This window comes from Streptosporangium sp. NPDC023825, from assembly GCF_040639575.1.
Classification (GTDB): Bacteria; Actinomycetota; Actinomycetes; order Streptosporangiales; family Streptosporangiaceae; genus Streptosporangium.
Window position 1 is genome coordinate 178,132 of record NZ_JBFAAE010000004.1, and the last position, 54,541, is coordinate 232,672.

At 61.7% G+C, this 54,541-nt stretch carries 69 protein-coding genes and 9 tRNA genes (2 of these 78 running past the window's edge); 58 read left to right on the forward strand and 20 right to left on the reverse strand.

What is annotated here, in order from left to right:
- From AB0G15_RS05370 to AB0G15_RS05435, 14 genes are all read left to right on the forward strand, one after another.
- Positions 1–71, forward strand: partial view of a phage tail protein gene (locus AB0G15_RS05370; RefSeq protein ID WP_362835571.1) — the 3' end only. 475 nt of this gene lie to the left of the window's left edge; 71 of the gene's 546 nt are visible here — the last part of the coding sequence; its start codon lies beyond the left edge, outside the window; it ends in the stop codon at positions 69–71.
- Between the two features lie 58 nt (positions 72–129).
- Complete coding sequence (locus AB0G15_RS05375; protein ID WP_362835573.1) at positions 130–978, forward strand: hypothetical protein; 849 nt, start codon at positions 130–132, stop codon at positions 976–978.
- 140 nt (positions 979–1,118) lie between these two features.
- A complete protein-coding gene (locus tag AB0G15_RS05380; protein ID WP_362835575.1) occupies positions 1,119–4,217 on the forward strand; it encodes an NlpC/P60 family protein in 3,099 nt (1,032 codons plus the stop codon).
- Positions 4,217–4,924 carry a hypothetical protein gene (locus tag AB0G15_RS05385; RefSeq protein ID WP_362835577.1) on the forward strand — a complete coding sequence of 236 codons (708 nt, stop codon included), beginning with the start codon at positions 4,217–4,219 and terminating at the stop codon, positions 4,922–4,924. The genes AB0G15_RS05380 and AB0G15_RS05385 overlap by 1 nt, the downstream gene beginning before the upstream one ends.
- Before the next feature lie 342 nt (positions 4,925–5,266).
- On the forward strand, positions 5,267–6,319 hold the full coding sequence (locus AB0G15_RS05390) for a hypothetical protein (protein WP_362835579.1): 1,053 nt from the start codon (positions 5,267–5,269) through the stop codon (positions 6,317–6,319).
- Positions 6,316–7,014, forward strand: a complete 699-nt coding sequence (locus AB0G15_RS05395; protein ID WP_362835581.1) for a phage baseplate assembly protein V — start codon at positions 6,316–6,318, stop codon at positions 7,012–7,014. Before AB0G15_RS05390 ends, AB0G15_RS05395 begins: the two co-directional genes overlap by 4 nt.
- Before the next feature lie 110 nt (positions 7,015–7,124).
- Positions 7,125–7,544: a GPW/gp25 family protein gene (locus AB0G15_RS05400; protein ID WP_362835583.1), complete on the forward strand. Its 420-nt coding sequence runs from the start codon at positions 7,125–7,127 to the stop codon at positions 7,542–7,544.
- The gene (locus tag AB0G15_RS05405) at positions 7,537–9,009 is read left to right on the forward strand and encodes a baseplate J/gp47 family protein (protein ID WP_362835585.1); all 1,473 of its coding nucleotides are present in this window, start codon (positions 7,537–7,539) and stop codon (positions 9,007–9,009) included. The genes AB0G15_RS05400 and AB0G15_RS05405 overlap by 8 nt, the downstream gene beginning before the upstream one ends.
- Complete coding sequence (locus tag AB0G15_RS05410; RefSeq protein ID WP_362835587.1) at positions 9,009–9,899, forward strand: hypothetical protein; 891 nt, start codon at positions 9,009–9,011, stop codon at positions 9,897–9,899. The genes AB0G15_RS05405 and AB0G15_RS05410 overlap by 1 nt, the downstream gene beginning before the upstream one ends.
- An 18-nt stretch (positions 9,900–9,917) precedes the next feature.
- The gene (locus AB0G15_RS05415) at positions 9,918–10,913 is read left to right on the forward strand and encodes a hypothetical protein (RefSeq protein ID WP_362835589.1); all 996 of its coding nucleotides are present in this window, start codon (positions 9,918–9,920) and stop codon (positions 10,911–10,913) included.
- 8 nt (positions 10,914–10,921) lie between these two features.
- A complete protein-coding gene (locus AB0G15_RS05420; RefSeq protein WP_362835591.1) occupies positions 10,922–12,919 on the forward strand; it encodes a hypothetical protein in 1,998 nt (665 codons plus the stop codon).
- Position 12,920: 1 nt separating this feature from the next.
- Complete coding sequence (locus tag AB0G15_RS05425; protein WP_362835593.1) at positions 12,921–15,179, forward strand: hypothetical protein; 2,259 nt, start codon at positions 12,921–12,923, stop codon at positions 15,177–15,179.
- A 9-nt stretch (positions 15,180–15,188) separates the two neighbouring features.
- Positions 15,189–15,530, forward strand: coding sequence for a hypothetical protein (locus AB0G15_RS05430; protein WP_362835595.1), 342 nt, complete (start codon positions 15,189–15,191; stop codon positions 15,528–15,530).
- On the forward strand, positions 15,520–15,777 hold the full coding sequence (locus AB0G15_RS05435; RefSeq protein ID WP_362835597.1) for a hypothetical protein: 258 nt from the start codon (positions 15,520–15,522) through the stop codon (positions 15,775–15,777). The genes AB0G15_RS05430 and AB0G15_RS05435 overlap by 11 nt, the downstream gene beginning before the upstream one ends.
- Before the next feature lie 90 nt (positions 15,778–15,867).
- On the opposite strand, the gene AB0G15_RS05440 is transcribed toward AB0G15_RS05435, so the two are convergent.
- On the reverse strand, positions 15,868–16,959 hold the full coding sequence (locus AB0G15_RS05440; RefSeq protein ID WP_362835599.1) for a hypothetical protein: 1,092 nt from the start codon (positions 16,957–16,959) through the stop codon (positions 15,868–15,870).
- 182 nt (positions 16,960–17,141) lie between these two features.
- Here AB0G15_RS05440 and AB0G15_RS05445 point away from each other — a divergent pair, with 182 nt between their 5' ends.
- The 12 genes from AB0G15_RS05445 (at position 17,142) to AB0G15_RS05500 (ending at position 29,633) form a co-directional block, all read left to right on the forward strand.
- Entirely contained in the window at positions 17,142–18,176 is a 1,035-nt protein-coding gene (locus tag AB0G15_RS05445) for a hypothetical protein (RefSeq protein WP_362835601.1), read from the forward strand.
- The gene (locus AB0G15_RS05450; RefSeq protein WP_362835603.1) at positions 18,173–18,856 is read left to right on the forward strand and encodes a hypothetical protein; all 684 of its coding nucleotides are present in this window, start codon (positions 18,173–18,175) and stop codon (positions 18,854–18,856) included. The genes AB0G15_RS05445 and AB0G15_RS05450 overlap by 4 nt, the downstream gene beginning before the upstream one ends.
- Positions 18,843–19,286 (forward strand): hypothetical protein, encoded by a 444-nt coding sequence (locus AB0G15_RS05455; RefSeq protein WP_362835605.1) that lies wholly within the window; start codon positions 18,843–18,845, stop codon positions 19,284–19,286. Before AB0G15_RS05450 ends, AB0G15_RS05455 begins: the two co-directional genes overlap by 14 nt.
- Complete coding sequence (locus AB0G15_RS05460; protein WP_362835607.1) at positions 19,286–20,548, forward strand: DnaB-like helicase C-terminal domain-containing protein; 1,263 nt, start codon at positions 19,286–19,288, stop codon at positions 20,546–20,548. The genes AB0G15_RS05455 and AB0G15_RS05460 overlap by 1 nt, the downstream gene beginning before the upstream one ends.
- On the forward strand, positions 20,517–21,488 hold the full coding sequence (locus tag AB0G15_RS05465; RefSeq protein WP_362835609.1) for a CHC2 zinc finger domain-containing protein: 972 nt from the start codon (positions 20,517–20,519) through the stop codon (positions 21,486–21,488). Before AB0G15_RS05460 ends, AB0G15_RS05465 begins: the two co-directional genes overlap by 32 nt.
- Entirely contained in the window at positions 21,482–23,098 is a 1,617-nt protein-coding gene (locus tag AB0G15_RS05470; protein WP_362835611.1) for a DEAD/DEAH box helicase, read from the forward strand. The genes AB0G15_RS05465 and AB0G15_RS05470 overlap by 7 nt, the downstream gene beginning before the upstream one ends.
- 121 nt (positions 23,099–23,219) lie before the next feature.
- Positions 23,220–23,687: a hypothetical protein gene (locus AB0G15_RS05475; protein WP_362835613.1), complete on the forward strand. Its 468-nt coding sequence runs from the start codon at positions 23,220–23,222 to the stop codon at positions 23,685–23,687.
- Positions 23,672–24,097, forward strand: a complete 426-nt coding sequence (locus AB0G15_RS05480) for a MerR family transcriptional regulator (RefSeq protein ID WP_362835615.1) — start codon at positions 23,672–23,674, stop codon at positions 24,095–24,097. Before AB0G15_RS05475 ends, AB0G15_RS05480 begins: the two co-directional genes overlap by 16 nt.
- A 278-nt stretch (positions 24,098–24,375) precedes the next feature.
- Positions 24,376–25,143 carry a hypothetical protein gene (locus tag AB0G15_RS05485; protein WP_362835617.1) on the forward strand — a complete coding sequence of 256 codons (768 nt, stop codon included), beginning with the start codon at positions 24,376–24,378 and terminating at the stop codon, positions 25,141–25,143.
- A 114-nt stretch (positions 25,144–25,257) separates the two neighbouring features.
- A complete protein-coding gene (locus AB0G15_RS05490) occupies positions 25,258–27,189 on the forward strand; it encodes a DNA polymerase (RefSeq protein ID WP_362835619.1) in 1,932 nt (643 codons plus the stop codon).
- Positions 27,186–27,581, forward strand: a complete 396-nt coding sequence (locus tag AB0G15_RS05495) for a hypothetical protein (RefSeq protein ID WP_362835621.1) — start codon at positions 27,186–27,188, stop codon at positions 27,579–27,581. The genes AB0G15_RS05490 and AB0G15_RS05495 overlap by 4 nt, the downstream gene beginning before the upstream one ends.
- Positions 27,582–28,034: 453 nt before the next feature.
- Positions 28,035–29,633: a hypothetical protein gene (locus AB0G15_RS05500; RefSeq protein ID WP_362835623.1), complete on the forward strand. Its 1,599-nt coding sequence runs from the start codon at positions 28,035–28,037 to the stop codon at positions 29,631–29,633.
- Positions 29,634–29,687: 54 nt separating this feature from the next.
- Here AB0G15_RS05500 and AB0G15_RS05505 read toward each other — a convergent pair.
- Positions 29,688–29,761, reverse strand: a tRNA-Met gene (locus tag AB0G15_RS05505).
- Positions 29,762–30,089: 328 nt separating this feature from the next.
- Here AB0G15_RS05505 and AB0G15_RS05510 point away from each other — a divergent pair.
- The 4 genes from AB0G15_RS05510 (at position 30,090) to AB0G15_RS05525 (ending at position 32,232) form a co-directional block, all read left to right on the forward strand.
- Positions 30,090–31,148, forward strand: a complete 1,059-nt coding sequence (locus AB0G15_RS05510; protein WP_362835625.1) for a hypothetical protein — start codon at positions 30,090–30,092, stop codon at positions 31,146–31,148.
- A 266-nt stretch (positions 31,149–31,414) separates the two neighbouring features.
- Positions 31,415–31,597 (forward strand): hypothetical protein, encoded by a 183-nt coding sequence (locus tag AB0G15_RS05515; RefSeq protein WP_362835627.1) that lies wholly within the window; start codon positions 31,415–31,417, stop codon positions 31,595–31,597.
- Complete coding sequence (locus tag AB0G15_RS05520) at positions 31,594–31,893, forward strand: hypothetical protein (RefSeq protein WP_362835629.1); 300 nt, start codon at positions 31,594–31,596, stop codon at positions 31,891–31,893. Before AB0G15_RS05515 ends, AB0G15_RS05520 begins: the two co-directional genes overlap by 4 nt.
- Positions 31,894–31,899: 6 nt before the next feature.
- Positions 31,900–32,232, forward strand: coding sequence for a WhiB family transcriptional regulator (locus AB0G15_RS05525; RefSeq protein ID WP_362835935.1), 333 nt, complete (start codon positions 31,900–31,902; stop codon positions 32,230–32,232).
- A gap of 134 nt (positions 32,233–32,366) precedes the next feature.
- Here AB0G15_RS05525 and AB0G15_RS05530 read toward each other — a convergent pair whose 3' ends face one another.
- Positions 32,367–32,912 carry a hypothetical protein gene (locus AB0G15_RS05530; RefSeq protein ID WP_362835631.1) on the reverse strand — a complete coding sequence of 182 codons (546 nt, stop codon included), beginning with the start codon at positions 32,910–32,912 and terminating at the stop codon, positions 32,367–32,369.
- Between the two features lie 211 nt (positions 32,913–33,123).
- Here AB0G15_RS05530 and AB0G15_RS05535 point away from each other — a divergent pair, with 211 nt between their 5' ends.
- The 28 genes from AB0G15_RS05535 (at position 33,124) to AB0G15_RS05670 (ending at position 45,856) form a co-directional block, all read left to right on the forward strand.
- Complete coding sequence (locus tag AB0G15_RS05535) at positions 33,124–33,648, forward strand: hypothetical protein (protein WP_362835633.1); 525 nt, start codon at positions 33,124–33,126, stop codon at positions 33,646–33,648.
- Positions 33,636–34,019, forward strand: coding sequence for a hypothetical protein (locus AB0G15_RS05540; protein ID WP_362835635.1), 384 nt, complete (start codon positions 33,636–33,638; stop codon positions 34,017–34,019). The genes AB0G15_RS05535 and AB0G15_RS05540 overlap by 13 nt, the downstream gene beginning before the upstream one ends.
- Positions 34,016–34,726, forward strand: coding sequence for an FAD-dependent thymidylate synthase (thyX, locus tag AB0G15_RS05545; protein WP_362835637.1), 711 nt, complete (start codon positions 34,016–34,018; stop codon positions 34,724–34,726). The genes AB0G15_RS05540 and thyX overlap by 4 nt, the downstream gene beginning before the upstream one ends.
- Positions 34,727–34,739: 13 nt before the next feature.
- Positions 34,740–35,039 (forward strand): hypothetical protein, encoded by a 300-nt coding sequence (locus tag AB0G15_RS05550; RefSeq protein WP_362835639.1) that lies wholly within the window; start codon positions 34,740–34,742, stop codon positions 35,037–35,039.
- A complete protein-coding gene (locus tag AB0G15_RS05555) occupies positions 35,036–35,335 on the forward strand; it encodes a hypothetical protein (RefSeq protein ID WP_362835641.1) in 300 nt (99 codons plus the stop codon). The genes AB0G15_RS05550 and AB0G15_RS05555 overlap by 4 nt, the downstream gene beginning before the upstream one ends.
- On the forward strand, positions 35,332–35,961 hold the full coding sequence (locus AB0G15_RS05560; RefSeq protein WP_362835643.1) for a hypothetical protein: 630 nt from the start codon (positions 35,332–35,334) through the stop codon (positions 35,959–35,961). Before AB0G15_RS05555 ends, AB0G15_RS05560 begins: the two co-directional genes overlap by 4 nt.
- Entirely contained in the window at positions 35,948–36,409 is a 462-nt protein-coding gene (locus AB0G15_RS05565; protein WP_362835645.1) for a hypothetical protein, read from the forward strand. Before AB0G15_RS05560 ends, AB0G15_RS05565 begins: the two co-directional genes overlap by 14 nt.
- 112 nt (positions 36,410–36,521) lie before the next feature.
- On the forward strand, positions 36,522–36,797 hold the full coding sequence (locus AB0G15_RS05570) for a stage V sporulation protein S (protein ID WP_362835647.1): 276 nt from the start codon (positions 36,522–36,524) through the stop codon (positions 36,795–36,797).
- Between the two features lie 94 nt (positions 36,798–36,891).
- Positions 36,892–37,179, forward strand: a complete 288-nt coding sequence (locus tag AB0G15_RS05575) for a hypothetical protein (protein ID WP_362835649.1) — start codon at positions 36,892–36,894, stop codon at positions 37,177–37,179.
- A 234-nt stretch (positions 37,180–37,413) separates the two neighbouring features.
- Positions 37,414–37,935, forward strand: coding sequence for a hypothetical protein (locus AB0G15_RS05580; protein ID WP_362835651.1), 522 nt, complete (start codon positions 37,414–37,416; stop codon positions 37,933–37,935).
- Positions 37,936–38,007: 72 nt separating this feature from the next.
- Positions 38,008–38,163, forward strand: coding sequence for a hypothetical protein (locus AB0G15_RS05585; RefSeq protein WP_362835653.1), 156 nt, complete (start codon positions 38,008–38,010; stop codon positions 38,161–38,163).
- A gap of 3 nt (positions 38,164–38,166) precedes the next feature.
- Positions 38,167–38,292 (forward strand): hypothetical protein, encoded by a 126-nt coding sequence (locus tag AB0G15_RS05590; protein WP_362835655.1) that lies wholly within the window; start codon positions 38,167–38,169, stop codon positions 38,290–38,292.
- Positions 38,289–39,050, forward strand: coding sequence for a peptidoglycan-binding protein (locus AB0G15_RS05595; protein WP_362835657.1), 762 nt, complete (start codon positions 38,289–38,291; stop codon positions 39,048–39,050). Before AB0G15_RS05590 ends, AB0G15_RS05595 begins: the two co-directional genes overlap by 4 nt.
- A 28-nt stretch (positions 39,051–39,078) precedes the next feature.
- Positions 39,079–39,612 (forward strand): hypothetical protein, encoded by a 534-nt coding sequence (locus AB0G15_RS05600; protein WP_362835659.1) that lies wholly within the window; start codon positions 39,079–39,081, stop codon positions 39,610–39,612.
- A 16-nt stretch (positions 39,613–39,628) separates the two neighbouring features.
- Positions 39,629–39,958 (forward strand): hypothetical protein, encoded by a 330-nt coding sequence (locus tag AB0G15_RS05605; RefSeq protein ID WP_362835661.1) that lies wholly within the window; start codon positions 39,629–39,631, stop codon positions 39,956–39,958.
- A gap of 280 nt (positions 39,959–40,238) precedes the next feature.
- Positions 40,239–41,171, forward strand: coding sequence for a hypothetical protein (locus tag AB0G15_RS05610; protein WP_362835663.1), 933 nt, complete (start codon positions 40,239–40,241; stop codon positions 41,169–41,171).
- Positions 41,168–41,626, forward strand: a complete 459-nt coding sequence (locus tag AB0G15_RS05615) for a hypothetical protein (RefSeq protein ID WP_362835665.1) — start codon at positions 41,168–41,170, stop codon at positions 41,624–41,626. Before AB0G15_RS05610 ends, AB0G15_RS05615 begins: the two co-directional genes overlap by 4 nt.
- Positions 41,623–43,311 (forward strand): E3 binding domain-containing protein, encoded by a 1,689-nt coding sequence (locus AB0G15_RS05620; RefSeq protein WP_362835667.1) that lies wholly within the window; start codon positions 41,623–41,625, stop codon positions 43,309–43,311. Before AB0G15_RS05615 ends, AB0G15_RS05620 begins: the two co-directional genes overlap by 4 nt.
- A complete protein-coding gene (locus AB0G15_RS05625) occupies positions 43,308–44,210 on the forward strand; it encodes a hypothetical protein (protein ID WP_362835669.1) in 903 nt (300 codons plus the stop codon). The genes AB0G15_RS05620 and AB0G15_RS05625 overlap by 4 nt, the downstream gene beginning before the upstream one ends.
- Before the next feature lie 104 nt (positions 44,211–44,314).
- Positions 44,315–44,818, forward strand: a complete 504-nt coding sequence (locus tag AB0G15_RS05630) for a hypothetical protein (protein WP_362835671.1) — start codon at positions 44,315–44,317, stop codon at positions 44,816–44,818.
- A 102-nt stretch (positions 44,819–44,920) separates the two neighbouring features.
- Positions 44,921–44,996: transfer RNA gene (locus tag AB0G15_RS05635), tRNA-Pro, on the forward strand.
- A 311-nt stretch (positions 44,997–45,307) separates the two neighbouring features.
- Positions 45,308–45,392, forward strand: a tRNA-Leu gene (locus tag AB0G15_RS05640).
- Positions 45,393–45,397: 5 nt separating this feature from the next.
- Positions 45,398–45,470 (forward strand) — tRNA-Leu (locus tag AB0G15_RS05645).
- A 6-nt stretch (positions 45,471–45,476) separates the two neighbouring features.
- Positions 45,477–45,551 (forward strand) — tRNA-Lys (locus tag AB0G15_RS05650).
- A gap of 1 nt (position 45,552) precedes the next feature.
- Positions 45,553–45,629: transfer RNA gene (locus AB0G15_RS05655), tRNA-Thr, on the forward strand.
- 1 nt (position 45,630) lies between these two features.
- A tRNA-Asn gene (locus AB0G15_RS05660) sits at positions 45,631–45,702 on the forward strand.
- 2 nt (positions 45,703–45,704) lie between these two features.
- A tRNA-His gene (locus AB0G15_RS05665) sits at positions 45,705–45,779 on the forward strand.
- A gap of 1 nt (position 45,780) precedes the next feature.
- Positions 45,781–45,856: transfer RNA gene (locus tag AB0G15_RS05670), tRNA-Gln, on the forward strand.
- Between the two features lie 53 nt (positions 45,857–45,909).
- On the opposite strand, the gene AB0G15_RS05675 is transcribed toward AB0G15_RS05670, so the two are convergent.
- The 17 genes from AB0G15_RS05675 to AB0G15_RS05755 all read right to left on the reverse strand — a co-directional run.
- Positions 45,910–46,776 (reverse strand): hypothetical protein, encoded by an 867-nt coding sequence (locus AB0G15_RS05675; RefSeq protein ID WP_362835674.1) that lies wholly within the window; start codon positions 46,774–46,776, stop codon positions 45,910–45,912.
- A gap of 77 nt (positions 46,777–46,853) precedes the next feature.
- Positions 46,854–47,015, reverse strand: coding sequence for a hypothetical protein (locus tag AB0G15_RS05680; protein ID WP_362835676.1), 162 nt, complete (start codon positions 47,013–47,015; stop codon positions 46,854–46,856).
- Positions 47,016–47,086: 71 nt separating this feature from the next.
- On the reverse strand, positions 47,087–47,719 hold the full coding sequence (locus AB0G15_RS05685; protein WP_362835678.1) for a hypothetical protein: 633 nt from the start codon (positions 47,717–47,719) through the stop codon (positions 47,087–47,089).
- Between the two features lie 232 nt (positions 47,720–47,951).
- Positions 47,952–48,170 carry a hypothetical protein gene (locus AB0G15_RS05690; RefSeq protein ID WP_362835680.1) on the reverse strand — a complete coding sequence of 73 codons (219 nt, stop codon included), beginning with the start codon at positions 48,168–48,170 and terminating at the stop codon, positions 47,952–47,954.
- 159 nt (positions 48,171–48,329) lie between these two features.
- Positions 48,330–49,172 carry a hypothetical protein gene (locus tag AB0G15_RS05695; RefSeq protein WP_362835682.1) on the reverse strand — a complete coding sequence of 281 codons (843 nt, stop codon included), beginning with the start codon at positions 49,170–49,172 and terminating at the stop codon, positions 48,330–48,332.
- 26 nt (positions 49,173–49,198) lie between these two features.
- On the reverse strand, positions 49,199–49,534 hold the full coding sequence (locus tag AB0G15_RS05700; RefSeq protein WP_362835684.1) for a hypothetical protein: 336 nt from the start codon (positions 49,532–49,534) through the stop codon (positions 49,199–49,201).
- Positions 49,531–50,082 carry a hypothetical protein gene (locus AB0G15_RS05705; protein WP_362835686.1) on the reverse strand — a complete coding sequence of 184 codons (552 nt, stop codon included), beginning with the start codon at positions 50,080–50,082 and terminating at the stop codon, positions 49,531–49,533. The genes AB0G15_RS05700 and AB0G15_RS05705 overlap by 4 nt, the downstream gene beginning before the upstream one ends.
- Before the next feature lie 334 nt (positions 50,083–50,416).
- Positions 50,417–50,617 (reverse strand): hypothetical protein, encoded by a 201-nt coding sequence (locus AB0G15_RS05710; protein ID WP_362835688.1) that lies wholly within the window; start codon positions 50,615–50,617, stop codon positions 50,417–50,419.
- A gap of 2 nt (positions 50,618–50,619) precedes the next feature.
- Positions 50,620–50,991: a hypothetical protein gene (locus AB0G15_RS05715; RefSeq protein ID WP_362835690.1), complete on the reverse strand. Its 372-nt coding sequence runs from the start codon at positions 50,989–50,991 to the stop codon at positions 50,620–50,622.
- Between the two features lie 8 nt (positions 50,992–50,999).
- The gene (locus AB0G15_RS05720) at positions 51,000–51,302 is read right to left on the reverse strand and encodes a hypothetical protein (protein ID WP_362835692.1); all 303 of its coding nucleotides are present in this window, start codon (positions 51,300–51,302) and stop codon (positions 51,000–51,002) included.
- The gene (locus tag AB0G15_RS05725; RefSeq protein ID WP_362835694.1) at positions 51,295–51,447 is read right to left on the reverse strand and encodes a hypothetical protein; all 153 of its coding nucleotides are present in this window, start codon (positions 51,445–51,447) and stop codon (positions 51,295–51,297) included. The genes AB0G15_RS05720 and AB0G15_RS05725 overlap by 8 nt, the downstream gene beginning before the upstream one ends.
- Complete coding sequence (locus tag AB0G15_RS05730) at positions 51,440–51,916, reverse strand: hypothetical protein (RefSeq protein ID WP_362835696.1); 477 nt, start codon at positions 51,914–51,916, stop codon at positions 51,440–51,442. The genes AB0G15_RS05725 and AB0G15_RS05730 overlap by 8 nt, the downstream gene beginning before the upstream one ends.
- A gap of 22 nt (positions 51,917–51,938) precedes the next feature.
- Positions 51,939–52,289: a hypothetical protein gene (locus tag AB0G15_RS05735; RefSeq protein WP_362835698.1), complete on the reverse strand. Its 351-nt coding sequence runs from the start codon at positions 52,287–52,289 to the stop codon at positions 51,939–51,941.
- A gap of 74 nt (positions 52,290–52,363) precedes the next feature.
- Positions 52,364–52,627: a hypothetical protein gene (locus AB0G15_RS05740; RefSeq protein WP_362835700.1), complete on the reverse strand. Its 264-nt coding sequence runs from the start codon at positions 52,625–52,627 to the stop codon at positions 52,364–52,366.
- 112 nt (positions 52,628–52,739) lie between these two features.
- Positions 52,740–53,351 (reverse strand): DUF4352 domain-containing protein, encoded by a 612-nt coding sequence (locus AB0G15_RS05745; protein WP_362835702.1) that lies wholly within the window; start codon positions 53,349–53,351, stop codon positions 52,740–52,742.
- A gap of 43 nt (positions 53,352–53,394) precedes the next feature.
- On the reverse strand, positions 53,395–53,832 hold the full coding sequence (locus AB0G15_RS05750; protein ID WP_362835704.1) for a hypothetical protein: 438 nt from the start codon (positions 53,830–53,832) through the stop codon (positions 53,395–53,397).
- A gap of 283 nt (positions 53,833–54,115) precedes the next feature.
- Positions 54,116–54,541: the 3' portion of a hypothetical protein gene (locus AB0G15_RS05755; RefSeq protein WP_362835706.1), read on the reverse strand. Its footprint extends 48 nt past the window's final position; the window shows 426 of its 474 coding nt (coding positions 49–474); its start codon lies beyond the right edge, outside the window; it ends in the stop codon at positions 54,116–54,118.

Genomic DNA, 54,541 nt, shown 5'->3' on the forward strand with positions numbered 1-54,541 from the left:
CGATCGTGCACGAAGGCATCGAATTTGGTATCGCGACGAACCTCACCACCTCCGACTTCAGCATGAGCTGACCTTACGGAGCCGGATTCCCATATGACTACCTCACCTGACTCACCATTTGGAGTACGTGTGTTTCCCGAAAACAGCCCATCGTCGATTCAATTTTTCGACGCCACTGACCCCGGTGTCGCGGCGAAAATGGAGTCGGTGCTTGAGCAGGAGTCTCCCCGGCCGGAAATCGGGGAGCTCCATGACGACCAGGTCTCCCTGCCGGGCGGCCTGGTGCGTCACGGCACTTTGGTCCGAACCGCCCGCGTGCGGGAGCTGACCGGCGCCGACGAAGAGGAACTGTCGCGCGCTACCACCACCGAGGGCATGATCACGACCCTGCTACATCGTGGCGTGGTCTCCCTCGGTGGCGCTGAGCTGAGCACGCCGGCGGTCCTGGACAGCATGCTCGTAGGCGACCGCGACGCGCTGATCCTCGGCATCCGCCGCGCGTGTTTCGGTCCCACGATCGACATCGAGAAGTACACCTGCCCCGGCTGCTCCGGCGAGTTCGCCCTGTCGATCGACCTGGACGACATCCCCACCGTGACGTCGACGACGCCGGGGGAGATGACCATCGTCGTCGACCTCAACCGGGGCCGGAAAGCCCGCGTGAAGCTGGTCACCGGCTACGACCAGCTGGCGCTGCTTGAGGCCAGCCGAACCAAGAAGCTCACCGGTGCTCAGCAAGACACCCTCCTGCTGTCGCGCACAGTGCTGGCGATCATCAATGCCGACGGCACGGAGACCGAAATCGGCACCAACCCTGATCAGGCTCGCTCCCTGTCGATCGCTGATCGGCGAGCCATCATGCGTGACCTGCAATCCAGGCGGCCGGGACCGCGCATGGACGAGGTCAAGATCACCTGCCCTGACTGCCAACTGGAGCAGGAGGTTTCGATCACCGTCGACCTGCTGTTTCGCGGCTGATCGCACAGCCCTATGGGACGTCTACGCCGAACTCCTCGCCCTGTATCCGGGCTGGCGTGTGGCTGACGTCCGAGCCCTGACCCGCACTGAGCGGATCTACCTGATGGAGGCGGCCTACTGGCGCCTGGAGAGGAGAGCCCGTGGCTAACAGCGACGGGAATTCCGGCGCGAATGACGGCACCCTACTGGGCTGGAACTCTCTCCAGCGCTCCCTAGACAGCCTCGGTCACCGCATCGAGCGCCTGTCGGGCACCCTGAGCCAGGCGACGGGCGGCCGGAGCGGTAAGAGCTCAGACCTGCTTTCGGGGATGCGGGGTTCCTACCCCTTCACTGTTCCTGGGCAGGCCGGACGGACCACGCCGACGCCGACGTTCTCCGGCTCCGGCGCGCTGGCCGGCACCGCTGCTCCGGCTGCTCCAGGCGCCGCTCCAGCAGCTGCCGCCGGGCGTATCCCCAATGGTGGTCACCGCAGTGCCGCCGCCGGCGCCGTGGCTGCTGTTGCCGGTGCCGCCCGAATTCCCAACGGTGGTGGTGTCGCCGGGGCGGTGGCACAGGCGGCCGGCGCGTCAATGCTCGCACGCGTCGGTAACGGCGGTCATGTGGCGGCCGGCGCTCAGCCTCCCGGCTCCGGCGCGACTTATCTGGGCACGATGACCGGAGCCGCTGCCTACGGTGTGGCGCGTTTCACCGGCCGGGGTATAGGCGCTCTCAGCGCGTACGGCGACGCGAAAATGCAGGACATGACGGCCATGGAATTGGCCGCCGCGATGGCTTCACTTGGCCAGTCCGGAACTGCCGCTCAAGGTCGCGCCACATTCTTGAATCAGGCGTTCGGGCCATCGGCTGCCAAGCCGTCGAACACCATCGCCATTGACCACCAGGACGCCATTGCCACTGCACTGGCGCGAATTCGTACCTCTGGTGGTATGTCGACGGCTGCTAGTCCCCGCGACTATGCGTCTGATCAAGCGTGGCGTTCACTTGGCATGGTCGTCGGAAACGCTTCCTATGGTTCTACGGACGCCGCTGTGTCGGCCGGTGAAATTCAAGGACCACGTTCCCAGCATCGCGCGTTGCAGCTTGGGTTGGGGTCGATTTTCGATCCGAAGACTCGGTCGTATGTGGGTAACGCAGAGCTGGCCAGGCGCATGATGTACACCGCCACTGGCACAGCGAGCCCTGATCAAGAGCGTTTGCAATCCTCCCTGCAAGAGGGTGGAAAGATGCACTACCTGCTCCGAAACATGGGGTGGGGTTCTCAAACTACGGAGATGTTCACCAGCTATACCGCTCAGTTGGCCGACTTGCAAGAACACGGATTGGACTATCGGAAGGCTGACGATCTTCTTGCGCAAGCTTCAAACAAGGCCAGTCCTCGGTACGCATCTGCTCGAAAAGAATTGAAAGACAAGTACAACTGGCAGGAAACGCAGTTCCAAATCGATAAGGATACTGCCGCTCTCGACCGCTCAGGTGACCGCGCTGTTTTTGACGAGTACATCGAGAATCTGAAGAAGTCGTCCAAGGCCGTTGAGGACTGGACGAAGTTCATCAAGACGTTCCTTGATTTGCCGCCGGTGAAAGCTGTCCTCGGTATGGGTGGCGCCATTTCAAAGCTGAAGGACAATCCTGGTGCGATCATTCCGTGGCTCACCGGAGGTGGTGCGACGGTTCCGTGGACGGTGCCGAAAATCGCCGGGCCGGTCAATCCTCCGTCGATGGGTTCCGGTGGTGCCGGTGACATGTCCGGCGGTATTGGCTCGCTGCTGGGTGGTCGCGGCCTGAGTTCTGGTGGTGGTGCGCAAACCCACGTTCCGCCTGGTGCTTCCGCTGTTCCTCCGCCGTTGCCGAAAGCCAACGAAAAAGGCAAGGGGAAAGGTAAGGGGTCGGATAAGCGCTCTCAGCCGTCGGCTTCCGGTAGTGCTGCCGGCGCTGTCGCCTTTGCTTTGGCGCAGCAGGGAAAGCCGTACGTGTGGGGTGCTGAGGGGCCGAATTCCTTCGACTGCTCCGGCTTGACGATGGCTGCTTACAAGAGCGTCGGCAAGGATATTTCCCGGACGACGTACACGCAGATCAAGAAGGGCACCCCGATCTCGCGTGATCCGGCTGAATGGCTTCCCGGAGACTTGATCTTCCCGCACGCCGGCCATGTCGTCATGTGGGTCGGCGGGAATAAATATGTTCACGCGCCGAATAAGCGCCGTCCTGTTTCGGTGGATTCCGGAAAGCCGAGCAGTGTGTTGGCGGTGCGGCGAATGATGGGCGGCGGCGGGTCGTGGAGAAACGGCTCCGGCGCCGATCCCACGGCTATGGACAGCTCAGGCAAGCAGAAGGCCAACGGAAAGCCGGACCCGGCCCGGCCGCAGGACATCAGCGGTACCAGTACCGACTGGGGGAGCAACGTCACTGGCAGCGGTTCGATCCTCGGCCAGGCCGGGGCGCCGGGTGAGCGTGAGCTTGATGTCTTGAGCGCGATTTTCGCTGCTGGCGGCGACTCGGGCGCGGGCTGGCTTCAGAGTGCGTCGACGTCCACCGAGGCGCCGACGCCGGACACCGAGAGCTCGTCGACGAGCCGCCCTGACCCGCGCAAGAACAAGGGCAAGGGCGGTAAGGGCGTCGGCAAGTTGGGCAAGGGTGGCAACCCGGCGGCCAATCAGCGGCTCGGCCGTCAGATGGCCGCTGGACGCGGCTGGGACGGTCCGCAGTGGGATGCGCTGCGCAAGTTGTGGATGCGTGAGAGCTCGTGGAATCACCGGGCGGTCAATCCGTCCAGTGGCGCGGCCGGAATCCCTCAGGCGCTTCCTAGCGCCCATCCGGGGGTGGTCACCGAAGAGTGGATGGCTGACCCCAAGGCGCAGATTCAGTGGGGTCTGAACTACATCAGCGGCCGGTACAAGACGCCGTCGTCGGCATGGGCCCACTCGCAGAAAACGGGCTGGTATCGCGAGGGTGCCTGGCGGGTCAAGGAAGACGAGCTGGCCACCGTCCACCAGGGCGAAATGATCGTGCCCGCTCCCGAGGCCGGGCGTATCCGTGACGTGCTGACGCGTCAGGACGCCCATGCCGGCGGTGGGGGTGGTGGGACCTCCTGGACGTTCGCGCCGGGCTCCATCGTGTTGCACCTGGGCTCTGGCGGTTCCGGTGGCGCTTCCCCGGCCAACGCCAAGTCGCACGCTGCCGCGCTGTTCGCCGAGCTGGAGAAGCTCTCTCGGAATCAGAAAATCGCTAGAGGTATGTGATGTCGCTCAACGGTCCATTTGACCCGCGTATTCGGTATGCGATGGGTCCTCACGGGCGCATGGTGCAGGTTCAGCGCGGCTGGATTGAAGAGGACACCTCGATGGGAATCTACATGCACGCCGGGTCGGCGCGTCGTGTGGATTTCCTGTTCGCTCCGTCCACGATTTCGTCCTCCTACAGCATGGGTGCTCAGGAAGAGGACATTCCGATCCCGCCGGGAATGGACTCTCGGGACTCTTCTGGCGTGTATCGCGGTGTGACGAATCAGTCGGTGAGTTTCCAGCTGTTGTTTGACCGCACGTTTGAGGTCAACAACGGTGATCGCGACGGTGTGTGGCGGGACGCGAAGGCGTTTTTGACGCTGGTCGGTGTGGAGGATGAATCGACGCTGGCCTCGGGCACCACGACCGGTCTGGCGTATGGCGTGATGATGTTCGTGCCGGTGTGGTTTCGTTTCGGCCCGGTTTCCCCGCTGCGCTACCTCGGTGTCATCAAGTCCTTGAGCATCGACTACACGTTGTTCAATCCGGATCAGATTCCTCTGCGGGGGACGGTCAGCGTCAACGCGCAACTGATGCCGAAGAACTTCGCTACGCCTGCGACGTCTACGAGCCGCCAAAATGATCCGTCGTCGTACATCAACTCCCCATTTTATGAGCGGCTGCCTGATGATCGTCTCGGTGGTCAGCTAGTGAGGACGAACTAATGGCGAGCCGGTATGAGGACGCGCCGGTCGTGTCATCCCCTTTCCGTGGGGGAGTGTTGTACGGGCGTGAGCTGCGGAAGATCCCGGAGCAGGAGTTCTTCTTCGCTTTTCATAAGGTGAGGGAGAGTGATCGGGTTGATTTGCTGGCGGCCCGGTACTACAACGACGTCAGTCTGTGGTGGATGATTTGTGACGCCAACCCGGAGGTCGTTGACTGGATGTGGATGACTCCGGGAATGATGATTCGGATCCCCAATGTATTGGGGTAAGCCGTTTTTTGAGCTCCGGGTCGGCGGCCGGCCCATAAAGCCGGTCGCGTTGGACTTGCGGGTCAATCAGAGGTTGAGCCACAACACGCTGATGCAGGCGCATGTGCAGTATCCGTGGGAGCAGGCGAACAATCCACGCATGCTTGCCGAGGACACCTTGGTCGAAGTGCGGTGGGGTGCGCGGCCGGATGACCTGACGACCTGGTACGGGTATGTGCACCACGCGTCGATGGACACCCGGATGCCGGAGCAGTCGACGCAGCTCAAGGTGGCGTACACGCTGATCGGTACCGGTCATGTCCTGGCGGACGCGAAAACGCATGTGTGGCGTGAGATCACCGACTCGGGGATGGCCACGAAAATCGCCAAGAAGTACGGCCTGTCGTCGGTGGTCCACAAGACCAAAAAGATCCACAAGTACCTGTACCAGAACGCGGTGAGTGACTACGCCTGGCTTCAGGAACGAGCCGGTAAAACCGGCCGGAAAATGTGGGTGGAGAACGGCTGCCTGTATTTCGTGGACATCGCCGCATGGGCTGCCGCTCGGTCGACCAAAGCCCCGGAGTTTGAAATCCACAAAGACTACTCGCGGCCGACGGACAATTTTCGTTTCACTGCTGACATGGGTACCGACATGCCTCAGCAGGGGCGGCAGATGAACCGGCAGATGTACGGCGTCGACCATAAGACCGGGAAATTCATGGAGCGTCACAACCGTGACTCGGCCTCCGCCAGGACCACGGTGTTGCGTCAGCCGGTGGCCGATGCGATCGACGACCTGGATTTCCAGTTGGGCGGTCACACCTCAGCCGGCCAGGAATGGGCTGACGCCTCAGCTGACCTGATCGGATCCACTCGCCTTGCCCCTGGCCAGCCGGTGAGGTTCAAAGGTCGCGCCCTGCCGAAACATCTTCGCGGGGAATGGATGGTCGTGGCCGCAGATCACCACCTGCTGGCGCCGAGCGTGACGAACGTGGGGCACGCGAAATTCAACACGCACGTCCAATTGGCGCGTAACGCCCGCGACACATATAACTTCTCGGACCAGACGGTGTTGAATATCGATGACGCGTGCGTGGCAGGCGCCTCGTGGAAAGCGCGGTCGATACGTGAGGTCGTTCTGTGAAGCCGTCTGAGGGCATGTGGTGGGGGATCGTCCACTCGGTCAATGACCCTGAGAAGAAGAATCGTATCCAGGCGAAGGTGCCGGATGTCCTGGGGTCGGAGATCAGCGAGTGGGCGAATCCGGATTCGCTGATGCTGTCGAAATTGAAAGTCGGCGACAAGGTCTGGATCCGGTTCCTGGCCGGAGATATCCGCCACCCGGTCTACCACATCCCTTACGACAAAAAACGCGCGATCATGCGCAACACGTTGGATGACGTGGAGTTGACGCATCCGACGGGGCCGATGCGGCTACGGGCTCCGGCTGGGACCGCGTACATGTCCGGCTCGACCAGTTCGGTGAACGCTTCCGGCGGCAAGGTGCATTGTCAGGGTAAGGACGCCTCCGGGTATGTGCCGTGCGTCGCCTCTGATTTCGAGGTCGGCTCCAGTCACAAGCTGAAGGAAAACATCCGCCGGCTGGATTTCGACCCTCTGGAGACGATCCGGAACGCTCCGGCTCAGCTGTGGAATTACCGGCCTGAGCACGGAGACAACCGTACCCGCGTAGGACCGATCGCTGAGACGCTCCCTGATCTGGTCCGGCGTGGTGACCACGTTGACCTTGCGTCATTGGTCGGCATTTTGTGGAGCGCTGTCGCGCAGCAGAGCGACCGCATTCGTGACCTCGAAGAGAAGCTGAACAGCGCAGAGTAATACCATAAAGAGCCCCGCAAATAAACTGATTACGGAATTGATTTCCGTATCTTTTGAGCGGGTGTACTTATGGATGTTCTTGTTCTGCGGCGGATGCGCGGCGGTATCTGATGGCGGTACGCCCACCGATCGCCGTTGATCTCCCTTTTCGTTTCGGTGCGGACGGTGGTGTCGTCACCGGAGATGACTTGGATCGGCAGATCCGTCAGCGGCTCATCACGATTGTCGGCACCGAGCCGTCCGAGCGTGTGATGCTGCCGCAATTCGGTGTGCCGGTCGCCTCGTTTCTTTACGAGCCGCACACTCCGGCGATCGCCGTGGAGCTGCGTAACCTCACCGAGGCTCAGGCGGCGATGTGGGAGCCCGCACTGAAAGTCCAGTCGGTTATTCCGGTCCGGGACGACGAAGGCCACACGACAGAGATCGAAATGCGTTACCGGCGGCTGAACGCCGAAGGTAACGAAGGCGGTCCGATGGTGCATCAGGCACGCATCTCCGAGGGGCAGATCAAGGAGTGGGTCCGTGGCTGAGATCATCCCGGTTGACTATACCGCCGCCGAGTACGGCGATATTCGCGCTGACCTTCTCCGTCGCGCTGCGGTTCTGATCCCGGAATGGACCTCCCGTTCCGAGGCTGATTTCGGTGTGATGTTCACCGAATTGTTTTCCCACGCCGCAGATCTGAACAATTACGCAATTGATCGAATGCTGCGGGAGAGTTTCCTTCCCTCGGCGTTGACCTCTGAGTCGATCATGACTTTGGCGGCGATGCTGGGTTACATCCCGCACGGCAGCATCGCCGCGACCGGCACCGTGACCTTGATCACCGACACCGACCAGGCGACCGATGTGGTGGTGCCGGCCGGGACGCAGCTGTCCAGCGTGTACGTCGATGCCGTCGACGGCCCGGTCATCTACGAGACCGTCACCGAGGTCACCGTGCCGGCCGAGGGCGGCACCGTCGTGGTCGACATCGCCGAGGGGCGCACCACGGTTCGTGAGCAGATCGGGGTGTCGACCGGCCGGGAGGCTCAGCGGGTGGCGATCCGCCAGCCCGGCGTGATTGAGGGCAGCGTGCACGTGTACGTAGAGGCCGAGCACGCCGACCTGGAGTGGACCTACCTGACGCGGCTGGCCTACGCCGCCCAGGGCGACCTGGCCTACACCCTGCGTCCCACGGCCAGCGGCATCACGATGGTGTGTTTCGGCGACGGCGTCAACGGTGCGGTGCCCGAAATCGGCGCCAGGATCTATGCGACCTACCGCGTCGGCGTCGGCAAGGCCGGGAACCTGGCCGCCAACAAGATCGAATTCTTGGACACCGACATCCCCGGTGTCACCGTCGCCTACGACGGCGAAGGCAAGGCGATCAGCTCGGCCGTCACCGGAGGCACCGGACCCGAAGACATCGAGCAGGTGCGCCGGCACGCTCCGTCGGCCTCCATCGCCCGTGAGCGCGCTGTCACCGTGACCGACTACGCCGCCGTGGCGCTGACCGTGCCCGGTGTGAGCGCGGCCAAGGCCGTCTCTCAGGTCGCCTCTTCGGTGATCGTCTACATCGCCGGACCCGAGCGCACCCTGCCCAGTACCGAGCTCATCGAGGCCGCCCAGGCGCAACTGGACGACGCGGCGATGGCCGGGGTGACGGTGACCGTCGGCGGACCGACGCTGATCGGCGTCAACCTGGGCACCGAACTCCTGCCGATGCGGGTGTACGCGGCCCCGACCTGGCGTAACTCGGTTGTGGAGCAGCAGGTTCGCACCACCTTGGCCGCGACCATCAAAAACGCCTCCATCAGTTTCGGATCCCGCGTCACGGTCGGCGCCATCTACACCGCCGTCGCGCAACTTCCCGGCGTCATCAACGTCAACATTCCGATGATGGCGCGCTCGGACGCCACCCAATCCGGGATCGACGACATCGTCTTGTCGCCGTGGGAATTGCCCGTGCTCGGCACGGTGGCGTTGACCACGACGGGCGGGGTGTCGCAGTAGTGGCCTCCTACCCGCCCTCACTGGCTTCCTGGGCAACCAAACGCGATTTCATCGACCCGATCTGGGCGCGGCATTTCAACATCGTCCAGGACGAAATCAAAGCCATTGAACTGACGCTGGGAATCAATCCTCAGATCGCGACCGCCGACCCCGCCGAGCTCACCCCGGATTACACGACGGTCGCGAATCGCGTGCAGAAATCGGCGCGGCGAGAGCCGTTCTGTTCCTACCGGGGAATCCGCCTGGACGATTCGATCACGCCGAATCAACATGTGCGCCCGGAGTTGACGGCCTCAGAAGACACCCACGGCGCATCGACGCAGGTCGGCTACCGGCTGCCGGAGACCGGCTACTGGGTGATCAACGCGATGGCGACGTGGCCGTCCACGCCGGCCACGGCGGTGCACCCGACCACCCGCGTCATGGGCATCGAGATCAACGGCACCGATCTGGGTCTACGGGAAAGCGTCCTGGAAACCGTCAAAAACCGCGACAACCTATCCACGATGGTCGTCTGGCAAGAACGCATGAGTAAAGGCACCGACATCAGCCTTTCGCTTCGCGCGGTCAACGCCGACCCGGATAAGACCTCCATCCCGGTGAATGTCTACCTCCGCGTATACCTGGTGCGCTGCACGGGGACGGAAAACGTTACCGGCTTGCCGAGTCCGGAATTCAAAGAGATTCCCGTCACGCCCCCGACGCTTCCACCTGGGCCGGTCAGTCAGGTGATCATGCGAGAGCCCGATCCGCCGAAGCCGCCGGCGCAGAGAAAACTCGGTATGGCTATCGAGCGATACGACGGCAGCTACAACGTTTATTACGCCGACGGCGGTCTTGCGTATGTCTCCACTCAGCACCAGTTGGGCACCAATGGGCCGGACTCTTAATTCAGGAAAGTTAGTTAAATGACGGCTTCATACCCTAACGCGTACCGCCAGTGGACCACCAAACGTAATTATCTGGACATTGTGTGGGCTGAGCACATGAACAGTGTCCAAGACGAGACCAGTGCCATTCAGCAAACACTCGGAATCGTTCCCCAAATCGCCACCGCGAATCCAGGAATGGTCAACCCGAACCACGGCACCGTAGCGGCACGCATTCAGCACGTGGCACGCGGAGAACAAATCCCCATCTTCCGTGGATCCACCCGAGACGCCACCGTCACCCCCGGCGTCTGGGTCCGTCCGACCTTGCGCGCCGACGACGACCCGTTCTCGATGAGTACCGGAACCGGCATCAAAATCAACGAATCAGGACTGTGGCAGATCACCCTGAAGTGTGATTGGAAATCCGTCCCGGCCACCGTTCAGCATCAAGCGGCCCGGCTACTTCGCCTGGAAATCAACGGCGACGACGTCGGTGTCCGAAACGTCATCGAAGAAATTCCACAAAACCGGGCTGCGCTCCACAACCATTTGACGTGGACAGAGAATCTCGCGAAGAACACAACCATTTCCATGGGCGTGCGAACCAACACCGGAGGATCACCGGGAGAACTGATCTACAACGCCTACATGCGCGTCCACATGGTCAGATGCCACCCGCCGGGGGAAGGCGGCCCCATCCCTTTTGAGGACATCCCGGATGTGGAACCGCCACCACAAGTAGTCGTCACGCCGAGCACGAAGCAATACACGATCATCGCCACCCTGTACCCCGTAGGCGGCACGCTCGACCACGACTACTCCACTGGCTGGACAGCAGGTTCCCCTCCGGGAGTGGGCGCGAACATCGAGGTCGTCGACAGCACACATCCGGCTTTCGCCTCCTCCCCCTACCCGAAATTCAACAGCCTGGCCGAAGCACAGGCCTACGCAAACGAAAAGCGACAAAATTACTTCGGAGCATACGCGCCCAGAAACACCTACACATATTCAGGCGCTAAGTACTCCTATTAGGGTGACGTATGGCTATCTACCTAACTCATAAATACGGCACCCGGTTTTACGGCCCAGAGCCGGATCTTCCCACCTTCGATCCGGAAAGATTCACCGCTTACTCCAGCGACTACCGGACCGTCACCATCCTCTGGGAGCCGCCCGTCGGCACCTTCGACGGATTCAGGCTTGTCAAAAACTTCTTCGGCGTCCCCCAGCACGAAGACGACGGAATCGTCCTGCTCGACGACACCGTATCCGACATCGGCTACGACGACACCGATGTTGTGGCCGGACAATTCGTCTACTACGGCGTCTTCCTGAAAATCTCCGGAACCTGGGCACTCACCGGCTACACCAGCTGCCTGCACATCGCCGACATGCGCTCCGCACTATGGCTGTGGGAAAGAATCCCCAACCATTACAAATTGCTACGCGGAAACCAGCTCACCTACCAAGACGACGACAACGAACAATTCAAGAAATACGTCGGCGTTTTCGGCTGGGGCTTGGACCGGATCCGTACCGGCATGCGCGCCTCCTGGACCTCCGGCGACATCGACACCACCCATGAACGAATCGTCGACCTGATCATTGGCCAATTCGGGCTGCCCACCTACCCAGGACTGGCCGGCCTGCGGCGCCGCGCCATCGCCCGCGACGGATCCGCCCTGCAAGCCGCCAAAGGCACCGTAGAGGCGATGGAGGCCATCACCCGCACCGCGTCCGGCTGGGACGTCGTGCTGCGGAAAAGCCGAAATCTGATCGGCTCCTACGACCGCTCCCGAATGGTTAACCCCCTACCGCTGCCGTGGGATCCCTCCATTCACTACGCCGTCAACGCGACCGTCCACTTCTACGAGGTCAGCTACAAATGCGTGACGCCCGCCTACGGCTGGGAGCAATGCCCCGACGGCGAAGGTGCCTCCAACACCTGGTGGCAGCGCATGAGCGTGGTGGAAGCCAACACCGCCGCCTATCACGCCGCCAGCAACTCCCAGCACGGCTGGCAGGGCATGAGCCACACCGTCGGCCAGGCCGACACCAAAGTCCAAACCCGCCTGGCGCGCGGAATTCCCCGCCCCTTTGACGCGGTCGTCGACACCCAAGCCATCACCGTCCACAACACCCACTCCGGCACTTTGAACGCCGGCGCCCGCCTGCTGCCGGTACCACAAAACGTCGCCACCCCCGACCCGCTGACCGTCATCACCAACGCCGTACCCCTGCCGAACCTGCTGGAATGGTCAGCCGAACGCGCCTACCCGGCCGGCTCCCTGGTCGCCTGGCGCGGACAGGTCTGGCACGCCATCCGCCCACCCCGTACCGGCATCGCCCCGCACACCTCCACCGACCGCTGGCAGGCCGTCAACACCGACACCCGCATCCGGCTGTGCCTGTCGGCCTACACCCACCAACCCCACACCGACGCCACCAAAGCCGTTGCCCCAGCGTCGATGTACCTGGAGTGCTACGACGAACGCGGCGCCCTCATCACCCGCGAATTCGCGCTCACCGCAAGCGACACTCGCGTGCTGGACACCTTCACCGTCTTCAACCCCGAGGACGGCCCCATGCACACCCTCGGCGGCCGGGAAACCGAATACGGCAGCAAAACCTGGGTCGACCGCGTCACCGGACTCACCCGCCACTCCTACGACTACGGCGTCATCCGCCCCGCCACCCCCGGCGCCCGCGCCATGTCCACCATCGACTACGGCACCGCCAGCGCAGCCGTCGCGGCAACCTTCACCAGCGCCGTCTCCGGCCAGGTGCAGGCGATCATCCTGCGCTACGTCTCGACGACCAGCTATGTGCGAGCGACCAGGACCGCACTCCAGACCGTCTCCGGCGCCACCGTCACCACCCTGGTCACCTATGCGACACCTATCGGTGACGGTGACCGGCTCACCGTGGTAGTCAACGGCAACAACTACACGGCCAAACGCAATGGCGTGCAGGTCGCCACCACCACATCCACCTTCAACAGCAGCTCCACAATTTTCGGGCTGGCAGTGGAGACCTGATATGCCCACCTACGCGAATTACATCCCCAACCCGTCTTTTGAGCTGGCCACCACCAGCTGGACGGCCGAGGGCAGCGGCAGCATCACCCGCACCACCGCCACACCGACCTCTGGCACCTACTCGGCCACCGTCTCCAACAGCGCCACCGTCAACATATGGGGCGGTGTCCAGACCACCGTCAACATCACCCCCGCCACCGGCCCCTACAGCCTCGGCGTCACCATCTCCCACCGGACGGAAAACCACAGCGACGCCTACAACGCCGGCGTACAGGTCACGGTCTACGACCTGCTGCCCGGCGCCGCGATGGGCACCCGCCAGCAGGTCGCCACCACCACCTACGCGGGCGGCGGTGGCCGCGTCACCCTGACCAATTTCACTCCCCGCAGCGCGGCCGACCGGCTCGTCATCACCATCACCACGGCCAGCAGCTACTACCAGGCCGGCAGCAGCTCGACCACCTACGGCCCATACCAGGGCTACACCGACGGTCCCGTAGGCGGCGGATCGTGGATCGTCGTCAGCCCGGCGCAATACACCAGCATGCTCTCCAGCCCCAACTGGCAGGGCAGCACCACCTCGACGACAGGCTCACAGCGTTTCGGATCATTCCGTAGCGTCACCACAACCACCACCCCCACCATCTCCGGCGGCATCTCCACCGCCCGCATCGACGCAGTCCAACTCCAACAAGGCGCCACCGCGACCGCCTACGTCGACGGCACCACAACCGGCTACGCCTGGTCCGGCTCGCCACACAACTCCGCGACCTTGGCCATGGTGCAGCTAGAGGCCACCGCCACCGCGACCTCCACCGGAACGATCGTCGTCAACCTGCTGCTGCCGACCAGCGCCGACGCCTTCGCCACCTCAACCGGCACCCTGGAAACGATCATCACGGGCGTCGGCGCCCAGGCATTCGCCACCTCAACCGGCACCCTGGACGTGTGGCAATACGGTCCCATGTCCGCCTCCGGTACCGTCACCCAAGACGGCACGGTCGAGCTCGCCGCGCTCATCCACATCACCGCTGAGGCCACCGCCACCAGCACCGGCACCCTGAGTGCCGAAATCACCGTGGTCACCTTCGCCGACGCCTTCGCCACCAGCACCGGCACGCTGGAAATCGGGCTCCCACCGGACATGGAGGCACACGCCTTCGCCACCTCCACCGGCACCCTTGAAGTCGCCATCGCCGGTGTCATGGAAGCCCATGGTTTCTCCGTCTCCGTCGGCACCCTCGAAGTCGCACAACTCATCCCCGACGGCGCCTTCTCCGACTTCGCAATTTTCGGCGTCACAGAAAACGACCCCTTGATGAGCATCACCGCCGTATCCAACGGAGGCACCAACACCGGAGCCTCCGGCGGCGAATGGGTACGCATTTACGCGGAATTCGTCGTCCCGGCCGAAAAACTCGCAGGCACCACGAAACTCTGGCCGCGAACCGCATTCGTCGTGCCCGGAATCCGATTCGCCAACCTGCCCGCCGCCTCCTGGCAGGAATTCACCCGCGTTCAACTAGAAATCGCCAGACCTGATGGCGGCCCCAGCGACTACATGGACGGCGGCAGTGTCCGCGCACTCGTCTACCCCGACCGTCTCAACCTGGCACCCAACGCCATCTACATCGTCGCCGACAACGTCTTCAGCACCGCTGAAGAAATCACCTCACCCATCGACGACGACACCGCCCCGGCACTCCTGGTCGAGCTGGCCGCCGACGCCGACCACTACGTCACCACACTGCTGTCCACCCTCAAACCGGGCGCCACCTACGTCATCTCCATGTACGTCAAGCCCAGCGCCGCAATGACAGACGTCGGCTTCACCGCCCTGGACCAAGTCACCTTCGAACCCTTGAGCCCGGCGACCTTGTACTCCTTCGGCACCCCCGCCCCCACCCTCGGCACCGGATGGCGACGCATCTCCACCACGGTCACCGTCCCGGCCTCCGGAGCCATCGTGCTGGCCTACACCTGGACGATCACCCAACCCCAAGTCGGAACCGAATCCTTCACCATCGCAGGATTCCTGGTGGAAAAAGGCATCGAACTAAAGCCGTACTTCTTCAATCCAGGAAACGACCCGGAGATTCGCTACCACGACGGGATGAACAACCCATCCGGCGGGGTTTTCTATTACAGCGATTACGAACGAAAGACCTATATTCTTAATGAAGCACTGAAAGACCACGTACCATCCGGGATCGGCATCGGCGAACCGGAATTCAACAAGATCCCGCACTACGATAGTTAGGCACCGCCTGTGTACACCCTCGGTTTCGAAACCGTTCAGCTTGTCGGCCTGATGGTCAATGTCATCCTGCCGATCCTCGTTGACCTGGTTTCCAAGGCATCCTGGTCCGGCGGCGCCAAGGCCACCATTCACGCTTTCCTGACCGCTGTTATCGGTTTCGGCTCCACCGCCATTGCCGCCATCAGCGCGGGCGTCGTGTTCGACTGGCGCGAGGCATTGTTGCTGGCCGTCTCCGGCTGGTTCATCTCGACCGCCGCCTATTTCAAGGCCTGGCGCCACACCACCGGCCAAGCCGTCGTTTTGAGCACCTTCATCAAGGACAAGCCCAAGAAGTACGACCTTGCTGCTTGAGCTCTGGACGCTGCTCCAGGCCGTCCTGGCGACGTGGATCGTCTGGGAGAGCCTGCAACCCCTGGCCGCCACCTACCTACGTCCAGAGCTGCACCTGGTGATCGTCGCCGTCCTGGCCTACGGCGCCCTGATCCTCCCGGCCGAAATCCGGCTCCCACTGGTGGTCGCGGCCCTGGTCGCCGCCCTGCACATGCTCGTCACCCGCGAGCCGCGCCACGTACAGACTGTACGAATGCCGCGCCGCTGAGTAAACTGGCCTCTTCACGCGAGTGAAGCCACTGAGTAATACGAAAACCCCAGCCATCACTGGGCAGTGATGGCTGGGGTTTTTGGCGTCTCAGACAGCCAGCAAGCTCCCCGGAACCTGGTCCCTGTCGAGCTGCTGACGTACCCATCCGGCGCGGGGACGGCCGGCCGCCAGCTTGATGTCTCCCGGCTGAGGCTGAAAGCCCGCCGCGAGATCCTCAACCCCCTTGGCACTGACGAAAACGGCGATCTTGTCAGCCGGGGTACGGCTCCGGCCGCGCTTGGCCGGCACCGCTTTCTCCGGCTCCGGCGCGGGCTCCGGATCGACCACCGTGACCTCCACGCGCGGAGTCTCAGCGACCGGCTCAGAGCCCTTAGAGACCGCCTCATAGTGGTGCCTCAAGGATCGGGTGAGCTTCATCTGCGGGTCGCCGGGGAACTCGTTCACGGCCATGAAGGCGGCCTCGCGATGCTCCCAGTACATCGCCGAGCGCAGCAGCGTCTCGGCCAGATCCCACACCTCCTCAGAGACAGCCGGCGGGGGAGGAGTCTCAGCCTGAGCCTCATCAGGCTCCGGCAGAGGCAACTGAATGTGCCCGTCCTCGGTGATCTCCCCACCGGCCTCCTCCGGGACGTCAGGCTCCATGGGAGGCATCTCCTGTAGGCCGGTCGCTGAGATCTCCAGGACCGGGATTCCGGCTTGATCCGCCTGCGCTCGCAGCTCCCAGGTGAAGTCGTCCGGCGCGTCCTTTTCTGCTCCCCAGGCGAGGATGAGGTACGGGGTCCGCTGCTGCTCTTTGTTGTCCTCGATCAGCATCATGATCAAGGTCTCCGCCACCGAGGCGCCGGTTTCCTCGGCCGTGACAAGGCAGGTCCGCTCCGTGCCCGGAGCGTCGATCATGGCGCGAATGTGTCCCGTCGCACGCCGATCCGCCCGGCCGCCGACGGTGACGATGCCGTAGCCGGGACCACCCTCCAAGGTCGACCAGTAGCGAGCGCTGTCAACGACGGGGGAGTAGGTGCCCTCAGCTGCCGGGAGGTAGAGGGCGACGTCGACCGGCTTGTCCGTGTCGAACCGGGTCCAGTCGTCCATCAAGTCGGTGAAGAGCTCCGAGGTGATCGGGGCGCCTCCGGCGACGACCAGGCTGACGGTGTCCGGCGCCGCGATGGCAGGGGTATCCATGGTGGCCTCACAGGGCTCTGAGACTTTTGCGTGGGGAGAAAAGTCCGGCCAAAACCCAGGGCCCGCCAGAGGGGCGTCGCAGGTGCGGTCTGGCGGGCCGTGAGCCAACCCCAGGGGGTGTGTGACCTGGGGTTTCCCGGAGCGGACCTGGCAGGAGGGGAAGGTCACCGCCTGGTCACGTCATGGACATTACCGGACTTTTGGTACCGTTCAAAACCAGGTACAAAAGTGCCCAAAAGACCGGCCAAACCCTGGCCAAAACCTCACCCGGAGTGTTCGTGGCACGACTGATCGAAGCCGAGGTCTGGGCGTCCCGCCCCAAGATCCTCACCAGCACCGCGCAACTGGTGCTTCTCCGGCTCGCCGACTCGGCCGGAACCGATCACCGCATGGTGTGGATCGGCATCGACACCCTCATCCGAGACGCCCGCTGCGCTCGCAGCACCGTCTACGAGGCTCTGCGCCAGCTGCGTGAGCTCAACATCGTCGTCGACGTCCCGCGTGAGGAGTGGCCGGCCGAGGCGCTGCGCTACGAGTCCGTGGTCCGCAAGATCAACCATCCCAGCGCCTGGGCAGCCGTCTACGACCCCGTCTTCCAGCAGGACACGATCCGGATCCCGGACATGTACCCGTCCGGAAATCAGAATGATCTTGTCCGGGATCCGGACCCTAACCAAGAACTACTTAACCAAGAACAAGAAGTAGAGACTTCGTCTCTACCGATCAGCCCTTCGGGCGGATCGACGCCGGGCAAATCAGCCAGCGACGATGACCTTGATCCGGCCGAGGCCGTAGGCCCCTACGCCAAGCCCGCCACGGCGCCGAAAACCGGCCGCAACCCCGACAGCGCCATGGGCCTGGCACTGCACCTGAAGCTGGCGCTCCGGCGCACAGCCTCCGGCCGCAGAGCCCTGATGGTGCCCGACGCCATCAACTACCGCTCCCTGGCCGCCACCCTGAGTCGCTGGCTGAAAGAAGGCACCACCCCACACCAGATCCGCGCCTGGATGGACGACTACGCAGCCGGCGACTACCGCTCACCCGGCGCACCAGCCTGGAAGAGCTTCCTGGCATCGCGTGCCTTGCTGGCCGGCGCCAGCATCCAAGAGGCCGAAATCGCGGCCGAGGTCAAGCGCATGACCGACCTGGACGACCCCGAGGTCCTGGCTACCTGGGGCGTGACGGCCGAGGAAATCATGCCGTGGGTCGCGGCATGATTTCCGCACTCAGCAACCAGGTCGACTGGAACCTCCGCTGGGAGTCGGCCAACATCCCGATGCACCTGCGTGGTCAGACTCTTGATGACTGGCCGCCGCAGTCCGAACTCGGCTTCAAAGCCCTACAGGCCGCCCGCCGGTTCGTCGACACCTTGCCGCAGCGGATCCATACCCCAGCTCCCGGCGCCAGCCGCGATGACCGGTCCCTGATCGGCGTCGGCATGGCGGTCATCGGCACCCACGGCAGCGGCAAGACCGACCTGGTGTGCGCGACGCTGACCACGGCACACCTCACCCACGGCGCTTCCATCGGCTACGCCCGCGCCGCAGCGTTCATCGCCGCCTGCATGGCCTGCGACAACCCGCCCAAGGACGACGACGAGCGTCATGATCCGACCGGCCGGTATCAGCGTGCCGTCCGGCTCCGTCGCCGCATGGTGCTGGCCTCCGTCGCCGCGCTCGACGACATGGGCAAGGAGCACAAAACGGCGTCGAGCTATGTCGCCAGGAAGATCAACAACTACCTGAGATATCGGCACGAAATCGGCAAGCCAACGCTTGTGACCAGCAACGATCCCATCGAGAAGTGGGCAGTCTACGACCCCGCGTTGCCGTCCTTCGCACTCCAGGCACTCCCCGCCGTCCTGCTGATCGGAGCGGATCTTCGTGCGCGGCGGTGAACTGTCCAACCGGGTCGGCCCCAGCATCGTCGTGATCTTCGAAGACCTGATCGCCAAGCGCTCGGAAGTAGCACCGGAACGCCCCAGAAAGATCCTCAGCTGGCCGCGCGCCGACAAGACGTCCACCGGCACCTGGGCGACCGACCAGACCGTGGTGGGAGCCCTCAACCGGCTCGCCTACGAAACCGATGTCCAAATCGAAATCGCCACGTTCGTCGACGAGCTCGGCACGATCACCGAGGTCCTGGACGACGCCCGCGTCATGTACTCCAGCCTGGCGATCACCCACCCCAGCCACCTGGCGCGCAGCCTGGCCTACGCCCCGCACATCAGCGCCGTCTACCACCCCCACCCCGAACATGCCTTGACCTACGGACCCCGAGGCCGGCTTGTCACCCCAGCCAAACGCTCCATGATCGGCCGCTTCTGATGGACTACCCGCGTCACCTGATCTCCCACACGGTCACCTCAAGCGACCTACGACCCGCCACCGACGCAGGCCTGAGAGCCGATTGGATCACCGATCCCGAGTCCGCCCGCGTCTGGCGCTACCTCCTGGAATTCCAGGCCTCCTACGGCCAGGTGCCCTCGGCCGCCGTCCTGGCCGCCGAGTACCCGACCTACAAGCTGCTGGCCGACACCGAGCCCATCGGCTACGTCATCGACCAGCTCCGCGACGCTCGCGCCATGGCCATGCTCGAAGCCGCCCTGGACCAAGCGGTCGGCGACTTCGAACGCGGCGACGTCCGGGGTGTGCGCGCCTCGTTGTCCGGTGTACTGACCGAGCTCGCCACCGAGATGCCGGTCAGCCGGGATGTTGATATCACCCAGACCGGCGCGGCCCGGATGGAGCGCTACCGCGACCTGGCCAAGCGTGACGGCAAGCTGGTCGGCATTCCGACGGGCTTCGCCGCGCTCGATGCCGCGACCGGCGGATTCCGCAAGCAGCAGCTCATCGTCCTGGTCGGTCCACCTAAGGCCGGAAAGTCCACGGCCTTGTTGTGGTTCGCCTTAGCAGCTCATGCCGCTGTCAAAAGTCCCTTCACTCTCGGCTTTGAGATGTCGAACGACGAGGTTGAAGAACGCCTTGACGCGCTGAGGGCTCAGGTATCGGCCACCAAACTCCGCGACGGAAATCTGAGTGAGGCCGAGCTTCGCCGTGTCGAGAAGGCCACTCGGCAGATGGAGCTCATGACTCCGTGGTGGCTCAGTTCCGATATCCACTCGGCGACCACGGTCTCCGGTGTCAGTGCGAAAATCCAGGCCCTCAAGCCGGACATCGCGTTCATCGACGGCATCTACATGATGCAAGACGATCACGGGGAAAAGCCGGGCTCTCCGCAGGCGCTCACGAATATCAGCCGAGCCTTCAAACGGCTCGCCCAAGCCGCTGACATTCCGACCGTTGTTACCTCTCAGGTTCTGCTCAGTAAAATGCAGGGAGGACAAGTCGAGCTTGGTTCCATTGGATACACCTCCGCTTTAGGCCAAGACGCGGATCTGGTTATCGCGGTAGAGCCGACACAACAACATGACATCTTCAAGATCAAGCTGCTCGCCGGCAGAAACGTAGCACCATTCGCTTTCTTCGTCCGCCGCGATTGGGCGGGCGGTGTCATCACCGAGCTAGATCATGACCCATTCGGTGAGGACGATTTCGGTGACGACGACTTCGATGACGACCGCTTCTAAATACGCACGCGGCCCGGTTCCCGGCGACGTTCAGAGCGCGATGGAAAAACTCGGCCTGGTCATCGTCCGCATTGACGGCGATGAGCTCTACACCCACTGCCCGGCGCACGTCGCGCTGACGGGAAAGACCGATGAGCACCCGAGTTTCAGCGTCAACGCCGAGACTGGCCTGTTCTTCTGCTTCTCCTGCCACTACTCCGGCGGCTGGGTGTCCCTGGCCGCCGACATGCTCAACGTCGAATCCGGCGAAGCCGTCACGTGGACCCGAGCCCAAGGCACCATCGGAGCGTCCAGACGGCGTCTGGAGCGCTACAAGGCGAGCCCGGCTCAGATCACCCCACCTGTCTCCCGAGCCGCTCTGGCGCTATATGAGCGGCCTCCGGAGCACATGCTGGCCGAGCGGCAGCTGACCGCCGAGGCGTGCGAGCGCTACGGCATCTTGTGGGATCCGGGACGACGGGCGTGGATCATGCCGATTCGTTCGCCGGACGGCCGACTCCTGGGCTGGCAGGCCAAGTCCAAGATCGGGGTCCGCAACTACCCCAAGGACGTGGTCTGCAAGACCGAATCCCTGTTCGGCATCCACCTGCCACCGCAGGAGACCACGGTGGTGGTCGAGAACCCGCTGAAAGCCGCCCGCCTCGACGCCACCGGCCTGGCGCCCGGCTGCCTGGCGCTGTTCGGATCCAAGGCCTCCGAGCAACAGGTCCAGCTGCTGGCCGGCCGCTGCACGCGGCTGATCATGTTCCTCGACCACGACCCGGCCGGCTGGTCCGGCGCCAAGCGCCTGTATGCCGAACTGCGTGGCCGCGTCGTGGTGCTGGTCGTCACCTACGACGGCCTGGAGCACGGCGTCGACCCCGGGGACCTGACAGATACCCAGCTCGCCGAGCAGCTCGCGGGCGCCGTCTCCCCGATCCGGCGGCGCTGGTCATGCTGACCGTCGACCTGCACCCCTACCAGGCGCCGGCTGTCGACTTGCTCCTAGAGCGCGAGAGCCTGCTGATCGCGATGGAGATGGGGTTGGGCAAGACGATCACCACGTTGGCCATCGCCGAACACCTGCTGGGGGAGGGGGAGGTAAGCACGGTGCTGATCGTGGCGCCGTCCGGCCTGCTGATGCAGTGGGCGGCCAGCATCGCGGCCCACACCGACGTCACCAGCATGAGCGTCGTCTCCAAGGGGGAGGTGTTCGTCATCCCCGAGCCTCACTGGTGTGAGGTGGTGTCCGGGACGCCGGAGCGAAAACGGGCGGCGATGGAGCGGATCGCGGCCTCACCGCCGCCCTACGTCGTGACCTCCTACGACACCGCTGTAGCCAACCTCCGCACCCTGCGCAAGATCAGCCAGATGGCGGTGATCGACGAGGTCACGGCGCTCAAGGGGTTCCGCTCGGCCAGGGCTCGCAGCCTGCGCAAGCTTCGGACGCGGTTCCGTGTCGGTTTGTCAGGGGCACCAGTTGAAAACCAGCGGCCGGAGGAGGCGTGGGCGATCATGCGGTGGATCGATCCGACGATCTTCGGGCCCTACGAGGAGTTCGAGAAGGCCTATATCCGCAGGTCACGCAGCGGCCGGCCGACGCACTTCGTCAACCTTGACGTGCTGCACCGCAAGCTGTCCGCCGCGATGTACCGAAAGCGCACGACTGACCCTGATGTCGCGCCATTCCTTCCTGCCGTTGATAGGCAGCGATGGCCGGTAAACCTGCCGTCTGCTACCCGCGTCGTCTATGAGCAGATCATGCGTGATCTGGACGCCGAGCTGCGTATGTCGGGCTCGTCCAGTGGCGGATGGGATGTCGACTCGTACTACGGAGGTACGGACGAGTCGAGTGGGGCAGGCAGGGTCATGGCCATCCACCAGGTGGCACAGATGTTGCTGTGCCACCCGAATTTGGTGAGGGTTTCGGCCCGGACTTTTATCCGGGGAGAAAAGTCAAGCCAAAAGTCCGGTTCTGCGTACGCCGCGTCACTTGTCGCTACTGGGTGTTTAGACGGCTTAAATGAAGCGCCGAAACTTGACGTTTTGTACGCCAAAGTGACGGAGATACTACAAGCCGCAACGACGAACAAGATCATCATCGTGTCGAAGTATCGCGAGATGCAGCCCATCTTCGAACAGATTTTCGAACGGTACAACACGGTCTGTTACCACGGGCAACTGAATCATGGTGCCAAGTCCGCCGCCGTCTCACGTTTCGAGACGGACCCCGACGTCCGCATCATGATCATGTCCCACGCCGGCGCCTATGGCGTCGACATACCGGCTGGTAGCGACTTGATCAAGTACGATCCGCCGCGATCCTCAGGCCAGGGCAAGCAACTGGACGCCCGCCACGTCCGTGCCGGATCTTCACACCGTCGAGTCAGGGTGGCTGACATTTACACCGTCGGAACCATCGAAGAGCGCCTGTATGACGCCCTCGACTTCAAGGCCCGCGTCTCCTCTGCTGTCACAGACGGTGATGAGCTGGGTGTAACCGGTTCCATGGCAAATGACGTCCCGTCTCTGACCAGGCACGTTGCTGAGGCGCTGGCTCTTGCTAGCTGACGGTCACCGGTTTGATCAAATCGTTATCAAAAGGACTTTTGGGCCAGGTTAAAACTCGTCCCAAAAGTCCCCTATAGTCTGTGTAGCGCGAAGGCCATGCGACGGCTGAGGGACACCACGCATGGGCCGCACCATCAGGCATACCCACAACTCCATACAGGACGAATCGCCACCGCCGGACATCCACCACCTCGCCCGGCAGAGGTTCCAGCTCGAAGCCCAGATCGCCCAGCTCAAAGCGCGGAGTACGCACCTCCGCGACCGACTGCTAGAGGTAGCCGAACACCACGGCCGGGTCGACGAGCACGGTCACCAGCGGGTCTACCTGGACTCCCCGGTGACCGTCGGTGACAAGACCTACACGGGATTCGTCCGCCGAAGGTCGGTTACGCAGAGCTTTAACGAGGACGCAGCGCGTGAACTCGTAGAGGCGAGGGGGCTAACCGACCGCGTTACCAAATCAAAAATGATCACCTGGATCGATCAGGACGAACTCTGGGCCTGCCAGCAAGAGGGACTACTGACAGCGGCCGAAATCGACGCCCTGATCGATCGCACATATACGCATTCGCTATGGGGGACATCATGACCAACCCCGGCGTGGTGGCTGAGCCGCTCCGGCACAGCGCCACGGACCCGCGCCTCGCTGAGGCACGGTACGACGAGGCACGCCTTGCCGAGCTCACCACCAAGACCTACCTCGTCGGCGGTCGCAAGACTGAGCTCTACACCATCGGCCAGCTCGCCACGATGCTCGGCCGATCCCCCGTCACCCTCCGTGCCTGGGAACGCAAAGGGCACATACCTCCGACGCCCCTGCGGAGGAATTTCGAAGGCACCCGAGGCGGGCGCCGGCTGTACACCAAGGCACAGGTGCTCGGCATCGTCCACGCCGCACGAATTACCGGCGTATTCCTCATGTACACCGCCCCCCGAATTCCCAAGGAATTCCGGGAAGAGTGCGACAAGTACTTCACCGCCCCCGCAAAGGCGGCTTGATGGTGACCGTCACGGTGGAGCGTTCCTTCACTGTCCCCCTCAAGTCGAAGTACATGACTATGCGAGTGGGAGCTTCTCTTACAATTAGCGAAGAAGACGTCGCTCTAGATCTTTCCGGAGAAGACTCGAAAGACGTCCCAGAGGCCCTATTCGATCGGGCGACAGAAGCTGTTCTTGTCCAATCGAAGCTGGATCTCACAGAAATACTAGACGCGGGCGTCGCGGCTGACCCAAAAGCATTGCAAGAACTAATCAACTCGCTGTAACGAGGAAAAACCATGGCAACGATTCGCCGCCACGGCAGCACCACCGACGCCGCCCCGACCACCACGACCAACCGGCGCCCGGCCAACCGGCATGACTCCAGCCGCCCCGGCCGCCCCGGCATCACCGGCGGACGCGGAGCTCTAGCCCGCGCCATCACCCGCCACCAAGAGACCAAGGTCGTTGGAGGCTACAAGAACTTCAAGCTCGGCGTCGACGAGCAGGTCTTCGCCTTCGCCGACTCCGACGCGATCGCCAGCTACTTCTACCACTGGGTAAACGGCGCGGAAGGCCGGAAGTCTTTCCTTTGCCTCGACTTCGACAGTGACGAGGACTTCATCGGCCGCGAGGAAGGTGACGAGCGAAAGTGCCCCCTGTGTAAGATCGGCGACAAGAAGATCTTCAGGGCACTCTTCAACGTCATCGCCCTTCCCGAGGAAGGCGAAGAGGCAGAGGTCTCCGTCCTGGAGTGCGGGATCACGCTCGCGGGCCTGATCCTCGACTACGCCGAATCCGAGCGCATCAAGGATCAAGGCGGACTCAACGGCCCCAACATCTACTGGGAGATCAGCCGCAAGGAATCCGGCGCCGGCGACAAGAAGAAGTACACCTTCAACCTGAGCGCTGTGAAAGAGCGGGACCTGATGGAAGACTTCGGTCTCCAGCCGCTCACCGCAGAGCAGCGTGAAGAGCTTCAGGACAACCTCTACACGGCCGACATCGTACGGCGCGACACCTACGAGGACCTGGAAGAGCTCGTCAGCGCCCTTCACGGCAGGTAATCCGCCGCGCTAGAGCCAGCGACCCCCGCGCACCAACCGGTGCACGTTGATCATGCGGGGGTCGCTCCATTTCCGGAGCCGGATGTGCATCACCCACCCACCACGATTATCACGGTGGACCAGCTCCAGGCAGTCGTCGAATACTTCTCACAGTTCGACGCATTCGCATTTGACGTCGAATCCATCGGACCTCACCGAGGAATTCCCGCCCAAAACGAAGTCGCTTGGCTATCGCTGGCCACCCACGGCGCAGCAGTCGTCATTCCCATGGCACACCCCATCGGAAACCGGATCATCGGGGAAGAGAAGATCCCGAAAACCGGAAAAGACGGTAAAGTACGAAACTATAAGTCTCCCATCTGGGAGCCACCCCCCACACAGCTACGGCGCAGCACCGTATTTGGGATGCTGGCGCCACTCTTCAAAAGCGACCGCGTCAAGATCGCTCACAACGAGCCATTCGACCTGGTCTCCGTCGCCAAATACCTCGGCTTCATGCCACCCCCGCCCTATCACGACACCATCGTCTCGTCATGGTTGTTGGATGAAAATCGGCTCAACGGCCTGAAGCCAAGGATGAAAGAGGACTATGGCCTTGACTATGACAAAGAGAACGTCGGCAAGCAGGTAGAGAAATTCGCGCTGAGCACAGTCGCCACCTACGGACGCCTCGACGCCATCGGCCCCTGGCTGATGTACAAGCGCCACCGCCAGCTCCTGGCCGAAGAAGGCCTGACTGACGCGTGGCAGCTGGAGATGGACGTGATGGCCGTCGTGGCGGACATGGCATCCGTCGGAGCACCGATCTCCGCCGCGTGGCTACAGCACCTCAGAGACGATCTCAGCGCCGAGCTAGAAGACCGTGAGGCGGATGTCTACAAGGCCGCCGGCCGCATCCTCAACATCAGCTCGCCCGTCCAGAAGTCCGAGGTCCTCTACGCCCCCAAGCAGGCAGGAGGTCAAGGACTCAAGATCACCGCCTACACCCCCGGCGGCGAGAAGAAGCGCAGAGCCAAGGCCGAGCTCACCTGGGCCGACTACAGCACCGACGCAGCAGCTCTCAAAGCCCACGCCAAGAACCCCGTCGCCGCCGCGATCCTGGCCTATCAGGAGACGGCGAAACTCCTCAGCACCTACGTCAACGCCTACCTCGGTGACGACGAAAACCCCGGCCTGATATTCGACGGCCGAATCTACGCGAGCTTCCTCCAATACGGCACCGTCACCGGCCGATTCAGTTCACGTAACCCTAACCTTCAGAACATCCCCATCCGCACCAAAGCCGGAGCGAAAATCCGGCGCTCATTCGAAGCGGCTGAGGGCTGGTCCCTCATCGTCGCCGACTACAGCGCCATCGAGCTCGTCCTGCTGGCACATTTCGCAGGCGACGGACTCCTCAAACAAGGATTCCTCAACGGCATCGACCCCCACACGGTCACCGCCACCGGAATTCTCGGCAAGAGCCCGCAGGAACTAACCGGAGCCGAACGAACTATCTACGGCAAAACGGTTAACTTCCTGATCGGATACGGAGGGGGAGCAAAACTCCTGGCTGAGAAAGCAGAGATCAAACTCCGCGAAGCCGAAGAGATCATCAAGCAACACCAGACGCAGTTCCCCGAGATCTACGCTTTCAAGTCCCGCGTCATCCGCACGGCCCGGAACAGAGAACCTGTCCCATACGTCAAAACTCTGTCCGGCCGCAAGCGCCGCGTCCCGGATCTTCACTCACCCGACGACTACAAAAGATTCGGCGCCGAGCGCCAGGCGGTCAACTCCATCATCCAAGGAACGGCCGGAGACCTCAACAAGATGTCGATGGTTCGTGCCTATCGTGGATTCAAACAAGCCGGTATCCACGACAAGGCTCGCCTGGTCCTCACCGTCCATGACGAAATCGTGGCCGAAGCCCACGACAGCGTCCTGGAACAAGCCGAAGCCATCGTCCGCGAGGCAATGATCGGCGAAGAAATGAAAGCCCTCATCGACGTCCCCCTCAAGGCGGACTTCGAAATCGTCAAAGATTGGTCCGCCGCAAAATCATGACAGAGATCATCGACCTCACCGCGAGCCGCAGACTCCGACTCCTGTTCGACCTGTGCGACCACGAAGAAAACTTCACGCAAGTCCGCGAGGTCATGCGGAAAATGGGCGTCGTCCCACCCAGCGACGAAGGCTTCGCCTTCGAACACGTCCAAAGCCATCTCCGCGAAGCACTGGTCGCGAATTATCGGCCGGTCGTCGAAGCCTACGGACGCCTTATAGCCGAAATCGTCACCTGTCTTACCCTGGATGAGTCGGAGCCACTGGATCTCCAAGCTCTCAAAGAAGAGATCGACACCGAGTCCAGCATGTACGCCGAAATCATCCTCGCAGTCCTCGGACAAATCGCGCTGGACGCACTAGAAAACCAACAAGTAGGTACCGCCGTTGTCTAATTTCTTCCTCGAACGCGCGAAGCGTCTAGCCGCCGAAGGCCAGCCCGTCCCCGTCAACGCCCCACCAGCTCCCCAGGCCGCCGGCATGAGGCCGTGGTGGGACACCACGCCTCAGCAAGCACCACCGGTCCAACCGGTCCAACCAGTCCAGTCGACGCAGCACTACCCCCAGCAGCCACCTCAGGGCCCGACAAAGGCAACCAGCGCGAACTTCAGCGAGAAGTGCCCAGGCTGCTGGTCCAGCAACTACATGCCCATCGAAGGCCGCTGGAAATGCTTCAACTGCGGCTACCCCGTCGTGCAATCCGGCTCCGGAGTCGGCGTCTCATCCGGAGACGGCAAAGCCGCCCAGCCCGCCCGCCAGGTCGAACACGGCGGCCTGAGCAACCAATTCAATCCCGGCCACATCATCGGCCACGTCTAAGTAATTCCTGGAGATCCTCAGTGACTGCCATGTCGGTGTTCGCCGATACCATTTACCGCCAGAAGTACGCCCAAGAAGGCGAAAATTGGCCGGACACCGCCCGCCGCGTCGCTGAGGCGGTCATGGGCCCCTACCTCCCCGAGCTCGTGGAGGAGATGACACAGCTCATCACCGACCGCAAGTTCGTCCCCGGCGGCCGATACCTCTACGCCGCCGGCAAGCCCTTCCACCAGGTGCAGAACTGCCTGCTCATGAAGGTCGGCGACAGCCGGGAGGAATGGGCTGACCTCATGCGCCGCGTCACCTCCGGCCTCATGACCGGCGCCGGCGTCGGCGTGGTCTACTCCGACCTCCGCGAAAACGGCGCCCCCGTCAAAGGCATGGGCGGAACCAGCACCGGACCGCTGGCCCTCATGGAGATGGTCAATGAGGCCGGCCGACACATCATGCAAGGCGGCAGCCGACGCTCGGCGATCTGGGCAGGCCTGCACTGGTGGCACCCCGACATCTTCGAATTCATCGGAATGAAAAACTGGTCCGACGCCGTCCGGAACCTGAAGGAAAAGGACTTCAACTTCCCGGCCAGAATGGACGGCACCAACATCTCCGTCATCTTGGACGACGCCTTCTTCGAAGCCTTCCACAACCCCGATCACCTCCTGCACGAGCACGCCCAGCTGGTCTACTGGCAGACCGTCACCGCCATGCTCACCACCGCCGAGCCAGGCTTCAGCGTGGACGTCGGCGAGAACGCGGGCGAACACCTACGCAACGCCTGCACCGAGATCACCAGCCGCGACGACAACGACATCTGCAACCTCGGCTCCATCACCCTGCCCCGGATCTCCGGCCCCGAAGAGATGGCGCGCGTCGTCGAGCTCGCCACCGCGTTCCTGCTGTGCGGCACCCTCTACAGCCTCACGCCCTACGCGGAGGTCGACGTCACCCGCACCAAAAACCGGCGCCTCGGCCTCGGCCTCATGGGAGTCGCCGAATGGCTGGCCATGCGAAGCAAGCCCTACGGTCCTGACCCCGAACTGGCCGAGCTCCTGACCATCTACGCCACCTCCACAGAGATCGCCCACCGCTACGCCGACCAGCTCGGCGTCAGCCGGCCCATCAAGACGCGGGCGATGGCGCCCACCGGCACGCTGGCGATCATCGCTGAGACCACGTCCTCCCTGGAGCCGGTGTTCGCGACCGCCTACAAGCGGCGCTACCTCAAGGGTGAGGATTGGCACTATCAGTACGTCGTGGAGCCGATCGCCGCCCGGCTGGCCGAGGCCGGTATCGACCCCGACACCATCGACACCGCCTACAGCCTGGCCGAGGATCCTGAGCGTCGCATCGCGTTTCAAGCGTGGGTTCAGCGCTTCGTCGACCACGGCATCAGCTCGACCCTCAACCTGCCCGCCTTTGAGAAGCAGTCCTTCAGCATCCCCGCATTCGGCAACATGTTGATCAAGCACCTACCGGACCTGCGCGGTGTCACCTGCTACCCCGACGGCTCACGCGGCGGTCAGCCCCTGACGGCTGTGCCCTACGCCGAGGCCAACGGCTGGGAGGGCTACGAGTACGAGGAAGTCGGCTCCGGCCAGGCATGCGCCTCTGGCGTCTGCGGAGTCTAGAAAAACGAGAAGACCCCGCCGGGAAAGAGGGGCAAAAAACCGGCGGGGTCTACGTAGCGGGGACAGGATTTGAACCTGCGTCCTTTTGCTTATGAGGCAAACGAGCTACCGAGCTGCTCTACCCCGCTATGAGCTCGCGAGCGGCGACCTTCCGTAGCGAGAAGGCCATGCCCTTTACATGACGCTTGGATGGATAACCGTCCACGAGCTCCTCCCAGAATAACTGACGAAAAATTCTTTCGCAAATCTGGAACACGTAGTTGATACACCCTCTCGCCGCACTCCTTTTAGCGCCCTACGGTTGAGTTCAGAGACACCCGCAATCACCAGAGAGCTGCGCAGGAAGGCAAAGACCTGGCTGCGGGATAGCGCAATATCCTGCCAGTCTCTAGGCCCCTCGGATACCAAACTGCTCTCCGAGGGGCCGCATTCCCCCTGAAATTCCGGGAAAGAGACATGCCACTGAACTCTGATGCTCTAGCGCTCGTCGCGGAGATCAACAAGAAACACGGCGCAGGCAGCATCGCTCTGGCATCGTCGATTAACCACTACGGCCGAATCACCACCGGCAGCCTCGCCCTGGACGTCATCCTCGGCGGCGGATGGGCAGTCAACCAATGGCACGAAGTCATCGGCCAAGAAAGCCAGGGAAAATCGGCGATCGTTCTTAAGACCATCGCCGCCAACCAAGCCATTGACCCTGACTTCGCCACCTTGTGGATCGCCTCGGAAACCTACGACACCGACCAGGCGAAAGCCCTCGGCGTCGACAACGAACGCGTCGCCGTGGTGACGACGCAGAACATGGAGTTCGCATTCGAAACCATCATTCAAGGATGCGCTTCCAGGTCTTTTGACGCCGTCGTCCTCGACTCCTACCCGGCCCTCATTGCGAAGCCGGAAGAGGAGAAGAACATGGAGGACGCGCACGTCGCCGTCGGCGCCAGACTCGTCGGAAAGTTCTTCCGGAAAGTCGGCGCGGCGATGAAGCGTTCACTGGACGAGCCGGACCGGGCGATCACCTGTTTCTTTATCAATCAGTACAGGGAAATGATCGGCGGCTTCTCACCGTACGGGCCGGCACTGACGACGCCCGGAGGTAAGGCTAAGAACTTCGCGATGTGGTCACGCATCGAAGTCAAGCGTGACGAATTCATCGACGAAGCCAGGGCCGGCAAGGGCAAGACAAGAGTCGGCCAGGCCATCAAGGTAAAGACCTTGAAGAACAAGAGCGCACCACCGCAGCAGGTAGCAACCATCCGGTTCTACTTCCGCGACGCTCCGATTCTCGGATTCTTCCGAGGAGACTACGACCTGGCCGCCGAATACTTCACCTACGCCGTCCTGTACAACCTGATCGAGCGGCGCGGCGCCTATTACTTCTACGGTGAGCGGAAATGGCAGGGACAAGACGCTGTCTTGTCAGATCTCCGCGCTGAACTCGACCTCCAAGAAGAGCTCCGCAACCGCGTGCTTTTCGAGGCGGCTCGACCCGACCGCGAGCGCTACACATGAAGCAGTCCTCCGCCGTCATCCTCGGCATCATCACAGGACTCATCCTTGCCAGCTGTAGCCCCTCCTTCAAAACCAAGGTCTACACGCCAGATAAGAAGCCGGAGACTTCTGATGGTTCACAAACACTACAGAGGTGATCCCGAGGCGGGATGCGCTTTCCTCAGCATCGGAGCCTTGCTTATCGTCGGCACCGTTTTCTGGGGTCTGATTATCTGGGGTCTTTACGAGCTCATCACCTACATCAGCACTCTCAACGGAGGAAGCTGATGTGCGGCAAGGAAACCGTCGTCGTCGACCGGCACAGCAAGATCTTAGAAATTCCGGCCGACAAATGGGTCATTGAATTCGGCGACCTGCAAATCCTCTCAGACGGAAAAGTGATCGCTACCTTCAAAGCGGGCCACTGGTCAGCCGTCTGGTTCTCCACCGCCATCAAGGTGCGCAGATGATCACAGACTCGCAAGCCCAAGAGAAACGAGCCGCCAAGGACTACGGCGGCACCGTGAACTCCGGCTCCGGCAACGGGCCCTGGAGAAAGAACGATGTCCGCTCGGACAAGTACTCCATCGAGTGCAAGGTCACCGGTAAGGCAAGTTTCCGGCTCTCCCTCAAGGATCTCCTGCTGGCATACAAACAGGCTCTATTGGATGGCCGGATCATGTTGTTCGAAGTCGAGATGCAAGGCCACCAATTTGTGACTCTGAAGAAGACCGACTTCCTCGCGATGTTGGAGGATAAAACGTAAGTGGTAATGCAGCCCCGACGGCATGCCCCTGACTGGGAGGCCGAGGGTGCGAAATGTTTGAACTTCCCCAGCTCCCGCGAATACGACCCCTGGTTCTCCACCGAACACGCAGAAGACGCCAAAGCCATCTGCAACGGCACGGACGACGGCATCATCTGCCCGATCCGAAATGAGTGCAGCGTCTACGCCTGCGTCAACAACGAGTCGTACGGAGTGTGGGGAGGGAGATCCGAAGAAGAACGAATCCTCCTACGCCGGGCTGTCCGTAAGAAGTACCGCACCCGGCCGGACCTGGCCCCAATTTCGGAATGGACATGGCAGCACCCCGAATCAAACTAACCGGCTCGCTGGCCGACATCGCGGCCTTGCGCAAGCGGCCATCGGTGTTGCTGAGTCGAATCTACGAACACCTGGTGGCCGAGAACGCCAAGCCATCCACCCGCCGGCAGGACATTCTACATCCAAGCGAGATGTCAGCCGACGACTGGTGTCCCCGCCAGACCTACTACCGCATCAGAGATGTAAAAGCAGGACTCCCACACGTGGGGGAGAAGTTCTCCGCACAGACCCTCATGATTTTCGAAGAGGGTCACGCGATCCATTCCAAGTGGCAGAACTGGCTCAAGAACATGGGCCTCCTGTACGGCAGGCAGACATGCTTGAATTGCGGTTTGAAATCCGCAAGAAACATCAAAGCCTTCCTGAACTGCCCAACATGCAAGTCGCCGACCATGCGCTACGACGAAGTACCGCTCTCGGCCGAGGACACACACCTCATTGTTGGCCACGCTGACGGCTACGTCCCTGATTTTGACGCCCTCATTGAAATCAAGAGCGTCGGCCTCGGAACCCTGCGCATGGATGTCCCCGATCTCCTGCGCGAGCACACTGTAGAGACCATCACCGGCGCCAAAATCACCGACCTCGAAGGGGTCTGGCGAAACCTTCACGAACCGCTGGCTCCGCACGTCCGCCAAGGCACGCTCTACATATGGATGGCTCAGCTCGCCGGCCTCCACGTAGAGAAGATGATTTTCCTCTACGAAAGCAAGGCTAACCAGCAGATCAAAGAGTTCACCATCGGCTTGGACCGCGAGGTCCTCGACCCCATGCTGAATTCGGCCTTGGAAATCAAAAACGCCCTCGAAGGGGCAGCCCTACCCCCCGGCAGAAATCACCGGCAGGACAGTGTCAAATGCAAGAAGTGCCCATTCGCAGAGGAATGCTGGAATGCGGACCCTGACCCGGCACGTGAACCAAGCCCGCAAGCCGGCCGCCGCTCCGCTCGACGACGCCACCCAGCAGGCGCTGGAGCACCTGGCCGCGAAGGGCTTCCGGCTCCCGGACCGACCGGCCGGCGAGAGACCAACGCTCCCGGCCGACGTGACCGAACTCTCAGACGAAGAGCTGATGAGCCTGTACGCCCAGACAGTGGCCTGGACCCAGTACGCCGCCGGACAGTGCGCCATCGCGGAGGTAGCGGAACGGACAGCTGAAGACCGGCTGGAAGAGGCCAAGGCCGCCGCGATCGTCACCGGCAGCGGAAAAACGGCGACCGCCTTGAAAGCCTCCGCCGCTGACAACCCAGCCGTCATAGCAGCTCGCCAAAAACACGCTGAAACCTACGCGCTACGCAAGCTGATGGCCGTCGTCGCCAGCGCAGCGGAAAACGATACGAAATTCCTGAGCCGTGACCTCACCCGGCGCACAGGAATCTCAGACCAGACCCGGAGAAACAATAAGTGGAACACGTGATAAACGGCTCCCAGGACAACAACGACGACATCCTCATGGCTCACCTCGATGACGTCGTAGACACCTACAGCATCCTGGTTGACCCCAACGGGAAAATCGTCAAGACACACGGTGTGGCGTCCTGCGGAAATTATGAGGGCGGCGAAGCGCAAGTGTGCGCGATCCATAACCCGACTAAGCACCACATGAACGAGTGGCCAGCGGTTTTCCGCATGGATAAAAACGCCCTCATTGAGCGCACCTGCCCTCACGGCCTCGGACACCCCGACCCTGACTCGCTCGCGTTTTTTATCAAGCACGGCATCACAAGCCTCGGCGCCCACGGATGCGACGGCTGCTGCACACCGGAGACCAAGGAAATCGAATCATGATCGCCGTCCCCACAGTCGAGCTCATCGCCCAACCAATGATCATCAGCGCCGAAATGCTCAGCGCGATGGAGAGCCGGCTGGAAGACGTCAACGGCGTCTCCGACCCAGACCTCATCTATGAGCACGCCGGACGCGGCTGCTACCGCAGCTACCACCGGCCCAACCCCGAGACGTCACTCAACCGCGACTACCTCGGCAAGTCCATCATCAACAACGGCCACTACAGCGTCCTGGAGCACGGCAGCTTCGTCTTCCACGTCAAGGGCATCTCCCGCGCCCTGCTGGCCGAACTCACCCGCCACCGGCACCTGAGCCCGTCTGTGGAGAGCCTGCGCTTCTGCCCGCCCCGCGACTACGTCATGCACCCGACGCTTCGCCCCTACAACTACCTGCACGAGGCCATCGAGCGGCACTGGCAGGAGACGCTCCAGGTCTACTTCATGATCTTCGACACCCTCACGGTCGACGGGCTGACGAAGAAGCAAGCCCGAGAGGCCGCCCGCATGGTGTTGCCCCTGTCGACGGCAACCGACCTCGTCATCTCCGGCAACGCCCGCGCCTGGCGCGAGGTGCTGGCTAAACGATTCGACCCGGCGGCCGACAAGGAGATCTACGAGCTCGCCGGCACCTTCCTGTCCATCCTCAAGGACGTCGCTCCGGCCGCCTTCCAAGACATGCCCTACCCCACCACCCTCGCAGCAGCTTGAACAGGAGACATCCATGACCACCACCATCAAGCCCGCCACGTTCGAAGCCAAGGTCACTGACTGGCTCGGCCAGGAGATCCACGCCGGAGACAGGGTCGTTTACCCGGCCCGCCACCCCGATGGCACTAAGACCATGGTCCTGGCCGAGGTGATCAAACTCAGTGTCGAGCGTAGCTGGGGCAGGTACGTCCCGAAGATGATGGTCCGGCCGATCGGCGAGAGCCGTAAGCGCAACGTCGACCGGACGTGGTACCCGGTCCTCATCACGGCGTTCGAGGCGGTCACGAAGCTGTCACAGAGGGACGCCGCGTGAGTGGCCGTGTAGTGGATCTCCTGCGCAAGGCGAGCGAGTATCCGGCCGTTGTCTACTACGTGAAATCAGGCAGGCCAAGGCCGTACACCAAGCGTGGGCATGTCGTTCAACGCCTTCAGAGTATGAACCGGAGAGAGCTGGAGGACGCCCGAATTTTCGCCCTCGATGCCTATCCCGAGCCGGGACAAATCGGCTGGCGTGAAGTCACCGGAGATTTCATCAGTATCGGCTGGTCTTTCAACGACACGAAGGTATACGGAATCATCCTGGCAGACGGGACGGTGCAGTCAAAGTGACTCAAGTCATCGCCCTCTGCGGGTACGCAGGAGTCGGCAAGGACACCGTCGCCAACATCCTGGCCGAAAATCACGGCTTCAAGCGCCTGGCCTTCGCCGACAAGGTGAAGGAGGTGCTGCTGGAAATCGACCCCATCATTCAGGGCTATAGGGAGACGTACCGTCTCTCCGATCTCATTGAAGGGATGGGCTGGGACTACGCCAAGGGCGAGTACCCAGAGATTCGGCGCCTGCTCCAGCACGTCGGCACCGACTTTCGGAACCTCGTCGACGACCAGGCGTGGATTCGGCCAGTCGTCAAAGAGATCTTCTACGGCTCGGCATCTAAGGTCGTCGTCTCCGATGTGCGTTTCTTTAACGAGGCCAGAGCACTAAGGAACATTTCGGGAACCCAGCTAACGATCGTCCGACTAACTCGACCAGGTATCGGCCCGGCCAACGATCACATCAGCGAAAACACCCCTATACCCCACGACCTGGAAGCGCCGCTGGACAGTGTCAGCTTGGACCAGATGCCGTCATACGTCGAGAATCTACTGAGACTCATTGAGTCGACACAAGACAACCGTCAATCCTTGTGGGACAAATTCATCAAAGAGATCGACCAGGTAAGTGGCCAGGCCTAAAGACATCGGCACAGCGGCAGAAACTGCGGTCGTCAAGGCTTTGAGGCTCAACGGTTTCCCGCACGCGGAACGTCGCGCTCTCGCCGGATCCTATGACCTCGGGGATATCACGGGAACGCCAGGGATCTGCTGGGAAGTTAAAGGCGGGGCTGCCGCCAAGGACGCTTCTGACGGTCAGATCGAAAAATGGCTGGCTGAAACAGAAACCGAGCGCCTCAACTCCAGATCAGATATCGGTGTCCTGGTCGTCCAGCGTCGTGGAATCGGGCCGAAGAACGCTGACCGGTGGTGGGCGATATTCCCGCTGTGGCTACTGGACTCTTTGGCGAAAGACCTTCATGTGGTCAGCCTCAACACCTGGCACATCCCCGTACGAATGACTCTCGGAAACCTGTGCACCCTGTTACGCGACGCAGGATACGGCCAACCTCTCGAAGAAGCAGCGTAAAACCCAGCCCCATAGCACGGGGCTGGGTTTTCGTGTTCCTAAGAAAAGATCGGTTTCCAATACCCTGGAAAAACCGGGCAAATATCCGGACTCTACAAGGTACAGGAAACACATGGACGACAACACCGCGCTTTTGAAGGTGCGCGCCTCCTCGGACGCCACCCGCCTAGCCTCCGCCATCAGCCACGCACTATACGACGGCAAAGAGGTCTCCCTGCGCTCCATCGGCGCCGGAGCAGTTAACCAGTCCGTCAAAGCTCTCGCCATCGCTCAGTCCTACGTCGGCTCCAAGGGGCTATCCCTCACCTGCCGGCCAGGATTCACCAGCGTCACCATGGACGACGGCGAAACCGTGACAGCCATCCTCTTCAAGGTCTACTCGCAGTAAAAAACCGGCCCCAGCGATTTATCCTGAATAGGAACGCTTAACCTACGCCCATTTGGGAGAACCAATGGACCCGGTCACCAACAATTTCCCGAAAATGGGTAAGACCAACGCCAGCCTGAAGAACACCTCCGCTTCCGGCACCGGCCGCGCCGCATCGCGCCCGCGAGCCGGAAGCGGTGTCGGCGGCGCCCTGGACGCGGTCATGAACGGCGGCATCCGGCGCCACACCTCAGAGCGCCTCGGCTCCGTCGGCGCCCCGCAGACCACCTACGCCCCGCAGACCACCTCTGCGGCCGGCGCCACCGAGCGCAACATCAAGCTCCTGCCGCCAGCGATGCGCTACACCGAGCCCTTCTCCGCCCCGATCTCCTACGGACGCTGAGATGCCTCTCCCCGTCATCGCGGGCGTAGCCGCCCGATTCCTCGGCGGACGCCTCCTGGGAGCCGCTGCCGGCCGCATGGGCGCCTCAGCGGCCACTGAGGCAACTGCCGGTCGGCTCGGCCAGTTCGCCGGGGGAGCACTAGCCAACTCCGTCTCCTCTGCCTATGACCGTCACGAGGCACGCCGGGCCGAGGAAGAGGGCACTACCCCCCAGAGTGATCGCGTGAGGTAACAGTGGCCTCTTCCTCCGGCTTCAGCCCATGGCAGTACCTCCCGCCGGTCGACCAGCCCGGCAGCCTCACCACCGGAGGCGGCGGCACCAGCCCCTACCGAGACGTCCTGGACGCCAGGCGCCAAGGCAAGCCACCGCCTTTCCAACCGGATGCCCAATACCCGGCCGGCTACATCGGCGATATCCAGTCCCGGCGCGGCGACCGGCTGCTCAACCACCTCAAAATCAGCCTCACCAAACGGCCATACACCAATCGCGGTGTCCACAAAGGCACCCGCATTGATCCCGGCGATTACGAGTGGCCAGAGTGGTTCAACCCGAAAAGCGGCCTGAAGGCCGAAGCGCGCGGCGAGCGATTCAAACCCCTGGGTAATCCAGTCGAAATGCTCGCCCACCAGGGTAAGAACGCAATCCGCACCCCGGAAGAGCTTGACCGGATCTCACAGCGATACGGCTACCAAGGCGCCTCACCAAGCCAATACACCGCTAACCGGCTCCGTGATCTCGTACCATCCTGGCGCTAGGCATTAATAACCTCGGCGACTGAATCCATACGCTTGATATGTCATTTGATTTATCGGGCAAACGGAGATGTCGTGGCCTACGCCGAAAACCGCAGTCTGAACGCTGAGCTACTCAAGGGCACCCGCGAGGGCGGCAATTACGACGAAACCCCCAATCGCGGCGGTGTCGTCTCTGCCCCCACGGCTCCGTTGATCCGTGCCGCCTCCTACCGGATGCACGGGTGCTGATCCATGTCTGAGCCAATCCCCGTCCGACCGGAGCACGGCGCCGTGGTGACCGACGACGACCGCGATCCCGACCAGTGCGACGCCACCGAGTACGAGCTGCCTGAGTCCGAGTGGGCGGTCGACGAGTGAACGTCAAGATCACCGCTGACGAGATGATCGCCGTCGCCAAGGAGCAGCTCGGCTACATCGAGCCGGCCAGCGGCAAAACGAAATTCGGCATCTGGTACGGCGACCGCGTCGACGACTCCGGCTTCGACGACGCCGCCTGGTGCGACATGAGCTTGGTCTGGTGCGCCTGGGAAGCCGGCCGACGCAAGGGCGGCAAAGCCGCCGCTGAGGCCGCCGTAGAGCAGGTCGGCCAGTTCGCCTACACCCCATGGCACGCCGGCTACTGGGCTCGCAAGGGACGCTTCAACAACACCCCGTCCAAGGGTGCTCTGGCGTTTTTCAACTGGTCCGGCCCGCACAGCCTGAACGCCATCGATCACGTCGGCCTAGTCATCGGCACCACCGACCGAGGCGAGATCATCACGCTGGAAGGCAACACCACTTCCAACGGCAAAGTCGGCTTCTACAAGCGCTACCGGCACCGCTCCTCGATCGTCGGCTTCGCCCACCCCGCCTACGTCAAGGCCGGAAGCGTCAAGCCACAACCTGCCAAGACGACGAAGTATCCGTTGGCCGCCGGCAAATGGTTCGGACCCACCGCGACCGACAAAACCAATGTGAAGCGCATTCAAAAGCGCCTCGGCGAGCAAGGCCACGAGGTTCCAGTCGACGGCGCCTACGGTCCGAAAACCGTCACAGCCGTCAAGGCCTTCCAAGAGCGTTCCAATCTGACTGTTGACGGCCTTGTCGGGCCGATCACCTGGGCTGCTCTTTTCTAAACTTCTTTAAGGACCACTACCCGAGCTTATGAGCGCTACCACCACACGAATTCGGCTTCTCTTCTGCGAAACCTGCGGATCTTGTGAGGAACTCCCTGACTACACGGGACACCCTGACGGAGACACCGCCCTGGCCTACCTCATCAGCAGCCGCCACCAATTCCCCTCCGGCGACCCCCACGGAGGCGGCCATCTCGCCGACGTCTCCAAAGCCGAATGGGATAACCCCCGCTATCGCAACCAGATCATCAAGCAGATGAACGAGTCCATCAAAGCTGGCGGCAGCGAAGGACTCGGAAACACCTTCTACGAGACGAAGAACACCTTCGCTGACGACGCCGGACAATGCTGGAAGCGTCATAACCGCACCACTGATTGCGGCGATTACCGGACCCCGTCCAAAGAACTCGTGCCGGACACCAAGGAACTCCGCAAGGAAGCCGGTCTCAGCACCAGGGCCCGCGACAGGCCGAAAATCTTCCTCTGCGACTTCTGCCCTGTGCAATCGGTGATCGAGCAACGCAAGAACGACGCTCGCGGCATCTACCACTTCAAGAACTAGAACTTAGGACCACCACATGAACACCTCGGACGTCCCGATTATCGGCGAGAAGAACGAAGCCACCACCGAGTATGACCTACACACCGCATTCGTCGTCTTCGTCGACCGCAACGGCGCCGTCGGCGTGACCCCTGACCCCCAGCTGCTGGCCGAGGCCGTCTCCATCACCAGGCCGGCCTCCGGTGATGAGATGTACGGCGCCATGGCCAGCGCCATGGGTGACCTGGACGCCCAGCGAGCCGCCCTCAACGTGCACTCTTTGATGACGCAGCAGGCCAGAGCCATGGCCAATGCTCAGGAGACCGCCCGCCTGGCCGTAATGGTCAACAACAGCAAGCGCGGCTAGGTATACTGGTTCTCGCGCGTCAGAGCACCTCTTGATTGAGGCTTCGGAGTACTGGCTGATAACTAACTTTGTTGAGCTCTGACGCGCACCAGCAAGCGCGGTCCGAACATCGAGGATTAAGAACGATAGTTAGCTTGCCTGATGGTTGGGCGTGCAGGTCGCGAGCCTGGCTATCGTCGCCGCAATCGAAGTACCAAAAGCACCCCCTGACTTGATCCCAGGGGGTGCTTTTGCATTTCCGGACTGAAACCTTATTATCCTGCGCGGATATCCTGGATTCATGCCGGAAAAAAGCGAAAACTTCTTTCTCCGACGAGCGACGAAAATCAGCGTCACTCCCGGAGAGTCCGGCTATTTCTCAGCCCCTGACGAAGGCCTTGATCCTTCACTTTTCAACGGCGACCGGCTCCATGGCCATGTCCGCCTGTGGCTGCTCCAGACGCTCTACACCTACCTGGACACCCGCTGGAAGCAGCCGACGGCCTGGTGTAACGCATGGATCGCCGGGAGCGGCATCTCTCATCAGTGGTCGGCCGCCCGAGGCAATGGCGACCTCGACATCCTGCTCGGCGTCGATTGGCCGCGATTTCGGCAGCTGAATCCCGGCTACGAGGGCCTGGCCGACCGCGAGCTCGCCACCCTGCTCAACAACCAGCTGCGCGACGAACTCTGGCCACGTACCGCGCTGACCAGATTCGGGGCTCAAACGTATGAAGTCACGTGGTTCATCAACCTGAATTCGGCCGACATTCGGAATATCAAGCCCTACGCCGCGTACAACCTGCCTACCGACACCTGGACAGTCCGGCCGCCGAAACTCCCAGTAGATCCCGCCAGCCGTTTCCCGGCCGAGTGGAATAAGGCCATCGAGGGCGAAGCTCGTACCGCAGCCCAGATCATCGATCGCTACAACTCGGCGCTGAAAATGGCTCGCTCACGCGGCGCGAATACCGGCGCCTGGACCAACGCCATGGCCATCGTCCGTCTCGCCCAGGACCAAGCCACCGCCCTCTATGACGACATTCACTTGGGCCGACGCGAGGCATTCAGTGAATTCGGCGACGGCTACGCCGACTGGCACAACTACCGCTGGCAGAGCCACAAGAAGAACGGCATCGCCGCAGCCCTGCACGAGCTCGCCAAAACCAAGGTGAGCCGCGTCCCCGACACCTCGAACGCTCTAATTTCGGCTCTGACCTGGAGAAACACATGAGACACGTAGCCATCACCATCGAAGGCGTCCTTCGCGATCCCATCACCGGCCAGCCGGATGAGCGTGGACGTGAGCTCTACCATGCACTGGCTAACAATTACCGGGTCACACTATTGGCTGACAGAAACGTCGTCGACGTCGCCGACTGGTTGTTCGTTGAAGGCTTCACCAAGCACACCAAAGTCATAGCGGCATCGAGAAAAGTCGAAGACCCCAGAGAAATTCGGCTCAAGCAGATTCGCCTCTTGCGAACCGTCGGAGACGTCGACCTCGTCATCACCTCGGAACCGCTGCTGGTCGACGACTTCTACACCATGGGTCAACCACACCTGCTCTTTATCCAGCCCAAACACCTCGGCCAGCTCCCGCCTCGGGAGACCTGGGACGAGCTCACAGCCCGCGTTGACGACGACCGCCGTCGCGCCGCAGCCCTGCACGACGACGAGGACACATGATCCAAAACAACAACATCGCCGCCCTTTCCGGCCGGAAGAGCGGATTCGCCTACGGCATGTTCGACGGCGCACTTAGCGGTAACCGGAAAGGCTCGCCCGACAAAAGCGCCAGGGCTCGCGTAGAGGCTCACCGAGCCATGCGTGAGATTGATTACCACCACAACCGCAACGAGCACGCAGCACGAGTTCTAGAGGCTCCTGAGTACATTAAAGCCGTCGGTGCCGCGAACTTGGACGTGACTAAGGACCTCGACCGTCACAAGCTCAAGCACGAGGTCAAGTCGACGAAGACGATGCACAAGGTCAATTCCCGCATCGCTGAAAGCCGGCACACACAGACCATGGCCTTCGGCGACCAGCTGAACGCCCAGAAAATCGGCCACTTCACCGATCAGGTCGCTGCCGGCATGCGCCGCCCAGTCAGTGGCTCCGGCTCTCCGGGCAAGGCTCCGAAGTCCAGTCAGGCGCCAGCTGCTCAGCCGTGGAACCGGCCAGCCGGCGCCTCACCGTCGGCCGTGCGTAGCGCCGCAAGTGGCAATCCAGCTCCTGCTCCTAGCCCTGCGCCGCAGCGGCAGCGCCCCAACGTCCCTGTGCCGCCAGGCGCCGCGCCGGACGAGGGGCTGAACAAGAAGCAGGCAGGGAACTTCGGCCGAGTGTCTGATGATCTAGGCGATATTGCGCGTCGGATGAATAGTCGCCAGGTCAATTCACCGGATCCGGCCACGTCCTCGCCCGATAGCGCGACGCCCAAGAAGCAAGCACGTCGGACACCTCCGCCGGACAGGCTGGTTCATTCCGCTAAACCCAATGCGGACCCAGAACCGCAGGCGACTCCAGCACCTCAGCAGAAAGACAATTCTGCGGGCGGACACGTCACGCCAAGCGTAAGACAACTGGCTGAAGAGCACGGCGTAAACCCACACGGTTTGACAGGGACCGGAGCAAATGGCCGCGTCCGTAAACGAGATGTACGTGATGCTGCCGTTTCTTCGGCTGAATCTCGTATGGAAAGCTTTAGTTCCGGTGTCAACCACACGCCTGCCAGCCGCCCCAGAGCAACCGGCCACATCACGATTCAGGGCAACTACGCTCGCAACCCTGCGCAATACCCTGCTTCAGCCCCAGGCGACTCTTCGGTCAAGCGTCCAGCTGGTCCAGGCCCTCAGGCTGCTCCGGCGCGAGGCGACTCCATCGTCAAGCGTGCCACAGAACCCTCAGCTGTCGCTCCGGCTCCGGCACGCGGTGACTCCATCACCAAGCGCCCCTTGGGCCCAGCCGCGACGCCGGCTCCAGCTCCGGCACGAGGTGACTCTGTGGCCAAGCGCACCAAGGCGCCGACCGACCGGCCGCGATCGTCTGGTCACGTCATGATTCCCGGCAATCACGCCAGCAGCCCGGCGTTCTCCGGCATAGCTGCACCAGGCGACGCCGTTACCAAGCGCGGTCGATCCAAGGTTCGTGCAGAGCCGGTGACTAAGCGAAATTCCGGCAAGACGGAGACGGTCTCTAGGCCGAATACCTCACGGCCCCGCGCTATGGGACGTGTCAACATCCCCGTTACCGAGGAACACGTTCACAATAATTCCCTGGTTCCCGGCGTTAAGGCAGGAGACACGAAGCGGCCAGGCTTCCAACGACTATCTGAAGCGGCGGTTAACGAGATCAAGAATTACTACCGCAAGTGATCTGGTACCCGGCCGGCGCCGAAATTCCAGGATGGCGCACCCTGCTATACGAGCGCGGGGTGCGCCATATGGCCATGTCATACGTCGGGCTTGGCCGCCGCGTCAAGAACACCGACACTTGGAGTATCGGCGCCAAGTTTCCGGCTGACGTGAAGGTTCTACTCGACTCTGGTGGCCACACCATCAATAAGCAGAACGTCGACACTGACTTGGGGCTCTTGCCAGTGACCCTCGAACGTTACGAGCGGTTCGCAATCGAGAACCTTGATCGTGTCAGCCTCGCCGTTGAACTTGATGCCAAGGCCCTCACCTCGGCGCTTCGTCGGGCGCATCGCTCTAGACTCCACGAAGTCTTTCAAGATCGTTTCCTTCCTATTTGGGACTCTGACACTGGGCTGAACGAGCTCCAGCGCCTGGCGGACACCTATGGCCGCGTAGGCGTCTCTCAGACGGTCCTAGGAGGCCGGGACATCACTCCGGTACTCCGGAGTCTAGCCCGCGCCGGTACACGGCTCCACGGCGTTGCTATGACCCAAATTGAGGCCATGCGGACCATCCCTTGGGATTCGGTCGCCTCAACGAGCTGGCTCAGCCCGTCCCAGTATGGCGACACCATCATCTGGACCAGCCAGGGCGAACTTAAGCGCTACCCGCGCCGGTATGCCGACCAAGCGCGCAAGCGCTACCGCACCTACCTGACCCAACACGGTTTCGACGCCGCCGCGATCGAGGCCGGAAATTCGACCGAGCTCTTGCGGCTCTCTATTTGGAGCTGGAACGCCTACGTGACCCATCTCAATGAGCAAACAACCATGGTGTATCTACTACACCGCCTGAAACGCATGATGTCGCTAATGCGGAACTACTACCCCATGATGTTGATCAACCCCTTGGGGTAATGCGGAATTTTCCGCCCCCCGACGACGCCCCGAAAAGTAACTCAACGTCACGGGCCCGGACCTCTAAAGCCACCCTGCCCGGCGTCGCTGTCGTCGACAAGACGGTGCGAGAGCTCGACGAAAACGGCAACCGCGTAGAGCGGAAAATCGGCCTCCTGTCGACAGCCGGCGAGTCTAACCGCACCTGCGACTCATGCTTCCTCGCCGGAAAATGCCCCCAGTATCAGCCGGAGACCGAATGCGCCTTCGACCTGCCTGTAGAGGCTCGCACAACGGACCAATTGGCCCGCTTGCAGGAAGTTCTCATCGAAATCCAGACGCAAAGGGTCATGTTCGCCCGATTTTCCGAGGAAATCGAGGGCGGGTACCCAGACCCCAACGTCGGTACCGAAATCGACCGGCTCCAGAAAATGCTCAAAACCAAGAATGAGATGGACTCCGAAGGCTTCACGCTGTCGGTGAAGGCGCACAGCCGCAGTAGCGGAGAATCGGGCCTCATCGGAAGACTCTTCGGATCCGATGCCAGCCAGCAGGCCAGAGCCATCGAGCCGGTACGCGCTGAGGACGTCGGCTACGAGATGGGCATCGTGGACGCGGAACTGGTCTGACATGTAGTTGATACACCTCTTGGGGTGAGGCTTGGAACTGCCCTACAGTGAGTGTGTGGGCCGGAGACGCGACCGCAACGACTCGCTTCCGGCCCACAACACCCGAGCATAGGGAAGCTTGGCCATCCCGCTTGCTTTGGGGGCAAGAGAATCGTAGGTTCGAATCCTACTGCTCGGACGGGGCAGTTACTCGACGCTCTGCCGTAACAAAATGCCTCGGGTGAGATAACGGTGTAGCGCTGGTATCGTACGGCCAGCGTGCAGAGTTCGAACCTCTGAATCTCGCGAAGTCTCCGTAGCTCAGCGGAAAGAGCGGCCCAAAAACGGAGGGGCGGCAGATGAGAGGTTGCGGATGCACCAGGGCCGAGCCTCCAGCTCAAAAGGCTGAGAGGGTGGGAAATTGTATTCCTCGGTAGGGAAGCGCGTTTTCCAAACTCATCCATAGCGCCGGTTCAAATCCGGCCGGAGACACGAGCTAAAGTAAATATCGGGCGAGTGGCGAAACGGTAGCCGCGCCGGACTCAAAATCCGGTGAGTTTGTACAGCTCGTGTGGGTTCGAATCCCACCTCGCCAACTAGGCCGCCATAGTCCAACGGTAGAGGCGTCCGGCTTAGACCCGGAATGTTGGGAGTTCGAATCTCTCTGGCGGTACGTAAGGCCACTAGCGCCCGAGCGGACGGGCACCGGACTTTTAATCCGGACTGAGGTTGGGTTCGAGGCCCCCTGGTGGCACGCCGACGTAGCTCAATTGGATAGAGCAGCATCCTTGTAAGTTGCAGGCTGGGTGTTCGATTCACCCCGTCGGCTCCAATGGCCGTTAGCTCAGAGGCAGAGCGTCGCACTGTTAATGCGAGAGTCCCTGGTTCGATCCCAGGACGGCCAGCTGTGACCGTAGCTCAGAGGCAGAGCACCGGGTTGTGAAGCCGGTACGCGAGAGTTCGAGTCTCTCCGGTCACCCCATTCCCCGTTCGTCTAACCAGGCCGGACGCTGCGCTTTGGTCGCAGTAATCGAGGTTCGAATCCTTGACGGGGAGCCACAACGCAAAAAAGCCCCACCACCCGAATAGCACTCGGGTGGTGGGGCTCTTTGCTAGAGGTCGACCTTGTAAACGGCTTCTCTCAGCCGCTGGTAGTTGATATTTCTTCCCTTCAGCATCTCCCAGACGCGTTTCCCTTGATCTGACAGGACCCAGGTGTACGGGTCTCCTTTTCGTCCGCGACTGTCGCTGTTAGCTACTCGGATGACCGCCTCTCTTCTAAGCAGTCTTAGCTCGTGCGCGATGACGCCGGATTTGGAGCCAGCGGCTTCTGCTAATTCAGTTGCGGGGATGCCGGTCTCCGATTCTGCTAGTACCCGGAATATCCGAACCCAGACAGGTTCGACGTAGCCAGGCATTCCGGCTTCAATCCAGGCGATCACATCAGGCAGCCAGAAGAGGATTTTCTCCTCGACGATACTTAGCGCCGCAACGGCTACTCCTGTGTCTTTGTTGACCATTGCGCATATTTCTTTGGTCGTCAGATCAGCCAGCTCCGCTACGGCTTTTACTCCGACGATCAGGTCACCGTTTGGCTTGGGCCCCGGCCGCCGGTAGCCGGCGAAGTCGAATGGCGCGTCGAGCTCAACTACCTGGGGGAGCTCATGGAGCTTGCTCATGTCCTGCTTGTAGAGCCACGTCAGAAACGGCTCGAACATGGGACACACCCAGACCTGATGCTTGTTCAGATCAGCTCGTGCGTTGCCACCGGGCCTGACCAGCACCCCTTCGCCGGTTTGCCAGTCGAGCACCCAGACGAATTCTCGCGACCAGCCGATCTGACGCATCAACGGCCGGGTGTCGTCATTACCGGGAAGCTGGCTCGGCCAGTACGCTTCATGGGTTAGTTGGCAGACCAGGAACTTTCCCCAGTTGCCATCCATGCCGGGTTGTGTAACTTCGAATACCTTTGATTCCATGTCACCTCTTTTTTCCGGCCGGACATGAAGGAGCCCTGCCCCTGAGCTACAGGAAGCAGGGCTCCGACACTTACCGGTTAAAGCACACGCAGATTTTCGGCGAATGCGATCACACGCTTGGCGTCGTCATGAGTGAGATTCATGACGTGAGTCACGCCCCGCCTCTTGGATCCACCATCAGTTGCGATGGTGAGCCTCTCCAGGTCGTCGACTTTGACCGGCTCGGTGGTGTCGTCCATGCATGCTCCTCACGTGATGAAACCCCGTCCTCCGGGGCACTACCGGAAAACGGGGTTCCACCTACGAATTGCTAGGGCGCCGGAGTGGCGGCCGGAGTCGTCGTGGGGGTGACGGTCGGGACCGGAGTGGCGGTCGGGGTGGGAGGAGTGGTCTCCTTATCCGGCGCCTTGAAGTTGGTGTCGCAGTCCCAGACCGGGTGGACGTAGCCGGGGAGCTGCTTGCAGTGAGTCCACAGCTTGCCGTTCTTGAACGAGAAGATCGGCGGGAAGCCGCCGTCCTTGCCGTCGACGCCGTCCTTCCCGTCCTTGCCGTCGACACCCGGCTTGCCCGGCTCACCCGGCTTCCCGTCCTTGCCGTCGACACCGGGCTTGCCCTGCGGGCCGGCAGGACCAGCCGGACCCGGCTTGCCGTCCTTGCCGTCAGCGCCGTCGGAGCCGTTCTGGCCGGGACCGTTGACCGTCTGAGGACCGAGGTCGACGTTCTTCAGCCAGTAGGTCTTGTACTCCTGCTTCTCACACGTCTTGGTCCTGGTGACGATGCGCGCCACCTTGGTGCCCTTGTGGACGCAGGCGTAGACGTAGGTCTTACTGCCGTCGGCGGCCGAGCTGGTCGCCGAGACGCTGGCGACCGGGCCGAGAGCGAAGGCGCCCAGGGTCATGGCGGCGGCGACGGCCAGCACGCGCTTGGCCTTGTTGAGCTGCACGGTTTGTTCTCTCCTTGCGTGGGTTTGCCCGATTTCGGGCGCGCACCCGTCACGGGTGCGCTTGGGATCCGTAACTAATGGTACGGATGAGCGCGTTGGTGCGCTCCATCCGTGGGTAGCCCTAGGGGATCGTCCTCCTTCCGTTACCTAGAAAATCGGTCAAAAGGGCATTAAGGAGCCCCTACCCGCCAAACGCGGATAGGGGCAAAGCTCCAGATTCTGGAGATGCTGCCTATTCGGAGTCTTCCTTCCGGAAGACCTGCTGCACTTCGACGTTCGCGGTGTATTCGGCGGCGTCGTGCATCTTGATGACTTTACCGCTGACGATTTCCAATGTGGCGTCCCTTCCAAAGAAGGCGAATCCCTGTCCGATCGCATTGGCGGTTACGCCGTTGACGTCCTTGCCGTGAGCGACGACGTGAAGGATGAGAGGTGATTTTCGCGTGGTCATTCCGACTCCTTTTCCGGTAACCTGCGGCTGGTCAGCCCTTCCGGCTGTTGCGGGTGGCGAGACGAATGACCACGTAGAGAAGCGCGAAGAAAATGATCAGACCGAGGCCGATAACGCCTAAGTCGCTGGGGCCGAGATTCGGCATGTGTGACTCCTTTTCTAGCTGAGGACGATGTTGGCGGAGACGAGTCGGAGCGTCGCTGGACCATCCACGTAAGCCTCACCGGCCTGGAGCAGCTTCGTCACCTTGTCGTAGTGCGCGACGTCAGAGGGTTTCTTCGTCGTCCTGTCGATCATCCGAGAGAACCAGGCCCGGTACCCATGATTGGCCGCCGTCTCCTTACTGGCCGAGAGATTTGGTCCCTGAGGGATGAGCACACCAGGTTCCTCGTCGAGCTCGGCGACGCAGATGAACCCCGACCCCAGCACGACCGGCTCCGGAGCCGCCTCAGTCTTCTTAGGGACCAGGGGAGTGCAGCGCCCGTTCTCGCCGACCTCCCAGATTCCGGGCCCCGGCAGGGATGTCCTGAGGACGTCGGCAGGGGCAGCCGTCAGGCCGAGCTGCTCCCTGATCTCCTGTCGAGCCTCCGACGTCATTGCAGTGCCAGCGGCGCGGGCGAAGGCTTCTAGCTGCTCCAGGGTGTAGATATCTTTCTGGTTGAACTGCTGCCGCGACTCGAACTGTGCGGCCACGACATCCCGAATTCGGTCCTGACGGGACTGGAAGTCGTCGGCGACCCTCACCGGGATGGTCTCCTCGGCCGCCGACTCGTCGACCGCAGGCTCAGTCTCCTCGGCTGGATTGACCTTCCGCACCGTAGAGGGGGTCACCTGCCACTTGTTCTTGTGCCCTTCCGCAGAGACGGTGATCTTCGTCCGGCCGAACTCTTCGACGGTCAGATTCAGATCATGGATCTTGAGAGGTCCCTCGAACTTGTCGTCGGCTACCTCGACTGTGTCTCCGATCGCAAGCTTTTCGCCGTCGATGTCGATGAACGCCATATTGTTGCTCCCTCTATTCCTCTTTATTAGTGTTCTTGGCTAGGAGGTAGCCCTACTGGCTTCCAGGTCTTTCCGCGTAGAACGTGGATCGTACCGTCGCTATGCATTTGCCAGATTTTTTTGTTTCCCCTCTCTCTGTAGGCTGACCACCAGCCTTCGTCATTCTCCTCGAAAAAGGTATTCTCCTTCAGTGAAAACTCGTCTTCATCTTCTGAGTTGATGAAATCCTTGTTGATTGCTGCGTCGAATTCGGGAAGTTTTTCGATCACATCACCGTAGACGTCGTAACCATCACCATCTTGGTATTCGTTGAGAGCTCGGACGATCTCTCGGATTCGCTCGGTGTCGATGTAATCACTCACTTGTGCTTCTCCTGAATTTCGGCAGCGTACACGGTGATCGTCTCTCCATCGTCCCGAACGTCGTGGGCCCAGGCGAGCCACTGATCACCGTCGTGGTAGATACCGGGGGTGTCATCCCGGCCGGTGATGATCTCGGCCTCACGATCAGCCTTCGTCTCACCGGCCACCAGAGGTTCAGCCAGCCGTGCCAGCGCCGCCCGCAGCTCATTAGTGAGGTCCTGCACGGCCACCCATCGGGCTGCATGGACATCCTGAGCGTGCCACACCTCCAGCCACTCTGCGGCCTCTGGGACCTTCTCCGCAGAGTCGACGGCGATCCACCGAACCGCCAGCCACTCACCGCAGCCGTGCGTCAGGTTGACGCTCTGAGTCTCCCCAGTGCTGGGGTCCATACTCGCCGGGCAGTCAGGGACCACCTGGACGCTCTCTTTGCAGTTCGGGCACAGCCGATACGGCCGGTCAGCCCACACGATCCACAGGGGCACGGTGACATGACTGGCGTTGGTGCCTGAAATATCGGCGACATGGGTATGGTCGGGCAGAAGCATTTGCACCTCCTTATTGATTGACGGACACCCCAGCCGCCGTCCTAGTCCAAAATTCCGGGCTAGGACGGTTGCCGGAGAACCTGTCAGCCATTAGCTCGTAGAATTTCGATCATCTTTGTGAGCTCACCACTGAATACTGTCTTGCCGTCTACCTCAACGACGATGATTCCGGGGTTAGCTATGGTGATGGTTGTGGTTCCGCCATCGAAATCGTCTCGTTCGGCCCGGAGATAACCACTGTGTGTCTCTGCGGGTTCTCCACGGTGGTAGAAGTTGAGTTTCATTGTCCGCCTGAATTTCTGGCTAGGTACGGTGGCTGGAGAACCCGTCAGGATTACTCGTCGATCCACTCAACCGTCATCGTGGTGTGAAACTCATCGTCGTTCGTTGTTCCGGCCACCCAGTCTGGGACGATGCGGAGGTTCGCTTCGCTGCCGAACAGTTGGCGAGCCTTGATCATTGCCACCTCTTCCATCCTGGCCGCTGTCTCTCCGCTGACACTTAGACGGAGTCTTCGCCGGTTGTTTTCAGACATCGTCAGTCTCCCCTGTCGTAGTAGGGGGCGTGTCCACAGTCCCCACATCTGGCTATGGTGCCGTATCCGGTTTCCTCGTAAGAGACGTTGAATCCCCGGCAGTTAGCGCACCGGTTCTTCTTGCTTATGAAGTCGTTATTCTCCCCGTGACCGGGAGCACCGTCGGCGTGGAGAAGAACGCGATAAACTCCACCCCCGTTAGCCTCTTCTGGATCGACGTACCATGGCGGGGTCCAGTTCGGGTCACGGAATTCGGCCTCGATGACGAGCGTGCCGCACATACTGCACTGGTCGTCTCCGGCGTGGGTGATTCCCATGAACACGAATCCCGCCATACGTGGTGGGGGAGAAATTTCGGCGCTAGCTTCAGACATTGCTCTCCTTATTCGTACGCTTCGTCAGGGAGGACTCGACCGTTGTCGACCGGGATCAGGACTCCCTTACGCTCCAGGTCGGTGATCGCGTTCTTGAGATCCCAGTCCTCCAGGCCGGTTGCCGGGCGAAGCAGGTAAATCGGCGCCGGCGCGATCGGCATTCCGCACCGCATGTCCAGATCGGCGAGGTACGCCACGGCCAGCAGGACCAGGCGCTCATTGGCAGTGAGGTACGGTTCGTCGTTGATTTCTGCGAACGCGCGATTCATAGCCCAGGGGATCGGGCTCTGTAGAGTCTTGATCTCAGGCATCATTCTCTCTTTCTGCGACCCTACGAAGGCCGCGCTCGTACTCCTCTAGGAGAGCGGAGAGCCGGGGGTTGTCTTTCGCCTTCTCCGTCAGAGTTGGAAGAGCCGCTTCCCAGAGGTCGAACGGCTCTTCCACTTCTTCAGGCATTGTTCTTCTCCATGGGATAGTGGCGGCAGAGGTGCATGAAGCACTCCCTGACACCGTCTCGTTCGTAGTGGTGGCCTTTCCGGCACAACCCACCGCAGATCGGGTTAGGGCAGATCTCGCCGGCGCGATTCCACTCCGTGTCTTTGATCCGGGGGATGTTCGCGCCCCAGAATTCGACGATTGCTCGGATCGACGTCGCCGACACCAGCTTCATCCACTCGAAGTTATCCAGGTTGATGAACCCGTTGATTTCTCTCGCAACGAGACGGGCATCGTCGGTGAGCCCTTCGGCGCAGTCCAGCTCCAGGCCCCAGCCCATCGAGTGTCGCTCAGCGATATCCTCTGGGCGATCAGAGCCGAGAAGAATTCGGCCCTCGTCCATGAGGGTGTGTACTCTCCATCCGTTCAGGAGGAGTGCGGCATGGGCAGGCACGATGGACTCGAAGTATTTTTCTGGAAGTTGGGTCATGCTCTTTCTCCTCGTGCTGGTGTTACTTCCTGCGGTCAACGAAGAACAGTCCTGACGCGAAATATGGAGCTTCGTCGGGGCTGTGAAGGTTATTCTTGTTTTCGAAGTGGGCTAGCTTGAAATCGGCCTTCTGGCAGGCGTCGTTAATCCACACGACGGCAGTATCGATAGCCATGTCTGGCCGGTTGTCCTGTGCGGTCATGATTTGACCTATGGCCTCATCCGTAGGAACGCCATTGACCAGGGGTATGGCCGTTAACTGCCAGTGGCCGCCGTACCGGCCGCCGGTTACGAGGATCGTCGCTATATCGTTCTTGTCGAAAGCGCCATCCGGAACTTCAAGCTCCTTGTCGACTTCATAAGACAATGGCATTTGCCCCTCCTTGTAGTAGTCCAGTGGGCATCATCGACCCCGCACATTGTCGGGGCCGATAAAACTCATTGGCGTTACTCGTCGCCCTCACCAAACATAAGCGACTCAGCGAGCGCTTCGAGGTCGGTAGGGCTGAGGTTGTTGAAGTCCATGCCGGAGTCATCGATCAGCGACAGTTCATCTTGGCGGACGATGATCCTGTACGGCTCTGGTTCTGCCTCATCGGTCCGAATTCCGGAGCGCACCTCGACCCGGCCGTCTTCGTACCTGACCATGATCGCGTCGATAGCGGTGGAGTCGACGAGCTCTCGGACGTGGTCGGGCGTGATCTTCTCCATGTTGCTCCGTGTGTTGGGTCGGTGACCGCATCGTAGTGTCGATCACCGACAGATTGGGGGGGATGAAAAAGCCCCGCCCGAGGTGGACGGGGCCCGGTAAATCGGGGGAGAGCTAGGAGAGTTCGACTTCGACCCCAGAGGAGAACAGCGAGTCATGAAGCTTGATCTTGACCGCCGTCACCCCCCTGGGCAGGTCGAACAGGATGACGCCGTTGACGCTGTTGCCGGGGTTGATCTGCTCGTACAGGCTCTTGGAGCTCTCCAGGTAGAGAGCTGCCTCGCTGTCGGCCTTGTACTCCCTTCCCTTGGCGTCGTAGACCTTCTGAGCCTCGCCGAAGAACGTCTGAGCCTCATCAGCGATGTTCTTGACGGTCACTCGGACCAGGAGGAACTCGCCCTGGGCCTTCTTGTTGAGGAACTCGCTGCCGACCTCGGTTTTCTTCTCGGTCTTGGTGACCTTGAAGGCGAACTTCCCGTCCTTGACGACGTCGCCCATGCCGGGCTCTGATGCCTTGGCCGGCTTCGGCTTGGTCGACTTGCCGCCGCTGGACTTGCCGGCACTGGGCTCGTCGACGGTCGTGGTGTCCGTGCCGCCGGACACGAGTGCCACACAGCTGCCCAGGGCGATGACGGAGATGATGAGTGCGGCCAGGATCTTGAGGCCGGTGCGCTTCTTCTTGGGGGGCTGCTGGGGGTAGTGGCCGTAGGGCTGGTTCGGGTGCATGGTGGTGCCTCTCTTGCGTGGGTGTTGAAAATCGGGGGAATGGTTAGTCTGTACTCTCGACGAAGCGCACCGCGCCGGAGTACTGAAGGTGTTCGGCGATGACGTCGACCACGGCCTCTTCCTTCGTGTCCCTGGGCTTAGACCCGAGCCCGAGCCGGCCGCCGTTGAGCCTGCCGGGCGCCTTCGTGAAGTGGTAACCGAGCCACTTGCCGTCGTCGTCCTGTTGCACCTGGCCGACGCGGGCATTGCCGGGCAGAGGCACCACCTGGTAGAAGGTCACCTCTGGTGAGGGCCCACGCATCCGGTACTGCTGCTCCGTGTGTTCTGACAGCGTGTAGGGGACCGGGTTCTGCCTGACATGCTCGCGAACGATCTCGGCGAGCTCCAGCTGCTCGGCGACGAATCGGCCGATCGCTTCCTGTTCCTTGTCGGTGTAGTCCCGGCGCTGAAACACCAGGTCTATGATCTTCGGGACTTTCACGGTCACTCCTTATGTGGCCTGAAATCCGGGGGGTTAGGCGGTGTGCCCTTCCTTCTAAGGACTAGTGCCGATCTAACGTGCGTGCTTCTCGCTAGCTGTGCATCACCTGTCGCCAGCTCGATAAGAGATACTGCCAGGTGTAGCGCCTCCTCCGGGCTCAGCTCCAGATTCTTGGCGTGCATATCGCTGAGTTGGCCGTTTGTTGCGCGGAGTCTAAGAGTGCCGTCTCCGAGTCGTCGTAACTGTGCGGCACCTTGCTTGAAGTCGAAATTTCGGTGCTGACTCACGATCCTTTCAGTTCCAGTTCCTGTAGACGGCTGTAGTAGGAATTCACGTCTACGTCGTGGTAGCTGACATCCTCACTTCTGCCTGAACCTCCGCAGACGGGACAGGTGATGGTATTACCCGCCATCGGCTTACCCTCGGATTCGGCTCTTTCGCTGACGGTCTCCTCTCCCCAGCAGGCGTCACATTTACCGGCGGCCGACATATGAGACGTCACTGTGTAGCTGTCCCGAGCCAGCTTTCCGCATCGGCACACGACTACCAGGGGCCGGCCGTCCGTGCTTACGCGTTCGAACCAGTGGAAAATGTCCGGCCCGAATTCGGCCAGTTTCTTGAGGCTTCCGTCCTGCTGAGCCTCGTAGATGGTTGCTGTGCCGTCCCTTCGGTTGACCTCAGAAGCGGTATCTTCAGCCTCGCTATATCT

Bases quoted from the DNA above. Each gene is read 5' to 3' on its own strand.
- AB0G15_RS05385 (WP_362835577.1), top strand. From the start codon at position 4,217: ATGTCGCTCAACGGTCCATTTGACCCGCGTATTCGGTATGCGATGGGT.
- AB0G15_RS05400 (WP_362835583.1), top strand. From the start codon at position 7,125: ATGGCGGTACGCCCACCGATCGCCGTTGATCTCCCTTTTCGTTTCGGT.
- AB0G15_RS05415 (WP_362835589.1), top strand. From the start codon at position 9,918: ATGACGGCTTCATACCCTAACGCGTACCGCCAGTGGACCACCAAACGT.
- AB0G15_RS05420 (WP_362835591.1), top strand. From the start codon at position 10,922: ATGGCTATCTACCTAACTCATAAATACGGCACCCGGTTTTACGGCCCA.
- AB0G15_RS05425 (WP_362835593.1), top strand. From the start codon at position 12,921: ATGCCCACCTACGCGAATTACATCCCCAACCCGTCTTTTGAGCTGGCC.
- AB0G15_RS05440 (WP_362835599.1), bottom strand. From the start codon at position 16,959: ATGGATACCCCTGCCATCGCGGCGCCGGACACCGTCAGCCTGGTCGTC.
- AB0G15_RS05445 (WP_362835601.1), top strand. From the start codon at position 17,142: ATGGACATTACCGGACTTTTGGTACCGTTCAAAACCAGGTACAAAAGT.
- AB0G15_RS05450 (WP_362835603.1), top strand. From the start codon at position 18,173: ATGATTTCCGCACTCAGCAACCAGGTCGACTGGAACCTCCGCTGGGAG.
- AB0G15_RS05460 (WP_362835607.1), top strand. From the start codon at position 19,286: ATGGACTACCCGCGTCACCTGATCTCCCACACGGTCACCTCAAGCGAC.
- AB0G15_RS05470 (WP_362835611.1), top strand. From the start codon at position 21,482: ATGCTGACCGTCGACCTGCACCCCTACCAGGCGCCGGCTGTCGACTTG.
- AB0G15_RS05475 (WP_362835613.1), top strand. From the start codon at position 23,220: ATGGGCCGCACCATCAGGCATACCCACAACTCCATACAGGACGAATCG.
- AB0G15_RS05480 (WP_362835615.1), top strand. From the start codon at position 23,672: ATGGGGGACATCATGACCAACCCCGGCGTGGTGGCTGAGCCGCTCCGG.
- AB0G15_RS05485 (WP_362835617.1), top strand. From the start codon at position 24,376: ATGGCAACGATTCGCCGCCACGGCAGCACCACCGACGCCGCCCCGACC.
- AB0G15_RS05495 (WP_362835621.1), top strand. From the start codon at position 27,186: ATGACAGAGATCATCGACCTCACCGCGAGCCGCAGACTCCGACTCCTG.
- AB0G15_RS05500 (WP_362835623.1), top strand. From the start codon at position 28,035: ATGTCGGTGTTCGCCGATACCATTTACCGCCAGAAGTACGCCCAAGAA.
- AB0G15_RS05510 (WP_362835625.1), top strand. From the start codon at position 30,090: ATGCCACTGAACTCTGATGCTCTAGCGCTCGTCGCGGAGATCAACAAG.
- AB0G15_RS05515 (WP_362835627.1), top strand. From the start codon at position 31,415: ATGTGCGGCAAGGAAACCGTCGTCGTCGACCGGCACAGCAAGATCTTA.
- AB0G15_RS05520 (WP_362835629.1), top strand. From the start codon at position 31,594: ATGATCACAGACTCGCAAGCCCAAGAGAAACGAGCCGCCAAGGACTAC.
- AB0G15_RS05525 (WP_362835935.1), top strand. From the start codon at position 31,900: ATGCAGCCCCGACGGCATGCCCCTGACTGGGAGGCCGAGGGTGCGAAA.
- AB0G15_RS05535 (WP_362835633.1), top strand. From the start codon at position 33,124: ATGCGGACCCTGACCCGGCACGTGAACCAAGCCCGCAAGCCGGCCGCC.
- thyX (WP_362835637.1), top strand. From the start codon at position 34,016: ATGATCGCCGTCCCCACAGTCGAGCTCATCGCCCAACCAATGATCATC.
- AB0G15_RS05550 (WP_362835639.1), top strand. From the start codon at position 34,740: ATGACCACCACCATCAAGCCCGCCACGTTCGAAGCCAAGGTCACTGAC.
- AB0G15_RS05570 (WP_362835647.1), top strand. From the start codon at position 36,522: ATGGACGACAACACCGCGCTTTTGAAGGTGCGCGCCTCCTCGGACGCC.
- AB0G15_RS05575 (WP_362835649.1), top strand. From the start codon at position 36,892: ATGGGTAAGACCAACGCCAGCCTGAAGAACACCTCCGCTTCCGGCACC.
- AB0G15_RS05590 (WP_362835655.1), top strand. From the start codon at position 38,167: ATGTCTGAGCCAATCCCCGTCCGACCGGAGCACGGCGCCGTGGTGACC.
- AB0G15_RS05600 (WP_362835659.1), top strand. From the start codon at position 39,079: ATGAGCGCTACCACCACACGAATTCGGCTTCTCTTCTGCGAAACCTGC.
- AB0G15_RS05605 (WP_362835661.1), top strand. From the start codon at position 39,629: ATGAACACCTCGGACGTCCCGATTATCGGCGAGAAGAACGAAGCCACC.
- AB0G15_RS05610 (WP_362835663.1), top strand. From the start codon at position 40,239: ATGCCGGAAAAAAGCGAAAACTTCTTTCTCCGACGAGCGACGAAAATC.
- AB0G15_RS05615 (WP_362835665.1), top strand. From the start codon at position 41,168: ATGAGACACGTAGCCATCACCATCGAAGGCGTCCTTCGCGATCCCATC.
- AB0G15_RS05620 (WP_362835667.1), top strand. From the start codon at position 41,623: ATGATCCAAAACAACAACATCGCCGCCCTTTCCGGCCGGAAGAGCGGA.
- AB0G15_RS05675 (WP_362835674.1), bottom strand. From the start codon at position 46,776: ATGGAATCAAAGGTATTCGAAGTTACACAACCCGGCATGGATGGCAAC.
- AB0G15_RS05680 (WP_362835676.1), bottom strand. From the start codon at position 47,015: ATGGACGACACCACCGAGCCGGTCAAAGTCGACGACCTGGAGAGGCTC.
- AB0G15_RS05690 (WP_362835680.1), bottom strand. From the start codon at position 48,170: ATGACCACGCGAAAATCACCTCTCATCCTTCACGTCGTCGCTCACGGC.
- AB0G15_RS05695 (WP_362835682.1), bottom strand. From the start codon at position 49,172: ATGGCGTTCATCGACATCGACGGCGAAAAGCTTGCGATCGGAGACACA.
- AB0G15_RS05705 (WP_362835686.1), bottom strand. From the start codon at position 50,082: ATGCTTCTGCCCGACCATACCCATGTCGCCGATATTTCAGGCACCAAC.
- AB0G15_RS05710 (WP_362835688.1), bottom strand. From the start codon at position 50,617: ATGTCTGAAAACAACCGGCGAAGACTCCGTCTAAGTGTCAGCGGAGAG.
- AB0G15_RS05715 (WP_362835690.1), bottom strand. From the start codon at position 50,991: ATGTCTGAAGCTAGCGCCGAAATTTCTCCCCCACCACGTATGGCGGGA.
- AB0G15_RS05720 (WP_362835692.1), bottom strand. From the start codon at position 51,302: ATGCCTGAGATCAAGACTCTACAGAGCCCGATCCCCTGGGCTATGAAT.
- AB0G15_RS05725 (WP_362835694.1), bottom strand. From the start codon at position 51,447: ATGCCTGAAGAAGTGGAAGAGCCGTTCGACCTCTGGGAAGCGGCTCTT.
- AB0G15_RS05730 (WP_362835696.1), bottom strand. From the start codon at position 51,916: ATGACCCAACTTCCAGAAAAATACTTCGAGTCCATCGTGCCTGCCCAT.
- AB0G15_RS05735 (WP_362835698.1), bottom strand. From the start codon at position 52,289: ATGCCATTGTCTTATGAAGTCGACAAGGAGCTTGAAGTTCCGGATGGC.
- AB0G15_RS05740 (WP_362835700.1), bottom strand. From the start codon at position 52,627: ATGGAGAAGATCACGCCCGACCACGTCCGAGAGCTCGTCGACTCCACC.
- AB0G15_RS05745 (WP_362835702.1), bottom strand. From the start codon at position 53,351: ATGCACCCGAACCAGCCCTACGGCCACTACCCCCAGCAGCCCCCCAAG.